This window comes from Streptomyces sp. NPDC048278 (genome assembly GCF_040652195.1).
Taxonomy (GTDB): Bacteria; Actinomycetota; Actinomycetes; order Streptomycetales; family Streptomycetaceae; genus Streptomyces.
The window spans coordinates 1-51,466 of record NZ_JBEZLP010000054.1 but is presented as its reverse complement, the minus strand read 5'-3'; the positions used below and the strand labels follow the sequence as shown (position 1 = coordinate 51,466).

General features: G+C 72.4%; 44 protein-coding genes and 1 pseudogene. 26 read left to right on the top strand and 19 right to left on the bottom strand.

The features are described from left to right. Positions 1-251 precede the first annotated feature (251 nt). Positions 252-1,934, top strand: coding sequence for a tannase/feruloyl esterase family alpha/beta hydrolase (locus AB0D74_RS47420; RefSeq protein ID WP_362601759.1), 1,683 nt, complete (start codon positions 252-254; stop codon positions 1,932-1,934). Here the strand turns inward: AB0D74_RS47420 and AB0D74_RS47415 are convergent. Further along, positions 1,931-2,542 carry a LysE family translocator gene (locus AB0D74_RS47415; protein ID WP_362601756.1) on the bottom strand — a complete coding sequence of 204 codons (612 nt, stop codon included), beginning with the start codon at positions 2,540-2,542 and terminating at the stop codon, positions 1,931-1,933. The two genes, AB0D74_RS47420 and AB0D74_RS47415, sit on opposite strands and share 4 nt — an antisense overlap. Before the next feature lie 84 nt (positions 2,543-2,626). On the opposite strand from AB0D74_RS47415, the gene AB0D74_RS47410 reads away from it, so the two are divergent. Next, a complete protein-coding gene (locus AB0D74_RS47410) occupies positions 2,627-3,079 on the top strand; it encodes an Lrp/AsnC family transcriptional regulator (RefSeq protein WP_362601753.1) in 453 nt (150 codons plus the stop codon). 65 nt (positions 3,080-3,144) lie between these two features. On the opposite strand, the gene AB0D74_RS47405 is transcribed toward AB0D74_RS47410, so the two are convergent. Continuing rightward, entirely contained in the window at positions 3,145-3,780 is a 636-nt protein-coding gene (locus tag AB0D74_RS47405; RefSeq protein WP_362601766.1) for a TetR family transcriptional regulator, read from the bottom strand. Between the two features lie 134 nt (positions 3,781-3,914). Here AB0D74_RS47405 and AB0D74_RS47400 point away from each other — a divergent pair, with 134 nt between their 5' ends. Further along, complete coding sequence (locus AB0D74_RS47400; protein ID WP_362601750.1) at positions 3,915-4,637, top strand: VOC family protein; 723 nt, start codon at positions 3,915-3,917, stop codon at positions 4,635-4,637. A gap of 199 nt (positions 4,638-4,836) precedes the next feature. After that, entirely contained in the window at positions 4,837-7,179 is a 2,343-nt protein-coding gene (locus AB0D74_RS47395) for a serine/threonine-protein kinase (protein WP_362601747.1), read from the top strand. A gap of 159 nt (positions 7,180-7,338) precedes the next feature. Here AB0D74_RS47395 and AB0D74_RS47390 read toward each other — a convergent pair whose 3' ends face one another. From AB0D74_RS47390 to AB0D74_RS47380, 3 genes are read right to left on the bottom strand one after another with little or no spacing between them, the layout of a single operon-like run. Beyond that, positions 7,339-8,112 carry an enoyl-CoA hydratase/isomerase family protein gene (locus tag AB0D74_RS47390; RefSeq protein WP_362601744.1) on the bottom strand — a complete coding sequence of 258 codons (774 nt, stop codon included), beginning with the start codon at positions 8,110-8,112 and terminating at the stop codon, positions 7,339-7,341. After that, complete coding sequence (locus tag AB0D74_RS47385; RefSeq protein WP_362601741.1) at positions 8,109-8,522, bottom strand: OB-fold domain-containing protein; 414 nt, start codon at positions 8,520-8,522, stop codon at positions 8,109-8,111. Before AB0D74_RS47385 ends, AB0D74_RS47390 begins: the two co-directional genes overlap by 4 nt. A gap of 1 nt (position 8,523) precedes the next feature. Then, positions 8,524-9,705: a lipid-transfer protein gene (locus AB0D74_RS47380; protein ID WP_362601738.1), complete on the bottom strand. Its 1,182-nt coding sequence runs from the start codon at positions 9,703-9,705 to the stop codon at positions 8,524-8,526. 109 nt (positions 9,706-9,814) lie between these two features. On the opposite strand from AB0D74_RS47380, the gene AB0D74_RS47375 reads away from it, so the two are divergent. Beyond that, positions 9,815-11,371: a FadD3 family acyl-CoA ligase gene (locus AB0D74_RS47375; RefSeq protein ID WP_362601763.1), complete on the top strand. Its 1,557-nt coding sequence runs from the start codon at positions 9,815-9,817 to the stop codon at positions 11,369-11,371. Here AB0D74_RS47375 and AB0D74_RS47370 read toward each other — a convergent pair. The 3 genes from AB0D74_RS47370 to AB0D74_RS47360 form a co-directional block, all read right to left on the bottom strand. Beyond that, positions 11,368-12,741 (bottom strand): O-antigen ligase family protein, encoded by a 1,374-nt coding sequence (locus AB0D74_RS47370; protein ID WP_362601735.1) that lies wholly within the window; start codon positions 12,739-12,741, stop codon positions 11,368-11,370. The genes AB0D74_RS47375 and AB0D74_RS47370 overlap by 4 nt on opposite strands. Before the next feature lie 156 nt (positions 12,742-12,897). Then, positions 12,898-13,122, bottom strand: a complete 225-nt coding sequence (locus AB0D74_RS47365; RefSeq protein WP_362601732.1) for a hypothetical protein — start codon at positions 13,120-13,122, stop codon at positions 12,898-12,900. A gap of 193 nt (positions 13,123-13,315) precedes the next feature. After that, positions 13,316-16,267, bottom strand: a complete 2,952-nt coding sequence (locus tag AB0D74_RS47360) for a BTAD domain-containing putative transcriptional regulator (RefSeq protein WP_362601729.1) — start codon at positions 16,265-16,267, stop codon at positions 13,316-13,318. A gap of 297 nt (positions 16,268-16,564) precedes the next feature. Between AB0D74_RS47360 and AB0D74_RS47355 the strand changes: the two genes are divergently transcribed. From AB0D74_RS47355 to AB0D74_RS47325, 7 genes are all read left to right on the top strand, one after another. Beyond that, the gene (locus AB0D74_RS47355) at positions 16,565-17,803 is read left to right on the top strand and encodes an amidohydrolase family protein (protein ID WP_362601726.1); all 1,239 of its coding nucleotides are present in this window, start codon (positions 16,565-16,567) and stop codon (positions 17,801-17,803) included. Then, positions 17,800-18,723, top strand: coding sequence for an LLM class F420-dependent oxidoreductase (locus AB0D74_RS47350; RefSeq protein ID WP_362601723.1), 924 nt, complete (start codon positions 17,800-17,802; stop codon positions 18,721-18,723). The genes AB0D74_RS47355 and AB0D74_RS47350 overlap by 4 nt, the downstream gene beginning before the upstream one ends. Before the next feature lie 13 nt (positions 18,724-18,736). After that, positions 18,737-19,507 (top strand): SDR family oxidoreductase, encoded by a 771-nt coding sequence (locus AB0D74_RS47345; RefSeq protein ID WP_362601720.1) that lies wholly within the window; start codon positions 18,737-18,739, stop codon positions 19,505-19,507. Positions 19,508-19,605: 98 nt separating this feature from the next. After that, on the top strand, positions 19,606-20,724 hold the full coding sequence (locus AB0D74_RS47340; protein WP_351484111.1) for an LLM class flavin-dependent oxidoreductase: 1,119 nt from the start codon (positions 19,606-19,608) through the stop codon (positions 20,722-20,724). A 94-nt stretch (positions 20,725-20,818) separates the two neighbouring features. Next, positions 20,819-22,549 (top strand): D-aminoacylase, encoded by a 1,731-nt coding sequence (locus AB0D74_RS47335; protein ID WP_362601716.1) that lies wholly within the window; start codon positions 20,819-20,821, stop codon positions 22,547-22,549. Further along, positions 22,546-24,015, top strand: a complete 1,470-nt coding sequence (locus AB0D74_RS47330) for an aldehyde dehydrogenase family protein (protein WP_362601713.1) — start codon at positions 22,546-22,548, stop codon at positions 24,013-24,015. Before AB0D74_RS47335 ends, AB0D74_RS47330 begins: the two co-directional genes overlap by 4 nt. 199 nt (positions 24,016-24,214) lie before the next feature. After that, positions 24,215-24,769: a DUF3455 domain-containing protein gene (locus tag AB0D74_RS47325; protein WP_362601710.1), complete on the top strand. Its 555-nt coding sequence runs from the start codon at positions 24,215-24,217 to the stop codon at positions 24,767-24,769. A gap of 115 nt (positions 24,770-24,884) precedes the next feature. On the opposite strand, the gene AB0D74_RS47320 is transcribed toward AB0D74_RS47325, so the two are convergent. Next, positions 24,885-25,268 carry a nitroreductase/quinone reductase family protein gene (locus tag AB0D74_RS47320; RefSeq protein WP_362601707.1) on the bottom strand — a complete coding sequence of 128 codons (384 nt, stop codon included), beginning with the start codon at positions 25,266-25,268 and terminating at the stop codon, positions 24,885-24,887. Positions 25,269-25,309: 41 nt separating this feature from the next. On the opposite strand from AB0D74_RS47320, the pseudogene AB0D74_RS47315 reads away from it, so the two are divergent. Beyond that, positions 25,310-25,480 (top strand): annotated as a pseudogene (locus tag AB0D74_RS47315) (endonuclease/exonuclease/phosphatase family protein); the annotation flags it as partial. An 80-nt stretch (positions 25,481-25,560) separates the two neighbouring features. On the opposite strand, the gene AB0D74_RS47310 reads toward AB0D74_RS47315, so the two are convergent. Together AB0D74_RS47310 and AB0D74_RS47305 are read right to left on the bottom strand one after the other, a co-directional pair. Continuing rightward, positions 25,561-26,088 carry a hypothetical protein gene (locus AB0D74_RS47310; protein WP_362601704.1) on the bottom strand — a complete coding sequence of 176 codons (528 nt, stop codon included), beginning with the start codon at positions 26,086-26,088 and terminating at the stop codon, positions 25,561-25,563. Positions 26,089-26,134: 46 nt separating this feature from the next. Continuing rightward, the gene (locus AB0D74_RS47305; RefSeq protein WP_362601701.1) at positions 26,135-26,731 is read right to left on the bottom strand and encodes a 3'-5' exonuclease; all 597 of its coding nucleotides are present in this window, start codon (positions 26,729-26,731) and stop codon (positions 26,135-26,137) included. A gap of 68 nt (positions 26,732-26,799) precedes the next feature. On the opposite strand from AB0D74_RS47305, the gene AB0D74_RS47300 reads away from it, so the two are divergent. Next, positions 26,800-27,372, top strand: a complete 573-nt coding sequence (locus tag AB0D74_RS47300) for a hypothetical protein (protein ID WP_362601699.1) — start codon at positions 26,800-26,802, stop codon at positions 27,370-27,372. 242 nt (positions 27,373-27,614) lie between these two features. Here AB0D74_RS47300 and AB0D74_RS47295 read toward each other — a convergent pair whose 3' ends face one another. Then, a complete protein-coding gene (locus AB0D74_RS47295; RefSeq protein ID WP_362601696.1) occupies positions 27,615-29,126 on the bottom strand; it encodes a CehA/McbA family metallohydrolase in 1,512 nt (503 codons plus the stop codon). A 154-nt stretch (positions 29,127-29,280) separates the two neighbouring features. On the opposite strand from AB0D74_RS47295, the gene AB0D74_RS47290 reads away from it, so the two are divergent. The 4 genes from AB0D74_RS47290 to AB0D74_RS47275 all read left to right on the top strand — a co-directional run bounded on the left by AB0D74_RS47290 (position 29,281) and on the right by AB0D74_RS47275 (position 34,113). Beyond that, on the top strand, positions 29,281-30,126 hold the full coding sequence (locus AB0D74_RS47290) for an LLM class F420-dependent oxidoreductase (protein ID WP_362601693.1): 846 nt from the start codon (positions 29,281-29,283) through the stop codon (positions 30,124-30,126). 157 nt (positions 30,127-30,283) lie between these two features. Further along, positions 30,284-32,869 (top strand): bifunctional FO biosynthesis protein CofGH, encoded by a 2,586-nt coding sequence (locus AB0D74_RS47285; protein WP_362601690.1) that lies wholly within the window; start codon positions 30,284-30,286, stop codon positions 32,867-32,869. A 98-nt stretch (positions 32,870-32,967) separates the two neighbouring features. Then, entirely contained in the window at positions 32,968-33,537 is a 570-nt protein-coding gene (locus AB0D74_RS47280) for a hypothetical protein (protein WP_362601687.1), read from the top strand. A 123-nt stretch (positions 33,538-33,660) separates the two neighbouring features. Then, positions 33,661-34,113 carry a hypothetical protein gene (locus tag AB0D74_RS47275; protein WP_362601684.1) on the top strand — a complete coding sequence of 151 codons (453 nt, stop codon included), beginning with the start codon at positions 33,661-33,663 and terminating at the stop codon, positions 34,111-34,113. Positions 34,114-34,120: 7 nt separating this feature from the next. Here AB0D74_RS47275 and AB0D74_RS47270 read toward each other — a convergent pair whose 3' ends face one another. Next, positions 34,121-34,630, bottom strand: coding sequence for a DUF2165 domain-containing protein (locus tag AB0D74_RS47270; RefSeq protein ID WP_362601681.1), 510 nt, complete (start codon positions 34,628-34,630; stop codon positions 34,121-34,123). Between the two features lie 138 nt (positions 34,631-34,768). Here AB0D74_RS47270 and AB0D74_RS47265 point away from each other — a divergent pair, with 138 nt between their 5' ends. Continuing rightward, positions 34,769-36,211: an aminotransferase class V-fold PLP-dependent enzyme gene (locus tag AB0D74_RS47265; protein WP_362601678.1), complete on the top strand. Its 1,443-nt coding sequence runs from the start codon at positions 34,769-34,771 to the stop codon at positions 36,209-36,211. A gap of 31 nt (positions 36,212-36,242) precedes the next feature. Here the strand turns inward: AB0D74_RS47265 and AB0D74_RS47260 are convergent, their stop codons facing one another. Next, a complete protein-coding gene (locus tag AB0D74_RS47260) occupies positions 36,243-37,952 on the bottom strand; it encodes an ATP-binding cassette domain-containing protein (protein ID WP_362601675.1) in 1,710 nt (569 codons plus the stop codon). Positions 37,953-38,158: 206 nt separating this feature from the next. Between AB0D74_RS47260 and AB0D74_RS47255 the strand changes: the two genes are divergently transcribed. Continuing rightward, a complete protein-coding gene (locus tag AB0D74_RS47255) occupies positions 38,159-40,573 on the top strand; it encodes a tetratricopeptide repeat protein (protein WP_362601672.1) in 2,415 nt (804 codons plus the stop codon). 187 nt (positions 40,574-40,760) lie between these two features. Then, a complete protein-coding gene (locus AB0D74_RS47250; RefSeq protein WP_362601669.1) occupies positions 40,761-41,309 on the top strand; it encodes a DUF1062 domain-containing protein in 549 nt (182 codons plus the stop codon). Positions 41,310-41,419: 110 nt separating this feature from the next. Here AB0D74_RS47250 and AB0D74_RS47245 read toward each other — a convergent pair whose 3' ends face one another. Both AB0D74_RS47245 and AB0D74_RS47240 read right to left on the bottom strand, forming a co-directional pair. Then, positions 41,420-41,605, bottom strand: coding sequence for a DUF397 domain-containing protein (locus AB0D74_RS47245; protein ID WP_362601667.1), 186 nt, complete (start codon positions 41,603-41,605; stop codon positions 41,420-41,422). Further along, entirely contained in the window at positions 41,602-42,414 is an 813-nt protein-coding gene (locus AB0D74_RS47240; protein ID WP_362601664.1) for a helix-turn-helix transcriptional regulator, read from the bottom strand. Before AB0D74_RS47240 ends, AB0D74_RS47245 begins: the two co-directional genes overlap by 4 nt. A 113-nt stretch (positions 42,415-42,527) precedes the next feature. Between AB0D74_RS47240 and AB0D74_RS47235 the strand changes: the two genes are divergently transcribed. Together AB0D74_RS47235 and AB0D74_RS47230 are read left to right on the top strand one after the other, a co-directional pair. Next, complete coding sequence (locus AB0D74_RS47235) at positions 42,528-42,944, top strand: ATP-binding protein (protein WP_362601661.1); 417 nt, start codon at positions 42,528-42,530, stop codon at positions 42,942-42,944. A gap of 290 nt (positions 42,945-43,234) precedes the next feature. After that, positions 43,235-44,347 carry an ADP-ribosylglycohydrolase family protein gene (locus AB0D74_RS47230; RefSeq protein WP_362601658.1) on the top strand — a complete coding sequence of 371 codons (1,113 nt, stop codon included), beginning with the start codon at positions 43,235-43,237 and terminating at the stop codon, positions 44,345-44,347. Between the two features lie 40 nt (positions 44,348-44,387). Here the strand turns inward: AB0D74_RS47230 and AB0D74_RS47225 are convergent, their stop codons facing one another. The 3 genes from AB0D74_RS47225 to AB0D74_RS47215 form a co-directional block, all read right to left on the bottom strand. Then, positions 44,388-45,182 carry a hypothetical protein gene (locus AB0D74_RS47225; protein ID WP_362601655.1) on the bottom strand — a complete coding sequence of 265 codons (795 nt, stop codon included), beginning with the start codon at positions 45,180-45,182 and terminating at the stop codon, positions 44,388-44,390. A gap of 263 nt (positions 45,183-45,445) precedes the next feature. Then, on the bottom strand, positions 45,446-47,026 hold the full coding sequence (locus AB0D74_RS47220) for a sodium:solute symporter family protein (protein ID WP_362601652.1): 1,581 nt from the start codon (positions 47,024-47,026) through the stop codon (positions 45,446-45,448). A gap of 218 nt (positions 47,027-47,244) precedes the next feature. Next, entirely contained in the window at positions 47,245-48,033 is a 789-nt protein-coding gene (locus tag AB0D74_RS47215) for an SDR family oxidoreductase (RefSeq protein ID WP_362601649.1), read from the bottom strand. 74 nt (positions 48,034-48,107) lie between these two features. Between AB0D74_RS47215 and AB0D74_RS47210 the strand changes: the two genes are divergently transcribed. The 3 genes from AB0D74_RS47210 to AB0D74_RS47200 all read left to right on the top strand — a co-directional run. Beyond that, on the top strand, positions 48,108-48,947 hold the full coding sequence (locus tag AB0D74_RS47210; RefSeq protein ID WP_362601646.1) for a hypothetical protein: 840 nt from the start codon (positions 48,108-48,110) through the stop codon (positions 48,945-48,947). Positions 48,948-49,073: 126 nt separating this feature from the next. Further along, positions 49,074-50,246 (top strand): low temperature requirement protein A, encoded by a 1,173-nt coding sequence (locus AB0D74_RS47205; protein WP_362601643.1) that lies wholly within the window; start codon positions 49,074-49,076, stop codon positions 50,244-50,246. 203 nt (positions 50,247-50,449) lie between these two features. Further along, positions 50,450-51,466, top strand: a 1,017-nt coding sequence (locus AB0D74_RS47200) for an MFS transporter (protein WP_362601640.1), incomplete at its 3' end; no start/stop codon positions are given.

The window sequence follows — 51,466 nt, the reverse complement described above, 5'->3', positions numbered from 1 at the left end:
TGTTTTTAGGGGCGCGGGGAACTGCGCTACCAGCCAACGACGGCGGCGCGGCTGACGGCGGTCGGCAGTCCCTGCCTTCAGGGGCGCGGGGAACTGCGCGATCAGCCCCCACTTGCCCGCGGGTGAACCGTGGCCGTACCGCCGTAGGTGTTCACGTGGGGGGTTGCGCGGAGCGGCACACGTGCTGTTGGGGTGGGGGGACGGACGCTGGGATGACGCGTTGCGGATTCCCGCCTCCGAAAGGCCGACGAATGACCAGACGTGGACCGCGGCCGGCGGCCCGCCTCGTGAGTGCCGTGACGGTCGCGGTGACGGTGACGGCGTCCGCGCTCGCCGTGCAGCCGGCCGGTGCCGCGGCCGGACCCGGCTGCGCCGGCCTCGCGGGGACGGTGCTCGCCGGCTCGCACGTGAAGAGCATCAGCTCCGAGGTCGTGCCCGCCTCCGCGACGCTCCCCGCGTACTGCCAGGTCGACCTCGTGCCCGCCCGTGCCGTCAACGTCCGCGTCACCCTCCCGCTCAGCACCGCCGACGCCGGCACCGGCGGCACGTACACGGGCGCCTGGAACGGCCGGGTCCTGAACGTCGGCGGCGGCGGTTACGGCGGCGACCTCGGCGACCTCGCCGTGGCGGTCCGGCGCGGCGAGGTCGGTTCGGTCACCGACACCGGCCACAGCTCCGCCTGGTGCGACGCGACCGACCCGAGGACCGGCGAGGCCAACGCCCAGCCCGGCTGCGGCGAGGCCGGCGGCGGCTTCGTGCTGTCCCCCTCGGGCAGGCTGAACACCCGGCAGGTCGACGACTTCATCGACCGCAGCCTGCACGAGCAGACGGTCTGGGCGCGCTCCCTCGCCAAGACGTACTACGGCCGGGCCGCCCGGCGGAACTACTGGGTCGGCGGCTCCACCGGCGGCCGGCAGGGCTGGGAGATGGCCCAGAGGTACGGCGACGAGTACGACGGCTTCCTGCTCGGCTACCCGGCGATCAACTGGAACCGGTTCATCATCGGCGAGGCCTGGCCCGCGGTCGTCGTCGACGAACTCCTCGGCCCCGGCGGCCTGGCCCCCGCCAAGAGCGACGCCGCGAACGCCGCCGCCGTCGCCGCCTGCGACCCCGAGGACGGCGTCACCGACGGGGTCGTCGCCGATCCCCGCCGCTGCACCTTCGACGCGCGCGAGGTCGAGGGCCTCACCGCCGCGGAGGCCGAGGCCGTCGACCGCATCTGGGACGGCCCGCGCGACGCCCGCGGCAACCGGCTGTGGGGCGGCATCCCCCGGGGCACCGCCTTCTCGGTCCTGCTGCCCGGCGGGAACACCATGAGCCCGCTGATCGAGACCTACCTCCGCAACTGGCTCAGGCAGGACCCGGCCTACGACTGGCGCGGGAACCTGACCATGGAGAACTTCCCGGAGTTCTTCGAGGCGTCGTACCGCAAGTTCGAGAAGACCGCCGCCACCGACAGCACCGACCTGTCCGAGGTCCGTAAGCGCAACGGCAGGATCCTGTACTACGTGGGGGCCGACGACCCCCTGATCGTGCCGTTCACCTCCTACAACTACCAGCAGCGCCTGTTCGACCGGTACGGCGTCCAGGGCACCCGCTCCTTCGTCCGCACCTTCTACTTCCCGGGCGTCGGCCACACCGAGCCGGACCTCACCGGCACCACCGACGTGCGGTCCCGGCTCCTGGACGCACTGGAGGCGTGGACCGAGCACGGCAGCGCCCCCGAGTCCTTCGGCCAGCGGGACGCCGGCACCGGCACCGCGCGCACGATCTGCGCCTACCCGGACACCGCCGCCGGTCCCGGTGCGGACGCCTCCTGCCGGACGAGGGCGAGCGTGCCGGCCGACCTGGCCGCCGAGTCGGTCACCGTGCTGGAGCGCCCCGAAGGGGCGCGGGGAACTGCGCGACCAGCCACGACGGTGCCGCAGGCTTAGAACAGGCGCTCCCCCAGCAGTAGTGCCCCGATGCCCAGCATTGCTGCGCCCGAGGTGCGGGTCACTGCGCGGGCGGCGCGGGGGCGGGCGGTGAGGAGGGCGCGGGAGAGGGTGCCGACGGCGAGGTAGACGGCGGCGCAGGCGGCCATGTGGAGGGCGCCGAGGACGGCGGTCTGGGCGGCCACGGGGAGGTGGGCGCCCGTCGTGACCAGGAACTGGGGGAGCACCGAGAGGTAGAGCAGCAGCGCCTTCGGGTTCAGGCCGCTGATCGCGGAGCCCCGCCAGAAGCTCTGCGGCCCGGCCGCCTCCTCCTCCGCCTCCTGCGGGACCGCCGGGCGGCACAGCACACCCCAGCCCAGCCACAGCAGGTAGCCGGCGCCGGCCACGGTCAGGGCCGTGAGCAGCCCCGGCGACCGGGCGACCAGGATCGAGAGCCCCGCGACCGCCAGCGCGGTGTGCAGGGCGTACCCGGTGATCAGGCCGGCCACCGCGCGCGGCACCGAGCGGTCGCGCACCCCGGCGGCGATCACGTACGCCCAGTCGGCGCCCGGTACGCACACCAGCAGCAGGTCGACGGCGAGGAAGGAGAGCAGGAGTCCGGTGTCCATGGAAAGGGACATGAGAGTGCGAGAGGCCCGAAAGTGTTCCCGAAATTTGCTCGTGAGTGGCGGTTTCGGGGGAGAATCTTGCTCATGGACGACGTGGACCGGAAAATCCTTGCGGAGCTCCAGCAGGACGGGCGGCTGACCGTGACCGAGCTGGCCGGGCGGGTGCGGCTGAGCGTCTCGCCGTGCCACCGGCGGCTGCGCGAGCTGGAGCGGTCGGGAGCGATCAGCGGGTACCGGGCGGTGGTGGACCCGGTCGCCGTGGGGCTGACCTTCGAGGCGCTGGTCTTCGTGTCCATGCGGCAGGAGGACCGGGACACGGTCGCCGACTTCGAGCGGGCGCTCGCGGAGATCCCCCATGTGCTGGACGCGCAGCGGCTGTTCGGCGAACCCGACTACCTGCTGCGGGTGGCCACCGCCGACCTCGCCGCCTTCCAGCGGCTCTACGACGAGCGGCTCGCGACCCTGCCGGGCGTGCAGCGCCTCACCTCGACGCTGGTGATGAAACACGTGGTGCGGGACCGGCCGTTGCCGGGGTAGGGCGACAGGCGGTGGTTCACCGCTGCGCGTGAACCACCGCCTGCCTGACAGGACCCAGGGCGCGACTACTTCGTGGGCTTCTTCCCGGTCACGCCCAGATGCACCAACAGCGCGAGGTTCGGCTTGAGTTCGGCCTGCTTCACGCCCCAGGTCTGGAAACCCTTCTGGTGCGCGGCGACGGCCGCGAGCATGGCGACCAGCGAACCGGCCACCGCGGCCGGGTTCACGTCCTTGTCGACCCTGCCCTTGGACTGCAACTCCGTGATGGAGTCGGTCAGGGAGTTGTTCACCGAGTTCAGGATCTTCATACGGATCTTGTAGAACCGTTTGTCCCCCTCGGCCGCCCCGAGGTCGACCACGCGCAGGATCGCGTCGTTCCTGCGCCAGAACTCCAGGAAACCGTCGACGAGTTCCTGCGCGGTCGCCCAGCCGGCCTTGCCGACCCAGGAGCGCCCGGCCAGCAGCTCGGTCAACTGGCCGCCCTCGGTGGCCATTTGCTCGGCGATCTCCAGGACGGCGCCCTCGACGTCCGGGAAGTACTGGTAGAAGGTCGCGGGCGAAGTACCCGCCTTCCGGGCGACATCGATGACCTTGACGTCCCGGTAAGGGGAGGAGCTGAGCATCTCGCTGAGGCAGTCGAGCAGCTTCTGCCGGGTCGCCTGCCCACGCCGGCCGGCCACGCGGCCGTCGACGGTACGCACTTGTCCTGTCATGCCGTCAGCTTACCGAGGGGTGATCGGAGCGCGATTCGGCCGACTGCAAATGGGGTGCGCGGGTGTATAGGGGCCGGTGCGGCTGGTCTGCGCGGTGCGGGCCGGGCGGTTACTTTGACGACATGGCCGAAAACAGGGCATCCGGATACGCGGAGGGCGTCCCCTGCTGGGTGGACGTGCAGCTCCCCGACGTCGAGGCGGGCAAGCGGTTCTACGGCGGGCTCTTCGGGTGGACCTTCGAGGACGCCGGGCCCGGCGCGGTGTGGGCCCGCCTCGACGGCGCGGCCGTGGCCCGGCTGGCGCGGAAGCGCGACGGGCGGATGCCCACCGTCTGGACGGTGTACTTCGCGACCCCGGACGCCCGGGACCTCGCCCGCCGGATCGTCGCCGCCGGCGGACAGATCGTCAACGACCCCGTGCCCGTCCGCGACCTCGGCACCGCGGCCCTGGCCGCCGATCCCACGGGCGCCGTCTTCGGCATCTGGCAGGCCGCGGGCCACCCCGGCTTCGGCGTCCGGCACGCCCCCGGCACCTTCGCCTGGGCGCAGCTCTACACCGGCGACGTGGAAGCGGCCAACGCCTTCTACGGCAGCCTCTTCACCGGCGCGCTCTTCGGCTCCGGCGCCGCCCCGGACTTCGGCCGCGCCCCGGTGACCGAGGTGTTCGCGGCCGGGATGCCGGCCCAGTTCGTCGTCCACTTCCGCACCGGGGACGTGGTGGCGGCGGCCGGGGCCGTGCGGCAGCTGGGCGGCCGGGTCCGGACGCCGCCCTTCGAGACGTCGTACGGAAAAGTCGCCGTCGTGACCGACAATCAAGGGGCGTTCTTCGCGCTGCTGGAACGCTGAGGCCGGAAACAGGCGGGCCTCGGCGGACAAATGTCTCACTTTGCCACAGGACACCCCGATTCGTCGCCGGGTTCGCAACCTGTGCCCGGGCCAGGAAGAATCGGGGTGCGTGCCGCCATGGCGGTGCGGTGGTGAGACGCTGCACGGGGTCGCGTACATATGTGGGTGGACGGGGCCCGTACGGGGAGGTGGCAGGCAAGTGGTGGATCAGCTGACGCAGCACGATCCGCGGCGGATCGGGCCGTTCGAGGTGCTGGGACGGCTGGGGGCCGGCGGCATGGGGCTGGTCTATCTGGCGCGCTCGGCGTCCGGCCGGCGCGTGGCGATCAAGACGGTACGGACCGAGCTCGCCGAGGACCAGCTGTTCCGGGTCCGCTTCACCCGCGAGGTGGAGGCGGCCCGCGCGGTCTCCGGCTTCTACACGGCCGCCGTCGTCGACGCCGACCCGCGCGCCGCGGTGCCGTGGCTGGCGACCGCGTACGTGCCCGCACCCTCGCTCGAAGAGATAGTGAACGACTGCGGGCCGCTCCCGGCCCAGGCGGTCCGCTGGCTCGCCGCGGGCGTCGCCGAGGCGCTCCAGTCGATCCACGGCGCCGGACTGGTCCACCGCGACCTCAAGCCGTCCAACGTCCTCGTCGTCGAGGACGGCCCCCGGGTCATCGACTTCGGCATCGCCTCCGGTGTCTCGAACACCCGGCTGACCATGACCAACGTCGCGGTCGGCACGCCCGCCTACATGTCCCCCGAGCAGGCCAAGGACTCCCGCAGCGTCACCGGCGCGAGCGACGTCTTCTCCCTCGGCTCCATGCTGGTCTTCGCCGCCACCGGCCACCCGCCCTTCCACGGCGCCAACCCGGTCGAGACCGTCTTCATGCTGCTCCGCGAGGGCCCGGACCTGGAGGGTCTCCCGGACGAGCTGCGCCCGCTCATCGAGTCCTGCATGCAGATGGAGGCCGCGGGCCGCCCCAACCCGGCCGACCTCCAGGCCCAGCTCGCCCCCCACCTGTTCGGCTCCGGCTCCGACGACAGCGGTACGGCGTCCGCCTGGCTGCCCGAGAAGGCGGTCGGGCTGATCGAGTCCCGCCGCGGTGGCCGCCCCGCCGTCAAACCCTCCGCGAGCCCCTCCGGCGGGCGCAGCGCGGGCCGCCTCGCGATGCCCCCGCCGCCCTCCTACGACCCCGTGGTCCCCGCCCCCGTCCCGGTGGGCGCTCCCGACACCGGTCCGGTCCGCCTCGCCGGCGCCCCGGTGCCGATCGGCCCGGGACCGCGCGTCGCCGACGCCCGTGCCGCCGCCGTGAAGGCACCTCCGCCCGAGGCCGGCCTGGTGGCCAGCTGGTCCCGCCCGCACCCCGGCGTCAACGGCGCCGACCCCGCCGCACCGCCGGTGCCCGCCCTGCCCCCGGAGACGGCCTCCGGCTGGCGGCCCTGGCGGTTCCGGATGTCCAACGACGTCTGGGGCACCCCGTCCGTCGACGGCGACCTCGTCTACGTCACCTCCTTCGAGGTGCACGCCCTCGACGTGGCCACCGGCCGCCGCCGCTTCAAGACGCGGGACGTCGCCTGGTCCATGGCGGTCGCCGACGGCCGGATCCACGCCTCCGACGGCCCCACCCTGTTCGCCCTGGAGGCCCGCGAGGGCGGCGACCTGTGGCGGCTGTCCACCGACGCCTGGGTGTACTCCCTCAGGGCCGACCGCGGCACCCTCGTCACCGGCACCCGGGGCGGCGGCGTCCAGGGCTGGGAGGCCTCCACCGGGCAGAAGCTCTGGGAGCTGGCCGGCGCCCAGACCGACTTCGAGGCCCCCGAGTCCGGGCCCTCCCTGCACGACGGCACGGTCTACGTCTGGCAGGACGCGCGCCTGCGGGCCCTCGACGCCCGTACCGGCGACGAACGCTGGTCCTACCCCATCGGCGACGCGGCCTCCTGCGGCGGCGTCCCGGTCCGCCTCACCCACGCCGACGACGGCTTCGTGTACGCCTCCGCGGGCACCCGGGTCATCGCCCTCGACACCGCGAGCGGCCGGGTCCGCTGGCACTTCGAGGCGCCGGCCGTCTTCCTCTCCCCGCCCGCCTACGTGACCGGCCCCGCCGTCACCGGCGGCGGCATCTACCTCGCCGACTACCTCGGCACCGTCTACGCCCTCGACGCCACCGACGGCCGCGACCGCTGGCGCATCGCGACGGAGGCCCGCGCGTCCATCGAGCCGGTCCTGGTCGCCGCGGGCCACGTGCACGTCGGCAGCGGCAAGGGGCTGTACACGCTGGACGCGGTCACCGGCACCCCCAAGTGGCGCTTCCAGGCGGGCGGCGACGTGGTGGGCGCCCCGGCGGTGGCCGAGGGCCGCATCCACTTCGGGTCGACGGACCACCTGCTGTACACGCTGAAGGCCGACGACGGCCGGCTGCGGTGGAAGCTGGCCACCGGCGGGGAGATCACCGGGTCGCCGGTGGTGCGGGACGGGGTGGTGTACGCGTGCAGCAAGGACCGGTGCGTGTACGCACTGGACGCGGAGAAGGGAACGGGGACGGCGCGCACCCCGTGAGCGCCGGGACCGCCTGACGGGCGGCTGCGGGTGCGCCGTGGCTTGTCGCGCAGTTCCCCGCGCCCCTGAAGGGGCGCACTGCAACGCCCCTTTCTTTTTCTTTCAGGGGCGCGGGGAACTGCGCGAACGGCCCCCACGCACCCGCAGCCGCCCGCGGTCTCAGCGGATGTGCGCCGCCGTGCGTGTGCGGTTGCCGAAGAGTTCTGCCTGGCGCTCGTCCGGCAGGTTGCCCAGGGTGATCAGGTGCGGGGCCTCGGCCCAGCCCCGTTCGCGGTCGGCCCCCTTCGCCGCCCACAGCGCCCGCACGCTCCCCTGCACCCCCTCCGTCGGATACCCGGCGATGACGGTCGCGCACCGCACGGCCGCCGCCAACGCCTCCCCGGCGGGGGTCACTTCGGACACCAGCCCCACCTCGTACGCCCGCCGCGCGGAGACCCGCTCGGCGTTGCCCATGAGGACCATCCGGGCCACCTCCCCGTACGGCATCCGCTGTGCCATCAGCACCGACTCGTAGGCGCTGACCATGCCGTAGGAGGTGTGCGGGTCGAAGAAGGCGGCGGTCTCGTCGGCGACGACGAAGTCGCACTCGCCGAGGAGGTAGAAGGCGCCTCCGCAGGCCATCCCGGCCACCGCCGCGATCACCGGCTTCCACAGGTCGTTCGCCTTCGGCCCGACGGCGATCAGCGGATCGTCCTGGCTGTACGGCGAGGACGGCTGCGGCACGACGGCGTCCCGGTCGAGCCCGGTGCTGAAGGCGCGCCCGCCGGCCCCGGTGAGCACGACGGCCCGTACCGCGTCGTCGAAGCGCAACGCCCGCCAGGCGGCCGAGAGTTCGCCGGCCGTCGCGAGGTCGAGGGCGTTCAGCCGCTCGGGCCGGTCGAGGGTGACGACGGCGACCCCGCTCTCCTTGTCCACCTCCAGCCGCAGGCTCACGGCCGCTCCAGGACCCACTGCGGCAGCCCGTCCGCGAAGACCGCCTGCACCCGGGCGCCGATCCGGATCCGGTCCGGGGGCAGGGAGTCGAGAGGCGCCCCGGCCCCGGTCACCACGTTGCCCACCAGCCGTACCCGGGGCGCGTCGTCGAGTTCCACGACCACCACGTTGTACGGCGCCAGGGCCGCGTACTCGGGGAGCAGCGGCGGGTGCGGGACGACGTACGACCAGATCCGGCCCCGCCCGCTCGTGGGCCGCCACTCGCTCGCGAAGGACTGGCAGTGCGGGCAGCAGGGGCGGGGCGGGAAGCGGGGCTCGCCGCAGTCGGCGCAGGCCTGGACGCGGAGTTCGCCGCGGGCCGCGTACTCCCAGAAGGGGGCGCCGTCGGTGTCGGTGACCGGTCGCAGCATCTCAGCTCCGGTTGGTGAGGAGGAGGGCGGAGGTCGGGACGCCCTCGCCGGCGGTGACCAGGCAGGTGGCGGCGCCCGGCACCTGGGCGGTGCTGGTCCCGCGCAGTTGCTTGACGCCTTCGGTGATGAGGTTGAACCCGTGGACGTAGGCCTCGCTGAGCCCGCCGCCGCCGGTGTTGACGGGCAGCCGCCCGCCGATCTCCAGGGCGCCGCCCTCGGTGAACACCCCGCCCTCCCCCCGCCCGCAGAAGCCGTAGCCCTCCAGGGAGAGCGGGATCAGGGCGGTGAACGCGTCGTAGATCTGGGCGACGTCGACGTCGTCGGGGGTGAGGTCGGCGTGCTTCCACAGGTGGCGGGCGGCGCTCCAGGCGGGGCCGGTGAGGGGGTCGTCGTTCCAGTAGTTGACCATGCCGTGGTGCTGGGCGGGCAGGCCCTGGGCGGCCGAGTGGACGTAGACGGGCCGTTGCCGGCAGTCCCGGGCCCGCTCCCTGCCGACCACCACGCAGGCCAGCGCCCCGTCCGTCTCCAGGCAGTTGTCGTAGAGGCAGAGGGGCTCGCTGATCCACCGGGAGGTCATGTACATCTCGCGGGTGAGGGGCCGGTCGTACATCACGGCGGCGGGGTTCTGGTTGGCGCGGTTGCGGCAGGCGAGGGCGACGTTGAACAGGTGGTCGCGGGTCGCGCCGTACTCGTGCATGTAGCGGCGGGTGAGCATGGCTATCTCGTCGGCGGGCCGGAGCAGGCCGAAGGGGCGGGTCCACTGGGCGGGGGTGGGGAGCTGGACGGCGGTGTTGGTCCAGGGGCGGGGGCCCGAGCCGCGTTTCCTGGACCGCCAGGCGACCCCGACCGTGGCCTGGCCGCTCGCGATCGCGGCGGCGAGGTGGGCGACCGTGGCGCAGGAGCCGCCCCCGCCGTACCCCACCTTGCTGAAGAAGGTCAGGTCGCCGAGGCCGACCGCCTTGGCCAGCTCCACCTCGTCGGTCTCCTCCATGGTGAAGGAGGCGAGCGCGTCGACCTCGCCGGGTGCGATGCCGGCGTCGTCGAGGGCGGCGATGACGGCCCGGCAGGCGAGGGTCCTCTCGTCCTCGTCGAGCCGTTTGGCGAAGGGGGTCTGCCCGATCCCGACGACGGCGGTGGCGTCCTTGATGCCACTGACGCCATGGAGACCTCTGCGATCGGTCATGGTGCCCGCACCTCCACGGCTCTCGCGGCTTGCTGACAGGTCGTCAGGCTACAGCTAATCTGACGGTCAGTCAGCTATGCGTCAGGGGAGGCCGGTTGTGCGCGGCGACATGGAGTGGGGGACCGTTCCGGGCCTGGTGCGGTCGGCGGCGGAGCGGTACGCGGACGTCGAGGCGGTGGTGGACGGCCGGACCCGGATCACGTACGCCGAACTGGGCGCCCGGGTGGAACGGGCGGCGGCGGCCTGCCTGGCCGCCGGCGTCGAGGCGGGCGACCGCGTCGGCATCTGGGCCCCCAACTCCCTGGACTGGATCGTCGCGGCGCTCGGCGCGGTGTCGGCGGGCGGGGTGCTGGTCCCGCTGAACACCCGCTTCAAGGGCGCGGAGGCGGCGGACGTGCTGCACAGGAGCGGGGCCCGGCTGCTCTTCGTGACCGGGACCTTCCTGGGCACCTCGTACGTGGCCTCGCTGCGCAGGGCGGCGGGGGAGGGGGACGGGAGCGGCCCGCTGCCGGGGCTGCCGGCCCTGCGGGAGGTGGTGGTGCTCTCGGAGGACGCCCCCGTCGGCTTCCGCACCTGGAAGGACTTCCTGGCGGCCGGGGAGGGCGTCGGAGCCGCCGAAGTCACTTGCCGGTCGGCGGAGTTGGACGGCTCCCGGCTCTCCGACATCATCTTCACCTCGGGCACGACGGGCCGCCCCAAGGGCGCGATGATCACCCACGCGCAGACCCTGCGGGCGTACGAGATCTGGGCCGACCTGGCGGGCCTGCGCACCGGCGACCGCTACCTGATCGTCAACCCCTTCTTCCACACCTTCGGCTACAAGGCCGGGGTGATCGCGTGTCTGATGCGCGGCGCGACGATGATCCCGCAGCCGGTGTTCAACGTGGCGACGGTGCTGGCGAACGTGGCCGCGGAGCGGGTGTCGGTCCTCCCGGGCCCGCCGACCCTCCACCAGTCGCTCCTCGACCACCCGGCCCGCGACGCGCACGACCTCTCGGCGTTGCGGCTGGTGGTGACGGGCGCGGCCGTCGTCCCCCTGCTCCTCGTCGAGCGCCTGCGCGGCGAACTCGGCGTGCAGACGGTCCTGACCGCCTACGGCCTCTCCGAGGCGAGCGGGATCGTCACCATGTGCCGCCGGGGCGACGACCCGACGGTGATCGCGTCGACGTCGGGGCGGGCGATCCCCGGCACCGAGGTGCGGGTGGACGAGTCCGGCGAGGTCCTGGTCCGCGGCTTCCACGTCATGCGCGGCTACTTCGAGGACCCGGCCGCGACCGCCGAGACGCTCACGGCGGACGGCTGGCTGCGCACCGGCGACGTCGGCGTCCTGGACCCGGCGGGCAACCTCCGCATCACCGACCGCCTCAAGGACATGTTCATCGTCGGCGGCTTCAACGCCTACCCGGCGGAGATAGAGCAACTGCTGGGCCTGCACCCGGAGGTGGCCGACGTCGCCGTCGTAGGCGTCCCGGACGCCCGCCTCGGCGAGGTCGGCAGGGCGTTCGTGGTACGGCGGCAGGGAGCGGTGCTGACCGCCGACGACCTGATCGCCTGGGCCCGCCGCGAGATGGCCAACTACAAGGTGCCGCGCACGGTCGAGTTCGTCGCGGAGCTGCCGCGGAACGCGAGCGGGAAGGTGGTGAAGGGGGAGTTGCGGGCCGGTTAGACGGGCCGGGTGCGGGTGCGGGTGCGGGTGCGGGTGCCGGTGCGGGCGGCGACGGCCTGCGGGCTGTGCCGGGGTGCTCTGACCGGGGTGAGGACCATGGTGTCGTCGTCCGTCAGCACGGTGCGCCGACGCCGCCAACCTCCGGGCGCCTCGGCCATCACCACCCCCAGCACCAGCCAGAACAGCATGCTGATCCGGTCCAGGTTGGCCGGGTCGTCCAGCATGCCGGCGAGGAAGAAGCCGGTCAGCGAGGCGAGTCCGAACGTGCCGAGCACGGACTTGGCGCGGGCGGCCCGGCCCGCGCTCGCCCACGCGACGACGGTCACCGCGAGGACGGCCAGCAGCCCGAGGGGACCGGTCTCCACCAGCCAGTTGAGCCACAGGTTGTGGGCGTGCACGAACACCCGGTCCCCGGGGGCCGCGGCGGATATCGCCTCGCCGGACCGCCCGAGCCCCACCCCCAGCGGGTTGCGCCGGGCCACCTGGAGCGCGGCCCGCCAGGCCTGCCCGCGCACGCCCAGCGAGTCCCCGGCCCTCGACACCGTCCAGACGACCCCGGCCGCGCCGAGCAGGCCCAGCCCGCCCGCCACCGCGTACAGCCGCCGCTGCGCCCGGTCGGCGAGCCGGGGCGCCAGCCAGTAGGCGACGCCGAGGACGAGGAGCCCGGCGGCTCCCGCGACGTACCCGGCGCGGGAGAAGGTGGTGACCAGCGCCCCGTACCCGATGACGACCATGACGACGATCGCCGTCCGGGCCGTGCGCTCGTCCACCGACACGGCGGCCAGCAGCGCGAACGGCAGCAGCAGCACCAGGCAGGCGCCGAGCAGGTTGGGGTTGGCGAAGGTGCCGGTGGCCCGGATGAGCACGTCACCGCCGCCCGCGTCGCACGCGACGTCGGTGAGCAGGCCGGTGCGGCAGAAGCCGGTCGGGGTGGCGTTGGTGACCTGCGCGAAGGCGCTGGTGCTCGCGGCGGTCGCTCCGGCGAGGGCGAGCAGCCCGAGCGCCCGCCAGGACTCGGGCTGGGTGCGACGCAGGCCGACGACGAGGTAGTACGTCGCGACGACGGTCAGCAGCCCGCGCAGCGGGGCGGTCGGATGCCCGCCGCCGTACGTCGCCGCCACGGACGCGGCGAGCAGCAGGGCGACGGGCAGGTCGAGCCGGGTGCGGAAGTCCCGGAGCCGGGCCCCTCCCGCGAGCAGCGCCGACAGCCCGAGGGCCAGGGTGAGGCGGGTCGGCGTGAGGACGCCGGCGATCGGGTCGTCGGGGAAGAAGTCGGTGGCCGAGTCGAGCAGCAGCACGGCGAGCGCGCCGAGCGGCACGAACCGAACGGCCTTGACGACCACGGCGGGTGCGTTCCGGTCGGAAGCCATGACACCCGAGCGTGGCCGCCGGCCACGACGCGCGGGTGGCGCGGGGACGAACGGGACGAAGCCCCTGCGCGGACGCTGTGCGGTCCCCCAGCACACCTCAGCCGCGACGACTCCCCCTCGGTGCCGCCGCGGCCGGTGTATCCCCCGGGACCAGGTTCAGCTCGCGGCCTCTGTGGTGGCGTGGTTCTCCAGCAGCGCCTTCTCCGCGCCGGTCGCGTGGTTCTCCAGCACCACCACGGCGTCGGCGTCGGCGGTGGCACCCTCCAGGACCGCCTTCTCCGCGCCCGTCGCGTGGTTCTCCAGCACCACCGCCGACTCGATGTCGGTCGCGTGGTTCTCGTCGGGCGTGGCGACCGGCTGGCTCGTGTTCTCGTCGCTCATCGGCTGTGCTCCTCTGCGTGAAGTCGGCAAGGCCTGTCCGGCAGCTCCCCCGGGTGCCGCCGGACAGGCGCGGCGGCCGTCACCCTAATGGGTGGGCCTGCCGTGTCGACCCGCCTGCCCCCCGAAGCGCCGGATCGATACGTCGAGGATGCCGGGCGGCGATAAACGAACGATGAACGCTCGGCGGTGCTGGTCAGGAGGCCGTCGTCGGCGCGAGAAGGGTGCGTACTTCCTCGGCCTCGTGGGCGCCCAGCCGTTCGAACACCGCGAGGGCCTCATGCCAGCAGGCGCGGGCCCGGTCCGAATGCCCGATGTCATGCAGACTGCGGCCCAGGACGGTCAGCACGTTCGCGTGCCGCCACTCGCCACCGATGCCGCGCAGCAGGGACAGGGACTGCTCCGCCATCGTGGCGGCCTGGGCGGGGCGGTGCGCCCACAGATGCACCTCTGCCATACGGAAGATGGCCATGCCCTCCCAGAGCCGCTGGCGGCTCTCCCGGAAGACGCTCAGGGCGTCGTCCAGGCAGCTCAGGGCCTCGTCCGTCTGCCCGGACTGGGTCAGGGCGAGTCCCAGGGCGTAGCGGGCGTTCGCGCCTCTGAGGGAGTGCCCCAGAGCGTCGTAGATCGCCACTCCCTGACCGGCCAACCGCACCGCGTCGGCGACGTGGCCGGTGGCCAGCTGGATGCGGGACATGTTGCACAGGGCGCTGGCCTCGCCCGGCCGGTTGCCGTCGGCGCGGTAGTTGGCGATGGCCTCGCGCAGATGCGCCTCGCCGTCGTGGTGGCGGCCTTGGTAGAGGGCGATGATCCCCCGGTCGTTGGGTGTCACGCCGCTCGGCAGCGGATCCCCGGTCACCTTGGCCAACTCCATGGCCTGTGCGGCCTCCTCGTCGGCCAGGTCGAAGCGGCCGGCGACGATGTGGACGTTGGTGATCGCCATCCGGGCCCGCCCCTCGGCCAGCGGGTCGGCCTGCGCCCGGGCGGCGTCGCGGGCCGCCGTGGCCGCGACCTCGTACTCGCGTGCGTTGGCCCCCGACTCGGCGAGGTCCTTGGCGGCCCACAGCAGGTCGATCGCGGCGCGCAGCCTTCCGCCGCGCACCGACTGCCGGGCAAAGGCCAGCAGACAGTCGGCCTCCGAGTACAGCCAGTCCAGCGCCTCGCGGTGGCCGGCGAACGACAGCCCGGGGTATCCGGTGGATTCCAGGTGCTCCACGGTCCGGTCCCCCGGCCGCTCGATCGCGTACACGCCCGCCGCCGTCGCCAGGTAGAAGTCCAGCAGGCGGGACATGGCCGCCTCGCGTCCGCTGGGGGGCTGTTCGTCGCGTTCCGCGCACGCACGCGCGTAGAGCCGTACGAGGTCGTGGAAGCGGTAGCGGCCGGGGGCCGCCGATTCGAGGAGGGACGTGTCCACGAGGGTCTCCAGGAGATCCTCGGTCCTGTCCTGCGGGAGGTCCAGGACGGCTGCCGCGGCGGCCAGGGACATGTCCGGCCCGTCCGCGAGCCCCAGCAGCCGGAACGCACGGGCCTGGGCCGGCTCCAGCTGGCCGTAGCCCAGCTCGAAGGTGGCCTTCACGGCCAGGTCGCCGGCCTGCAGCTCGTCCAGCCGTCGCCGCTCGTCCGCGAGCTTCGCCGCGAGCACGGAGACCGTCCAGGTGCGGCGGGCCGCGAGACGGGACGCGGCGATGCGGATGGCGAGCGGGAGGAAGCCGCAGGCCGCCACCACGTCGAGGGCCGCCTCCCGCTCCGAGGCCACCCGCTCCACGCCCACGATCTTCGTGAACAGCTGCAACGCCTCGTCGGGCGACATCACGTCCAGGTCCACCAGGTGCGCGCCCGCCAGGTCCACCATCCGAACCCGGGCGGTGACCAGGGCCGCGCAGCCCTCCGTGCCGGGGAGCAGGGGGCGTACCTGGGCTGCGTCCTTGGCGTTGTCGAGGAGGACGAGGACCCGGCGCCCGTCGAGGACCGAGCGGTACAGCGCCGAACGCTCCTCCAGGGAGTCGGGGATGGCGGACTCCGGGGTGCCCAGGGCGCGCAGGAAGGAACCGAGGACCGTCTCCGGCTCCGCGGCGCGGGGGCCGGCCCCCTGCAGGTCGACGTAGAGCTGGCCGTCCGGGAACGCGGACCGGGCCTGGTGGGCGACGTGCACGGCGAGGGTGGTCTTGCCGACGCCCCCGATGCCCGCCAGCGCCGATACGGCCATCACCCGGCCCTCGGCCGACGCCAGCACCTCGCTCAGCTCGGTGACGAAGGCGGCGCGTCCGGTGAAGTCGCGCACGGTGGCGGGAAGTTGGGCGGGCCGGACCGGGACGGCGGCGGGTTCCGCGGCCGGCGTCGAGGGCTCCGCCAGGGCCGGGTCGGCCTGGAGGATGCGCTGCTGCAGTTCGCGCAGGCCGGAGCGCGGGTCGACGCCCAGCTCCTCGGCCAGCAGGCGGCGGGTGTCGGCGTACACCGCGAGGGCCTCCGCCTGACGGCCGCTGCGGTACAGGGCGAGCATGAGGAGTTCGCGGAAGCGCTCGCGCAGCGGGTGGGCCGCGGTGAGCGCCGTCAGCTCGGAGACCGCCTCCGCGTGGCAGCCCTGCTCCAGGTCCATGTCCAGCCGGTTCTCCAGGAGTTGCAGCCGCAGCTCCTCCAGGCGGACCCGCTGGGTCTCCGCGTACGGCCCCGGCACCCCGGCCAGCGGCTCGCCGTCCCACTGGCCGAGCGCCCGGCCGAGCGCCTCCCGTGCCTGGTGCAGGTCCCCGGCGCTCCTCGCCTTCTCCGCCGCCGCCGCAAGATCCTGCGCGACCGCCAGGTCCAGCGCCCCCTCGCCCAGCCCGCGCACCGCGTACCCGCCGGACTCGCTGACCAGGACCCCCGGGTCCAGGACCTTGCGCAGCCGGGACGCGTAGGTGCGCACCGCCGCCAGCGCCTGCGACGGCGGCTCGGGGCCCCACAGGGCGTCGATCAGCTCGGCCGCGGTCGCCGTCCGGCCCTCGCGCAGCAACAGGGCGGCGAGCAGCGCGCGTTGCTGCGGGGAGCCGGTGCTGAGGGGTTCCTCGGCGCGCCAGGCGCGCACCGGACCGAGCACGCTGAAGCGCAGCACCGCCGCCTCCGCCGAGGAGGAGGGGCGCCGCTGCTCCGGCACCCGCGGTCCACCGTCCATGCCCGTCCCCCTAGACATCCCGCTTCACCCCGTCAGTCTGCCTTGTCCGGGCGGGCCGCGTCAGCCTGGGGAGACACCGATCACAGGGCGACACGCGGTGGTCCACACAGTCTTCACACGGCGGCACCCCCGTCAGCAGGGCGGACGTCAGGCGGAACGATTCCGCGGACAGGCCGGCGTCCGGCGCACCGGTTTCGGCGAAGGCGCACCCGGAGTGCGCCCGCCCCGTCCCGCACCGCCTGACGATACGTCATGCCATAGCTGACGGTTCGTCAGATCGGCGCTACCGTGAGCGCCATGGACACCCAGGACGGCACCTTCCCGCTGATCATCTCCGTCGACGACCACACCGTGGAGCCGCCGGACGTCTGGCAGTCCCGCCTCCCGAAGAAGTACCTGGACACCGGGCCACGCATCGTCCGGGCCCCGCTCAGGGAGATGAGCTTCCTCGGCGGCCGGTTCAAGCCGGTCATGGGCAGGCCGGGCGAGGACGGTCCCGTCGGCGACTGGTGGATCTACGAGGACCTGCACCGCCCCCTCACCCGCCTCGACACCGCCGTCGGCTACTCCCGCGACGAGATCAAGCTCGAAGTGATCACGTACGAGCAGATGCGGGCGGGCTCGTACGACGTGCCGCAGCGGCTCGCCGACATGGACGTCAACCACGTCCAGTCCGCGCTCTGCTTCCCGACCTTCCCGCGCTTCTGCGGGCAGACCTTCACCGAGGCCAAGGACCGCGAACTGGCCCTGCTCTGCGTCCGGGCCTACAACGACTGGATGGTGGAGGAGTGGTGCGGGCCGCTCGCCCAGGGCCGTCAGATACCCCTCGCCCTCATCCCGCTGTGGGACGCCGAGCTGGCCGCCGCCGAGGTCCGCCGCAACGCGGCCCGCGGCGTCCGCGCCGTCGCCTTCTCCGAGATACCCCCGCACCTGGGCCTGCCCTCCGTCCACACGGACGCCTGGGACCCCTTCCTCGCCGCCTGCGACGAGACCGGCACGGTCGTCGCCATGCACATCGGCTCCAGCAGCAGGATGCCCTCCACCTCCGCCGACGCCCCGCCCGCCGTGGGCTCCACCATCACCTTCGCCAACTGCTGCTTCTCGATGGTCGACTGGCTGATGAGCGGCAAGTTCGAGCGCTTCCCGAACCTGAAGGTGATGTACGCGGAGGGCCAGATCGGCTGGATCCCCTACATCCTGGAGCGCGCCGACGTCGTCTGGGAGGAGAACCGTGCCTGGGGCGGCGTCGCCGACAAGGTCACCCGCCCGCCCTCCGAACTCTTCGCCGGGCACGTCTACGGCTGCTTCTTCGACGACGCCTTCGGCCTGCGGAACCTCGACGCGATCGGCATCGGCAACGTCCTCTACGAGACCGACTACCCGCACTCCGACTCCACCTGGCCGAAGTCCCGTGAGGTCGGCGAGTCCCAGATGGGCCACCTCGCCCCGGACGCGGTCGAGCGGATCGTCCGCGGGAACGCGATCGAACTGCTGGGCCTGACCGCCGACGGCCTGTGGGGCGGCGGACCGCGGTGAGCACCGGCTACGGCATCCAGCTCCCCGTCCAGTCCCAGTCCACCCTTTTCGCCGAGGGCTGGGAGGCGGGTGCGGGAGCCGCTGACCTGGTCGAGATCGCGCGGGCCGTCGACCGTGCCGGCTTCGCCTACCTCGCCGTCTGCGACCACGTGGCGATCCCGCACCGGCTGGCCGGGGCCATGAGCACGGTCTGGTACGACCCGGTGGCCACCCTCGCCCACCTGGCCGCCGTGACCGAACGGGTACGGCTGCTCAGCCACGTCGCCGTCGTCGGGCTGCGGCACCCTCTCCTGTCCGCCAAGCAGTACGCGACCCTCGACCACCTCTCCGGCGGCCGGCTGATCCTCGGCGTCGGCGCGGGGCACGTGCGGGAGGAGTTCGAGGTGCTGGGGGTGGACTTCGGGCAGCGGGGGGCGGTCCTCGACGAGGCGATCGACGCGCTGCGGGCGGCTCTGGGGGCGGACGAGTTCCCCTCCCACCACGGGAAGTTCTACGACTTCGAGGGGCTCGGGCAGCGGCCCCGGCCCGCGCAGGAGCGGGTGCCGGTGTGGGTCGGCGGATCGTCGCCGGCCGCCGTCCGGCGGGCCGCGCTCAAGGGCGACGGCTGGCTGCCCCAGGGCGACCCCAGGGACCGGCTCCCGGCACAGATCGAGCGGCTGCGGCGGCTGCGCGCCGAGGCGGGCGTCGACGAGCCGATCACCGTCGGCGCGATCACCGAACCGCTGTACGTCGGCACACCGGAGTGGGAGGTCGGCCGCCGCACCCTCCGCGGCGCCCCGGACGTCCTCGCCGAGTCGCTGCGCGCGTACGGCGCGATGGGCGCGCACCAGATCCAGGTCCGGTTCCGCAGCCGGAACCGGACCGAACTCATCGACCAGATAGAGGCGTTCGGGGCGGATGTCGCGCCCCTTCTCACCTGAGGGAGGCACCGGCATGGGCAAGCTGGACGGACGGGTCGTCATCGTCACCGGGGCGGCACGCGGGCAGGGGGAGCAGGAGGCGCGGCTGTTCAGGGAGGAGGGTGCGCGGGTCGTCGTGGCGGATGTGCTGGACGATCTCGGCGAGGCGCTCGCCAAGGAGATCGGGGCGGCCTACGTCCACCTGGACGTGGGCGTGGAGGCGGAGTGGCAGGCCGCCGTCGCCGCCGCGAAGCAGGCGTACGGCCGGCTCGACGGGCTGGTGAACAACGCCGGCATCCTGCGCTTCAACGCGCTCGTGGACACGCCTCTCGAAGAGTTCATGCAGGTCGTGCAGGTCAACCAGGTCGGCTGCTTCCTGGGCATGAAGACGGTCGCGCCCGAGCTGGACGACGGGGGGACCATCGTCAACACGGCGTCCTACACGGCGCTGACCGGGATGGCGGCGGTGGGGACGTACGCCGCGACCAAGCACGCGGTGCTCGGGCTCACCCGGGTCGCCGCGCTGGAGCTCGCCGCCCGGCGGATACGCGTCAACGCGATCTGCCCCGGCGCCATCGACACCGCGATGTCCAACCCGGCGCGGCTCGACCCGGCCGCCGACCCGGCGGAGATGAGCCGTGCGCTGGACGAGCTGTACCGCAAGCTCGTGCCGCTGGGCCGGATCGGGCGGGCGGAGGAGGTGGCCAGGCTGGCGCTCTTCCTGACCTCGGACGACTCGTCGTACATCACCGGGCAGCCGTTCGTGATCGACGGGGGATGGCTGGCGGGGGTCAGTGTCATCTGACGGGTCGTCAGCTATTGACCTTTCTGACGCAACGTCAGAAAGTCGTAGGACTCAGTAGGGCTCATGGGAACCACCTGGACTTGGGACGGTGAACCGCTTTGGAATTCGGGCTCTTTGTACAGGGATACGTGGGCAAGCGAGCCGAGACCGACCCGCTGGCCGAGCACAAGGCACTGATGGAGGAGACCGAGTACGTCATCCAGGCGGACCAGTCGGGCTTCAAGTACGCCTGGGCCTCCGAGCACCACTTCCTCGACGAGTACTCCCACCTGTCCGCCAACGACGTGTACCTGGGGTATCTGGCGCACGCGACCGAGCGGATCCACCTGGGCTCCGGGATCTTCAACCCGCTCGCCCAGGTCAACCACCCCGTGAAGGTCGCCGAGAAGGTCGCCATGCTCGACCATCTCACCGGCAACCGCTTCGAGTTCGGCAGCGGGCGCGGCGCCGGCTCGCACGAGATCCTCGGGTTCATCCCTGGTGTGACCGACATGAACTACACCAAGGAGATCTGGGAGGAGACCATCGCCGAGTTCCCCAAGATGTGGCTCCAGGACGAGTACGTCGGCTTCCAGGGCAAGCACTGGCAGCTGCCGCCGAGGAAGGTGCTGCCGAAGCCGTACGGCAAGTCGCACCCGGCGATGTGGTACGCGGCCGGGTCGCCGCCGTCGTACGCCATGGCGGCGAAGAAGGGGCTGGGGGTGCTCGGGTTCAGCATCCAGAAGGTCTCCGACATGGAGTGGGTGCTTGAGCAGTACAAGACGGCGATCGTGAACGCCGAGCCGGTCGGGGACTTCGTCAACGACAACGTGATGGTGACGACGACGGCGATCTGCGCGCCGACCCACGACGAGGCGATCCGGATCGCGGCGAGCGGCGGGCTGCACTATCTGCCCTCCCTGGTGTTCCGGTACCACGACACCTTCCCGCGGCCCGAGGGGTTCCCGGTGTGGCCGGAGACGCTGCCGGAGTACACCCCCGAGTTCGTCGAACTCCTCGTGGAAGAAGAGCTGTTGATCTGCGGGGACCCGGACGAGGTGCTGCGGCAGTGCAAGCGGTGGGAGCAGGCCGGGGCGGACCAGCTGAGCTTCGGGCTGCCGGTGGGGGTGCCGAAGGAGGAGACGCTGCAGACGATCCGGTTGATCGGGGAGCACGTGATTCCGAAGATCGACACGGATCCCGTTCACCGGACGACGCGGTTCCGGGGTGCCGCGTAGTCGCCGTTGCGGGGTGCGGGTGCGTTGTGGCTGGTCGCGCAGTTCCCCGCGCCCCTAGGTAAGCAGTCCGGCCGCACACCAAGAGGTGAGCCCAATGCTCGATCACGTCATCAAGGGGGCCTCGGTCGTCGACGGGACCGGCGCACCCGCCTTCACCGCCGACGTCGGTGTCCGTGACGGTCGTATCGCCGTCATCGGTACCGTCACCGAGGAATGCCGGACCAGCGAGGACGCCACGGGGCTCGTCCTCGCGCCCGGGTTCGTCGATCCGCACACGCACTACGACGCGCAGCTCTTCTGGGACCCGTACGCGGTCCCTTCGCTGAACCACGGCGTCACGACCGTCGCCGCCGGGAACTGCGGGTTCACCCTCGCGCCCCTGAACCCGGGACGCCCCGCCGACGCCGACTACACCCGCCGCATGATGTCCAAGGTCGAGGGCATGTCGCTGGTCGCGCTGGAGGAAGGGGCGCCCTGGAGCTGGAACTCGTTCGGGGAGTACCTGGACGCGCTCGAAGGGCGGATCGCCGTCAACGCCGGGTTCATGGTGGGGCACTGCGCGCTGCGCCGGTACGTGATGGGGGCGGACGCGGTCGGCGGGCAGCCGAGTGAGCAGCAACTGGGCGAGATCGTACGGCTGTTGCACGAGGCCATGGACGCGGGGGCGTGGGGGTTCTCCACCACCCAGTCCAGCACCCACTCCGACGGGGACGGACAGCCGGTCGCCTCCCGGCACGCGCTGCCCGCCGAACTGCTCGCCATGTCCAGGGCCGTCGGGGAGCACGAGGGCACGCAGATCGAGGCGATCGTCGCCGGGTGCCTCGACCAGTTCAGCGACGCCGAGATCGAACTGTTCGCCGAGATGAGCGCGGCGGCCGGGCGGCCCCTGAACTGGAACGTGCTGACCGTCGACGCCGCCGTGCCCGAGCGGGTGCCGCGGCAGCTCCAGGCCAGTGAACGGGCCCGGAAGGCGGGCGGCAGGGTGGTGGCGCTGACCATGCCGATCCTCACGCCCATGAACATGTCGCTCGGCACCTTCTGCGCGCTGAACCTGATCCCCGGGTGGGGGCCGATCCTCGGGCTGCCGGTCCCGGAGCGCATCGAGAAGCTGCGCGACCCGGACGTACGGGCCGAGATGCTGGCGCGCGCCCAGTCCAAGGAGGCCGGGGTCTTCCGGCGGCTGGCGAACTTCGGGCGGTACGTCATCGGGGACACGTACAGCGAGGCGAACGCCGGGCTGTCGGGCCGGGTGGTGCGTGACATAGCGCAGGAGCGGGGCCAGGAACCCTTCCACACCCTGGTCGAGATCTGCGCCGCCGACGGACTCCGCACCGTGCTGTGGCCGATGCCCACGGACAACGACCCCGCCTCCTGGGCGCTGCGCGCCGAGACCTGGCAGCACGAGGACGTGCTGCTCGGCGGGTCGGACGCGGGGGCGCATCTGGACCGGATGTGCGGGGCGCCGTACACCACCCGGTTCATCGGCGACTGCCTGCGCGGCCGGAAGCTGCTGGGCCTGGAACAGGCCGTGAAGATGCTGACCGACGATCCCGCCCGGCTCTTCGGGCTGCGGGAGCGGGGGCGGATCGCGGAGGGCTGGCATGCGGACCTCGTGCTCTTCGACCCGGAACGGATCGCCGCCGGCCAGGCCACCCTGGTGCACGACCTGCCGGGAGACAGCCCGCGCCTGGACTCGAAGGCGATCGGCGTGCACGCGGTCTGGGTCAACGGCGTCGAGGCCATCCGGGACGACGTGGTGAGCGGGGCCGTACCGGGGAAGGTGCTGCGGTCCGGGCGGGACACCAGGACGGTGAGCACCCGGTGAGCGGGGCGGGTGACGTGGCCGACGGGCAGCGGCTGTTCGTCGGGGGGCGGTGGACGGAACCCGACGACGGGTACTACGAGGTCGTCGACCCGGCGACCGAGGAGACCGTCGGCCGGGCCCCCGAGGCCTCCCGCGACCAGGTGCTGGCCGCGTGCGCGGCTGCCCGGGAGGCCTTCGACGGCTGGTCGCGGACGCCGGCCGGGGAGCGGGCGGCGGTGCTCGGCCGGGCCGCCGACATCATCCGGGCGCGGCTGGGCGAGCACGCGGACCTGGCCCGCGCCGAGACGGGCGCGACCACCGGCACCGCGCGGGCGATGCAGGTGGGCGTGGCGGTCGCCCGGTTCCGCCGGTACGCGACCGTCGAACCGGCCGAGTGGGCGATCCCGCCGCAGATCAACGAGGCCGGGCCGATGGGGAGGGCCGGCGTGATGGGCGCGCTCGCCGTGCGCCAGCCGGTCGGGGTGGTCAGCTGCATCACCTCGTACAACAACCCGTGGGCCAACCCGGCGGGCAAGGTCGCGCCCGCGCTGGCGATGGGCAACACGGTGGTGGTCAAGCCGGCCCCGCAGGACCCGCTCTCCGTCTACCGGATGGCGGATGCGCTGGAGGCGGCGGGCGTCCCGCCGGGCGTGGTGAACGTCGTCTCCGGCCGTTCGACGGGGGTCGGCGAGGCCGCGGTGGCCTCGGCCGACGTCGACATGGTGAGCTTCACCGGTTCCACGGCCGTCGGGCAGCGCATCGCCGAGGTGTGCGGGCGGGACATGAAACGCCAGTTGATGGAGCTGGGCGGCAAGGGCGCGGCGGTCGTCCTCGACGACGCGGACGTCGCCTCGGCGGTGGCCGGGATCGGCACCACCTTCTCCTTCTACAGCGGGCAGATCTGCACGGCGCCCACCCGGGTGCTGGTGCAACGCGGGCTGTACGACCGGCTGGTGGACGGACTGGCCGGATACGCGGGCCGGCTCAAGGTGGGCGACCCGGCCGCGCCGGACACGGTGGTCGGGCCGCTGATCAGCGCCGAGCACCGGGCACGCGTCGAGTCGTACGTCGAACTCGGCCGGAAGGAGGGCGCGACGGTGCTCACCGGCGGCGAACGCCCTGCGCCGGAGCGGGGGTTCTACCTGGCCCCCACCGTCCTCGCCGACTGCACGAACGACATGCGGGTGGCCCGCGAGGAGATCTTCGGCCCGGTCGTCTCCGTGGTCCCCTTCGACGACGAGGAGGAGGGCATCGCCCTCGCCAACGACTCCGACTACGGCCTCATCGACTATGTCTGGTCGGGAGACGTGGCCCGGGCCTTCCGGGTGGCACGGCGGCTGCGGGCGGGCGGGGTCGGGATCAACACGGTCGGGCGGAACATGGAGGCGCCGTTCGGCGGGTTCAAGAAGAGCGGGGTGGGCCGGGACGTCGGCTCGTACGCGCTGCACGCCTACAGCGAGGTGCAGGCGATCGTCTGGCCGGGGTGAGGGGTCAACCAGGGCTGTTCACGTGCCCTTTGGGGTCGGCGTGGGGTTCCGCGCGGGCAGTGATCGGGCAATCGGCTCCGCGGACGGCGGCGGATCCGTAGCGTCCGGACACGACAAGGGGGACGGCCGGTTTCCGGATCGTCGACGTCCGGCCGCTCTCCCGTCCCGGAACACGCACGACATCCTTGGAGCCCACTCCATGAAGCTCGCCAAGAGAATCGCCCTGACCGCCACGGCCGTCGCCGCTTCGGCCGCCGCCACGCTGGCGGGTACGACCGCGGTCCAGGCCTACTCCGCGCAGCCCGCCCGCCTCCCCGCCGTCCACGCCCCCGCCGCGCTCGCCGTCCCCGACGGCAACAAGCTGACCGGCGTCTACGCCGCGCACGGCGTCCAGACCTACACCTGCACCGACGGCGCCTGGAAGCTCCTGGAGCCGGCCGCCACCCTCTCCGACAAGCGGGACCGCGCCCACCGCCCGGTCGCCCTGCACTCCCGTGGCCCGGTCTGGGTCTCCACGGTCGACGGCAGCGCCGTCAACGCCTCCGCGGTCGCCACGTCCGCGAAGGACGGCGCCGTCCCCGAGCTGCTCCTCAAGGCCACGGCCACCCGCGGCGCCGGGACGTTCGAGGGCGTCACCTACGTCCAGCGTCTGGACACGGAGGGCGGCGTGGCCCCGGCCGCCGCCTGCACCGGCACGGACCAGGTGTCGGTGCCGTACGCGGCGACGTACGCGTTCTACAAGGCGGCGAGCTGAGCGCTGCGCTCTGCCGGAAGCGCCGGGTTGGGCCGGCTGCGGCTGCGGCGCCGTCGTGGCCGGTCGCGCAGTTCCCCGCGCCCCTTCGGGGCGCTCCTGTGCGGGGCGCTTTCGCTTAGGTGAGGTCGACCCGGATCGTCAGCAGCTGCGTGCCCAGTGCCCTGACGGCGGTGCTGTTGCCCTTGGGCAGGGTGCGCAGGCGGGCGACCGGGTCGTCGTCGGGCAGGAGGTGGGCGGTGCCGTGGTGCCACCGCCCGCCGATCCGTACCCGTACCCGCGGGTCGGCCTGGATGTTCCGCACGTACTGGGACTTCGTCCCGAACTCCGACACCAGCCAGAAGGCGTCCCCGACCCGCCGCCCGCCCAGCGGCGTCCGCCGCGGCTGCCCGGAGACGCGTCCGGTGGTCTCCAACAGGGTCTGGAAGGGCATCAGGCGGGTCAACGGGTTGGCGACGTGCCGCTGGAAGGCGGTGGTGGCCCGGAATCTGCGGTCGGACATGGTTCCTCGGTCTCCCGTTCTGCTGTGCTGCCGTGACGGTGATGCCTTTCAATGTCCCTCACGCTTCCCCGACGAGAGACGGCGGGCCCGTGCGGATCGTGACCTGGAACCTGTGGTGGCCCTTCGGGCCCTGGGCCGAACGGCAGAAGGCGATCCTCGCGGTCCTGCGTGAGCTGCGGCCGGACGTGGTCGGGCTCCAGGAGGTCTGGGCGGTCGTCGCGGACCTGGCCGGCGGGGGAACGGCGGGGTCACCGCTCCTCCCGTGAAAGGCGGCCCGCTTTCCTGCCCAGGCTCACCAGAGCCCGCAGGGCTCCCGTCCGGCCGCGCGGAGCAGGATGTGCCGCGTGGAACCCATCCCGTACCTGTCGACCTCACTGGAGAGTCCGGCCACCTCCAGGAGGAGCGGGCGGATGTCGACCCCGGCGTCCCGGGCCCGGCCGCACAGGTCGTGGAGGCCGACCATCATGTCCCGGGTGTCCTGGCCCTGGTCCTCGACCGATACCTCCAGCAGCCGTTGCCGGAAGCCCTCGGTTGTCGGCTCCAGGGGCAGGGTCGTCGCCCAGGTGAAATGGGGACACCGCTCCAGGAGGGCGCGCAGGGCGGCCCGGGTGGCGTCGTCGCCCTCCTCGTAGCGGGTGAGCACGTCCCGCAGGGCCGCCTCGGCCTCCGGGCGGATCCCCGCCTCGTCCAGCGGGTGCGGGGCCTCCCGCATCGTCCGCGCCCAGTCGGGGTCGGTGAGATCCACCGGCCTCCTCGCGACGGGCTCGACGCACGCGTCGATCAGCGCGACCCACTCCGCGAGCTCCGCCGGTTCGCTCATGGCAGCCCCTTCAGCTCCTTCGGCCCTTTCGGCCCTTTCGGCCCTCTCAGCTCTTTCGGCCGAGGTGTTCCGCCGGGGTGGTCGGCCACTCGCCCCGTGCGGAGAGGTGGAGCACGAGGGACGCGATGTTCCAGGCGTCGTCCTCGCCCCGGTGGTGCCGGCCTTCGAGCGGCAGCCCGGCGATCTCCAGGGCCTGTGCCATGCCGGGGCGCTTGCGCAGGCCGTACGCCTCGGTGAAGGCGGCCTTGGCGTTGGTGTGGCGGCGGTTGAAGGGGTAGGGCGTCCGGGTGGCCCGGCACTGCCGGGTGAACTGGTTGCGGTCGTAGTCGCCCCAGCTGGCCCACGGCCGGGCGCCCGCGCCGTGCCCGGCCGCCAGCAGCCGGCACGCCTCGGCGAAGGTGACGCCCCGGTCGACCTCGGCCTGCGTGAGGCCGGTCAGTTCCGTGCAGAACCCGCTCACCGTGGACCGGGCGGGCCGCACCACGATCCGGTGCCGGGCCAGGCGCTCACCGGCCGCCAGGTCGACGACGGTCAGCCCGACCTCGATGATCTCGCTGACCTCGCCGGGCGGCGGGGAACCCGCCCAGCAGGTCGCCTCGACGTCCACGACGTTGACGAGCCCCGCGGCCCCGGTGCTGTCCATGACGGGAAGCGTAGAGAGGCCCGGCGGCCGGGGCACGCGGGTTTCGGCGCGGATGGGACGATGCGCCGGTGAACCACTTCTCGTACTCCCGCATCGGTCCTGGTCATGACCGGCCGCGGCTCCCGGAACCCAGGCCGGTCGAGCCCGGTGAGTGGCCGAAGCTGGAGGCCGCGCTCGCCATGGTCAACCGCGATCTGACGGCGACCCTGCCCGGGCAGGACCCGCTGATCCTGCTGGCCGAGCCGCCCCAGCAGTCCCCGCCCTCGGGCGGAGTCGACAGGGGCCGGGTCTACGTGGCGATGCCCGACGGGCGTTGGCAGGGCAACCAGGTGAACGCGTACGACCCCGAGGAGGGCGACCCGCTGGAGCCGGACGACGAGATGACCGTGCTGAGCGTGGTCGCGGACGCGGCGCAGGAGACCGTCGTGGAACTGCTCTGGCAGGTCTGGCCGGTCTGCGGGGAACACAGGCTCGGCATGCACCCTCGGCCCGCGGGGACCGCCGACGACTGGTACGGGGGGGCGACGGACGACGCCGGGCCGCTGGTGTGGTGGTGCCGGGGCGGCGGTGACGGCACGTGGCATGACGTCGCCCAGGTGGGCGAGCTGGCCGCCACCCTGCCGGGAGAGCGGCGTCGCTGAGCGCTCCGCTTGGAGGCGCCGCGAGCTGCCGCTGCCGCTGCCGTCTTTCGGCTGCGGCGCCGTCGTGGCTGGTCGCGCAGTTCCCCGCGCCCCTTACGGGGCGCTGTCGTGGCCGCCGGCGATCACCAACCCCGGCCCCTTACGGGGCGCTGTCGTGGCCGCCGGCGATCACCAACCCCGCGCCCCTTACGGGGCGCTGTTGTGGCCGCCGGTGACCACCAACCCGGAATCGGCGTGCTGCCTCACCGCCCCAGGAAGATCGGGTTCGTCAGTGCCGCCAGGGCGCCGGGAATCGGGCCCGCTGCTGTCTCGTGGCGGATCTCCGCGCGGACGTAGGCGGCGTACTGCGGGGTGGTCTGCCACTCGACCACGCCGGAGCCGGTCACCGGGAGTGGGTCGCTGGTCAGCAGGACGCCCTCGTCGGTGATGAAGCGGACCGTGCAGCGGGGGACGCCGGAGGCATCGAGGCGGACGGTCACCGTGCTGTCGGCGGCCACCGCCAGGCGTTCGCCGATGCCCGCCCGCTCGCCGCGACCGCCCGTCGCCGTGAAGCTCAGCGTCACGTTCTTCGACTCGGCGATGTAGGAGCGGCCCGCGCGCAGGCCCGCCTGGATCGCCTCGCGGCTCAGGTCGTCGGCGAGGACGACGGTCTGGGGTGAGCCGACGGCGTCCGGGTCGCGGTGGGCGTCGCTGTTGCCCATGCCGGGCAGCCACTGCCGGTTGTTCCGTACCGAGGCGACGAGCGTGGCGTCCCAGGCGGCGAGGGCCACCTCGTCGTCGGGGGTGTACGGCCCGTTCCACACCTCGACCGCGTCCGCGTCCCCGAAGCCGAACTTCCAGGCGCAGCCGACGCAGGTGGCGTGCGGGTGGGCCGGTACGACCAGGCCGCCGGCCTTGTGGATCTGGTGGGCGAAGTGGCCGAAACGGTTGTCGCGGGCCCGGTAGCGCCAGTCGACGAAGGTGCCCGGGTCGGTGCCGAGGGCGACGACGTGGCCGTTCCGGGTCGTGACCTCCTCGCCGAGCATGATCAGCAGGTCGTCGCCGGCCTGGTCCGCCCAGTGCGGGTGCGCGGAGTGCGTGTTGTGCTCGGAGGAGTTGATGAAGTCCAGGCCGGCCGCGCGGGCGAGGGCCGCGATCTCGGCGGGGGTGCGGCGGCCGTCGGAGTACCAGGAGTGCAGGTGGCAGTCGCCGCGGTACCAGTCCCGGCCGCGGCCCTTGGCGCGGGAGGGCGGGTAGACCGGGCGGACGGGGGTGCCGGGTTCGCCGTACGTCAGGGTGATCGTCAGCTCGTACGACAGGCCCTGTGGGGCCACCGTGTACGGGCCGAGGGCGACGTACCACGTGCCCGCGTGGACCGGGCCCGGGATGTAGCCGGGGGTCGCGTCGTCGGCGCGGACGAAGAACTCCGTGCGGGCGCCGCCGGACCAGCCCCGGAAGCCCTTGCCGCCCAGCTCGGTGCCGTGCTGGTCGAAGAGGCCGATGTCGAGCGCGTTGCCCGTGGTGCCGGCCGGGACGCTCGGCCTGTCGTAGGTGTAGGAGACCTTGAGTTCCCGTACCCCGGCGGGCACTTCGACCGGTACGTACACGAAGTCCGGGCAACCGGGCGGCAGGGTGCCGCTCACGGTCGCCGTCTCCTGGCTCCCCTGGTCCTGACCGTCCGCCGCCGCGAAGCTCACGCTTCCCAACGTAAGGGCTGTGGCCGCGCCCGTCACGATCAGCGCGCGTCTGCCGATGCCGTGCGTGTCCTCACACATGCCGCCCACTCTCCCCTCCCGACGTGAACTCCCACGGAAGGACAGGGAATCCACAGACATCCGTCTGCCCTGTGCATAGCCCTGTGAAAGGCGGGGCGTGTGATGCCGACCAGTCGGTATGGACATATCGAGCCACCCCCGGTACAGATGGGGCATGCGTATAGCCGTCACGATCTTCCTCACCGACGAGACCATCGCCCCCGTCCGGCTCGCCCGTGAGCTGGAGGCGCGCGGGTTCGCCGGGCTGTACCTGCCCGAACACACGCACATCCCCGTCGAACGGACCACTCCGTATCCGGCGGGTGGTGACCTGCCCCGCGAGTACGGCCGTACCCTCGACCCCTTCGTCGCCCTCGGCCAGGCCGCCGCCGTCACCGAGCGCCTCGGCCTCGGCACCGGCATCACCCTGGTCGCCCAGCACGACCCGATCGACCTGGCCAAGCAGATCGCCACCCTCGACCACCTCTCCGGCGGCCGTTTCACGCTCGGCGTCGGCTTCGGCTGGAACGTCGAGGAGGCCGCGGACCACGGGGTGCGCTGGCGGACCCGGCGCGAGCTGGGCCGGGACCGGATGGCCCTGATGCGGGCGCTGTGGGCCGAGGAACCGACCGCCTACGAGGGGGAGTTCGGGAGTGTGCGGGCGTCGTCCGCGTATCCCAAGCCCGTGCAGAAGCCGCGCGGGCCGGTCGCCGGGCCGCGCACGCTGGTCGGCGGGGCGGCGGGGCCGAAGCTGTTCGCGCACATCGCCGAGTACGGGGACGGGTGGATGCCGATCGGGGGGCGTGGACTGACCGAGTCGTTGCCCGTGCTGCGGGGTGTGTGGGCCGACGCGGGGCGTGATCCGCAGGCGCTCCAGGTGGTGCCGTACGCGGTGTTCCCGAGCGCCGGAAAGCTCGCGCACTATGCCGAGTTGGGCATCGAGGAGGTCGTGGTGCAGTTGCCTCCGGCGGGGGAGGCGGAGGTGCTGGGGGTGCTGGACGGGTACGGGGAGTACCTGTGAGCGGGCGGGTGCGGGTCGTGCGTGGTTGCTCGCGCAGTTCCCCGCGCCCCTTGCTTTCAGGGGCGCGGGGAACCGCGCGACCAGCCACGACGCACCGCCACCCGGCAGCGCACCGCCGCCCCACCAACCCCACCGAACCCGAACGTATGCTCAAAGAATGACGACTTCCGCGACCCCCGGAACCGGCCCCACCGAGAACTCCATGCGTCGCGCCCTCAAACGCGCCCGGGACGGCGTCGCCCTCGACGTCTCCGAGGCCGCCGTCCTGCTCCAGGCGCGTGGCGAGGCGCTGACCGATCTCGCCGCCTCCGCCGCCCGGGTCCGCGACGCCGGGCTGGAAGAGGCCGGCCGGCCCGGTGTCATCACGTACTCGAAGAGCGTCTTCATCCCCCTCACCCGCCTGTGCCGCGACAAGTGCCACTACTGCACGTTCGTCACCGTCCCCGGCAAGCTCCGCCGGGCCGGGCACGGGATGTTCATGTCCCCGGACGAGGTCCTCGACGTCGCCCGCAAGGGCGCGGCCCTCGGCTGCAAGGAAGCCCTGATCACCCTCGGCGACAAGCCGGAGGACCGCTGGCCGGAGGCGCGCGAGTGGCTCGACGCGCACGGTTACGACGACACGATCGCCTATGTCCGGGCCGTCTCCGTCCGCATCCTGGAGGAGACCGGCCTGCTGCCGCACCTCAACCCCGGGGTGATGTCCTGGACGGACTTCCAGCGGCTGAAGCCGGTCGCGCCGAGCATGGGCATGATGCTGGAGACGACCGCGACCCGGCTCTGGTCCGAGCCCGGCGGTCCGCACCACGGCTCCCCGGACAAGGAGCCCGCCGTGCGCCTGCGGGTGCTGGAGGATGCCGGGCGCTCCTCCGTGCCGTTCACCTCCGGGATCCTGATCGGCATCGGCGAGACGTACGAGGAGCGGGCCGAGTCCCTCTTCGCGCTGCGGCGCGTGGCCCGGTCGTACCACGGGGTCCAGGAACTGATCATCCAGAACTTCCGCGCCAAGCCGGACACGGCGATGCGCGGCATGCCGGACGCCGAACTGGACGAGCTGGTGGCCGCCGTGGCGGTGGCGCGGCTGGTGATGGGGCCGGCCGGCAACATCCAGGCGCCGCCGAACCTGGTCGCCGGGGAGTACGAGCGGCTGATCGCGGCCGGTGTCGACGACTGGGGCGGGGTCTCCCCGCTCACCATCGACCACGTGAATCCCGAGCGCCCCTGGCCGCAGATCGAGGAACTCGCCCGGAGGTCGGCCGCGGCCGGTTTCGAGCTGCGGGAACGGCTCTGTGTGTACCCGGAGTTCGTCCGCAGGGGCGAGCCCTGGCTGGACCCCCGGCTGCGCCCGCACGTGGCCGCGCTCGCCGACCCGGAGACGGGCCTCGCGGTTCCGGACGCGGTGGTCGAGGGGCGGCCCTGGCAGGAGCCGGAGGAGGTCTTCGTCGCGAGCGGCCGTACCGATCTGCACACCGCCATCGACTCCGAGGGCCGTACGACCGACCGGCGCGACGACTTCGACGAGGTGTACGGCGACTGGGGCGCGCTGCGGGAGGCGGCGGCCCCCGGGATGGCGCCGGAGCGCATCGACACGGACGTGCGCGCGGCCCTGGCGACCGCCGCCGACGACCCCACGAAGCTGACGGACGCCGAGGCCCTCGCCCTGTTCCACGCGGACGGCCCGGCCCTCGACGCGCTGACCGGGATCGCCGACGACGTGCGGAGGTCGGCCGTCGGCGACGACGTCACCTACATCGTCACCCGCAACATCAACTTCACCAACGTCTGCTACACCGGCTGCCGTTTCTGCGCCTTCGCGCAGCGCCGCACCGACGCGGACGCCTACACCCTCTCCCTGGACCAGGTCGCCGACCGGGCCCAGCAGGCGTGGGACGTCGGCGCGGTCGAGGTCTGCATGCAGGGCGGCATCCACCCCGACCTGCCCGGCACCGCCTACTTCGACATCGCGAAGGCGGTGAAGGAGCGCGTCCCCGGCATGCACGTGCACGCCTTCTCGCCGATGGAGGTCGTCAACGGCGCGACCCGTACCGGCCTGTCGATCCGGGAGTGGCTGACGGCGGCGAAGGAGGCGGGCCTGGACACCATCCCGGGGACCGCCGCCGAGATCCTCGACGACGAGGTCCGCTGGATCCTCACCAAGGGCAAGCTGCCCGCCGCCACCTGGATCGAGGTGGTCACCACCGCGCACGAGCTGGGCATCCGCTCCTCCTCCACCATGATGTACGGCCATGTCGACCAGCCCCGGCACTGGCTGGGCCACCTGCGCACCCTGGCCGGCATCCAGCAGCGCACCGGCGGCTTCACGGAGTTCGTGACGCTGCCCTTCATCCACACCAACGCGCCCGTCTACCTGGCCGGCATCTCCCGGCCCGGCCCGACGATGCGCGACAACCGGGCGGTGACGGCGATGGCCCGTCTCCTCCTCCACCCCTACATCCCGAACATCCAGACAAGCTGGGTGAAACTGGGCGCGGAGGGTGCGGCGGAGATGCTCCGCTCGGGTGCGAACGACCTGGGCGGGACGCTGATGGAGGAGACGATCTCGCGGATGGCGGGGTCGTCGTACGGCTCGTACAAGTCGGTCCGCGACCTCGTGGCCGTGGCCGAGGCCGCCGGGCGCCCGGCCAGGCCGCGTACCACGCTGTACGGGCCGGTCCCCGAGGAGCGGCAGCGGGCGGCGGAGGCCTCCGACGGGCACCTGCCGGAGCTGCTGCCGGTGCTGGACTGAGCCGTCGGGCGGACGGGCGGCGCACAGTACGATGATCCGACCCCTGTGCGAAGCAGCAGGGGGCCTCATTGCGCTCACAGCGGAGGAGATGCGTACCCGTGGCTGCCCGACTGCTGCCCTCCTGGGTCTGGGTCACCGGTCTGACGGCGGGGGCGACGGCGGCCGTCGTCTTCCTCGCCCTCCAGGCCGACAAGGGGCCCCACCCCACGGCCGCGACGGTCCGCCCGTCGGCGAGCGCGTCGGCGGGCGCCCACTCCTCCGCGTCACCGGCCCCGACGAAGGCCCCCGCGGTACCGGCGGCCTCCGGCTCCGGCCGCCGGATCGTCTACTCGGTCGGTGACAAGCGGGTGTGGATCGTCGACGCGAGCGGCAAGGCGACCCGCACCTTCACGGTGTGGCCGGGCACGGTGAGCCCCGTGCCCGGCTCGTACACCATCGGCAGGACCCTCTCGGCGACGACCGGCTCGGACGGCGTCCAGATCGAGCACGTCCTCTACTTCGCGTCCGGGTCGGGCCTGTCGATCGCCTTCTCCAACGCGGTCGACGGCTCCTCCCCGCCGCCCGCCGCCGGCAAGCAGACCAGCGGCATCCGCATGCACAAGGCGGACGGCGCGGCCCTGTGGACGTTCGGCACGGAACCGGACACCAAGGTGACCGTCGTCAAGTAGCCGTGGCCCGTCGCGTTCGTCGGCCCCGCCGTCGTCAGGCGTCGCAACGGAAACCCCCAGCCCCTCCACGGCGTCTTCCCTCCCGTGCGGCGTGCCGTGCCGCTCACGTACCGGGAGGTCTTCATGGTTCCACTCGTTCGCCCGCGCCGGTCGGTGACGGTGGCCGCCGCCGTGCTCGGGGCGCTGGCCACGCTGGCCGCGTGCTCCGTGGGCAACGGCGATCCCGACCCCGAAGCGGTGAGCGAGATCGCCGTCTGCACGGATGTGCCGGTCCATGCGTGGGTCACCATGAACATCGGAACCGAGAGTAAACCCGACAACCGGAAGGTCGACTACGAGGTCGACGCCAGCGGCCACGACCGGGACCCGTTCGGCCGCACCAAGGCCCTGGGGTGCGATCGCGCCGCCGGGGCGTTCGGGTCCCGCGTGGTCTTCAAGGCGCCGGGACTGAACGGGGGCCGGGCGTACGCGGTGACCGCGCCGGCCGACACCGGCCATCTCCTGGTGGTCCGGCTGACCGAGCACGCCGACGACACGGTGACCGGGAGCCAGGAACTGGTCGAGGCGCACGAATGAACAGGCCTCAGCCGTCGGCGTGTTGATCGTCCGAGTGGGTCAACTGAACCACCACCAGGGCGATCCCGGTCAGCACCAGGACCCGGGTCGCGGCGTCCAGCCCGTTCCAGGTCTTGGACTGCCACATGGAGAACCACTCGCCGCCGATCCCGATGAACCCGGCGCCGAAGAGCAGCACGAGCATCAGCAGACCGTAGGTGGAGAGCCGACGCGCCCGCGCGTCGTCGCGCCGGAACCACAGCACGGTCCCGGCGATCAGCACGAGCGCGGCCAGCGTCTCCCACACGATGATGAGGACGTAGGCGGTGTTCTCCAGTCCCTTGTCCGTGACGGCCCGCCACATCAGGTCGTCGTCCTTGAAGGTCGTGTCCATGGCCAGCACGTGCTGGACGAAGGCCTGGTTGGTGCCGAAGTCGGTGATGTTCCCGAAAGCGACGAGGGCGATGTAGAGAGCGACCGTTCCGGTCAGAACGGCAGCGGCAAGCGAGAGCGCACGAGGCGCGTGGGAGGTGGACATGCCACCGTCCTTCCCCAACCCGGCTGTTTACACCCCCTGTTCACGGGTCGCCGCGCGGCCTGCCGCCGTGGCCGACCCCTCGTACACGGGTACCTTGGTCGATGTCTCGTGCGAAGCGTGCAGTGCGAAGGGGGCCTCGTGGACGACGACTTCGCGGAGTTGCGGACGCGCGAGTTCGGCTATCTCGACGAGGGCGGGCACACCTACCTGGACCACACCGGTGCCGGACTTCCGCCGCGCTCCCTCGTCATGGGCAGCGCCCGGCGGATCACCGGCGGACTGTTCGGCAACCCGCACTCCGAGAGCCCGGCCTCCCGCGCCTCCGGGCTCCTGCTGGCCGAGGCCCGGCAGGCGGTGCTCCGCCACTTCAACGCCGACCCCGATGAATACACCGTGATCTTCACGTCCAACGCCACCGGCGCCCTGCGCCTGGTCGGCGAGGCGTACCCGTTCAGCCGGGGCAGCAGGCTCGTGATGTCGCTCGACAACCACAACTCGGTCAACGGGCTGCGGGAGTACGCGCGGGCACGGGGAGCCGCGACCGTGTACGTACCCGGTCTGCGCATCGACGAGAGGCGGCTGTTCGCCGCCCTGTCCGCGGCCGGCCCCCGCGGGGGCACCGGCGGTCTGTTCGCGTATCCCGCGCAGAGCAACTTCACGGGTGTCCGGCACTCGCTGGACTGGATCGCCGCCGCCCAGGCGCACGGCTACGACGTGCTGCTGGACGCGGCGGCCTTCGCGCCGACCAACGTCCTGGACCTGAGCCGCCACCACCCGGACTTCACCGCCGTCAGCTGGTACAAGGTCTTCGGGCACCCCACCGGCGTCGGCAGCCTGATCGCCCGCCGGCCGGCCCTCGCCAGGCTGCGCCGTCCGTGGTTCTCGGGCGGCACCGTCCATGCCGTCAGCGCCCAGGCCGAGTGGCACGTCCTCGCCGCCGACGAGGCCGCCTTCGAGGACGGCACCGTCAACTTCCTCTCCCTGCCCGACGTGACCGCCGGACTCGCCTGGATCGACGGCATCGGCATGGACCGCGTACACGCCCACGTCACCGCGCTCACCGCCCGACTGCTCACCGGCCTGCGGGCGTTGCGGCACAGCGACGGCTCCCCGCTGGTGCGCGTGTACGGCACCGACCGCGCCGCGGCGGACGGCACCGACTACGCCGCGGCGGACGGCACCGACCGCGCCGCCGTGGAGGGTACGGACGCGGACCGCGGCGGCACGGTCGCGCTGAACGTGCTCGGGGCGGACGGCCGGATCGTCGACGAACGCGTCGTCACGCGCGACAGCGCCGCCCACGGCATATCCCTGCGCACGGGCTGCTTCTGCAATCCGGGCGCCGGAGAGGAGGCGTTCGACCTGCCACTGACCCGGCTGCGCTCGGCGGCCGGCACCCAAGTCGCGTCACTGGAGGAGTACTTGGAGCTGCTTGAGCTGCCGTCGGCGGGTGCCGTCCGGGTCTCCCTGGGCGTGGCGTCCCAGCCCCGGGACATCGAGACGTTCCTCGCGTTCCTGACGGAGACCTACCGGGACCGGGTGCCGACGGCTGCCGGGCTGGCCGCGCGGGAGAGCTGCTGAGCCGGTGCCGTCCCGCCCGTCCCGCCGGGGTTCACCGCCCCGCCCGGCTCCGCTCCGCGCCGTCCCGGCACTTGCGCAGCAGGACCCCCCAGGTCCAGGCCAGGAACACCAGCGTGAAGCCCGCCAGGATCACCCAGCCGCGCTGCGCCGGATGCCCGAACGAATCCCCGTACGACGCCAGCAGCGGCGGACCGAGCGGTGAGCGGCCCGCCCGCCACAGCGGCTCAAGACCGACCCCGCTGCCCAGCGCCTCGAACGCCCAGCGATTGGTCATCGCCCAGCTGATCGCCTTCCCGGCCACCGTCATCCGGGGCACCGGCACGAAGGCGCCCGAGAACAGCACCTGGGGGAAGCAGAGCAACGGCAGCATCAGCGTCGCCTGCCCCGGCTCCGACACGGCCGCCGACGCGAGCAGCCCGAGCGCGAGGGCGGCGGCCGAGGCCAGCACGCTCGACGCGAACAGCGAGCCGTACGTGTCCCAGCCGGCCGCGGGCAGCCGGTCGAGGGCGCGCAGCACCAGCAGCAACAGCCCGTCCGCGACCGCGAGCACCGGCAGCATGGTCGTCAGCTTCGAGGCGACGTAGGGGCCGATCCGCAGCCCCGCGAGCCACTCCCGGCGCAGGACCGGCAGCTCGGTGCAGATCTGCAGCAGGCCGTAGGTCAGCCCGAAGAAGAACGCGCCGAACGCGATCCAGAACATGATCATCGCCGAGGAGCCCGGATCCGGGGCCGCCGGATCGAACGCGCCGGACCGGAACAGCACCGCGAACATCGCGACGATCATCACCGGCGAGCCCGCGAGGACGGCCACCGAGAGCCGGTTGTGCAGCAGCAGCGCGGTACCGCGCCGGGTCAGCAGCGCCCACTGACGCAGGGCCCCGACCCGCCTCGGCCGCGCCTTCGGTGACACGGCATCAGGAAACTCCGGGACCTCCACGGCCACGGCCCCTTCCACGCGCGCGCCGCCCGCCACCGCCTCGTACACCTCCTCCACGCTGTCGGCCCCGAAGGCCTCGAACAGGGCGGCCGGCGCACCCGCGTACGCGACCTCGCCGCCGGCGGAGAGGAACACGACCTGGTCGGCGCGGAGCAGATCGGCGAGGACATGCGTGGTCAGCACGACGGTGGTGCCGTCCTCGGCGAGCGTCCGCAGGGTCCGCAGCAGGGCCGCGCCGGTGACCGGGTCGAGCCCGGACGTCGGCTCGTCGAGGAAGAGCACCCGGGGACGGGTGAGCAACTCGACCGCGATACTGGCCCGTTTGCGCTCACCGCCGCTCAGCGCCCGCACCGGGATCTCCGCTCGGTCCGCCAGCCCGAGCGTCTCCAGCACCCGGTCGACGGCGTCGCCCACGTCCCCGGCGGAGGTCCCCGGCTCCATCCGCAGCCCCGCCGCGTACACCAGCGTGCGGCGCAGCGGCAGCTCGCGGTGGATGATGTCGTCCTGCGGGACGAACCCGAAGTCCGGCCCGGGCGGCCCCGGACGCGCCCCGTCGTGCAGCACCTCGCCGCCGCTCGGCGCGCTCAGCCCCGCCAGCGTCTGCAACAGCACGGTCTTGCCCGCCCCGCTGCTCCCGGCGATCACTGTGAGCCGCCCGGGCCCGACCTCGACCGAGACGTCGGTCAGTATCCGCCCTCCCCCACGAACCTCCCGGCTCACCCGACACGCTTGCAGCCGCAGGCCGTCGACGGACGGTCGGAGGGTCTCGGCGGACACGTCGGGGCGCGGGGGCGGTATCGGCATGGGGGCAGCATGCCAGGCGGGCCGTGACGTCCGTCGTCTCCTCGCGCTGCCGGTCGTGACGGGCCGTCGTCGGACAGAGATCCTCGCCGACACTTCGGAACGTATTCCGAAGTCGATACGTGTGCCGAAGTCGAGCGCCATGGGGACCGTCCGGGCGCCGGACCCTCTGCCAGACTTGGCGTGGGCCGACTGCGGGGGAGGCGTGGATGGGGTCGACGCGGCCGTCGATGCAGGAGCTGATCGGGCGGCGCCGGAGGGCCGGGTTCGTCGGGCGGGCCGAGGAACGGGCCGCGTTCCGGCGCAACCTCTCGCTGCCGCCCGAGGACGAGCGGCACCGGTTCCTGTTTCACGTGCACGGTGACGCCGGGGTCGGGAAGACCTTTCTGGTACGGGAGTTGGAGCAAGTCGCCCGGGAGGCAGGGGCACTGACCGCGTACGTCGACGAGGGCGCGGGCAGCGTGCCCGAGGCGATGGCGACGATTGCACGCCAGTTCGTCGCCCAGGGGCGGCGCTTCAAGGAGCTGGAGAGACTCCTGGCCGCCCACCGGGAGCGGCGGCACGAGGCGGAGGCCGCCCTGGTGATGGGCGGTCCGGCGGAGCCGGAGGGGCCGTCGGCGGGCAGCCTGGCGATGACACGGGCCGCGCAGGTGGGACTCGGGATGGTCCCGGTGGCCGGTGCCTTCGCCGTCGCCCTGGACACGGACCGCCTCGCCGAGGGTGTCGACCGGCTCCGGGCCCGCTTCCGCAGTCAGGAGGACGCCCAACTGGTGCTGTCCCCCGAGATGGTGCTGACCCCGGTGCTTCTCGGCGAACTGGCCGGCGCGGCCGACACCGCCCCCTGGGTCGTCCTCCTCCTGGACACCTACGAGCGCACCGGCCCGTTCCTCGACCCCTGGCTGCACGACATGATGACCACCGACCGCTACGGCGCTCTACCCGCCAACGTCGTCGTGGTCACCTCCGGCCAGCACCCCTTCGACACGGCCCGCTGGGGCAGCTTCGCGGACTTCAGGACCGACCTGCCGCTCGGCCCGTTCACGGAGGCGGAGGCCCGCGGGTTGCTCGCGGACAAGGGAGTTCGGGACGAGCCGGTGGTCGCCGAGGTTCTGCGGCTCACCGGCGGCCTGCCCGTGCTCGTCACCGCCCTGGCCGAACAGCGCCCCACCGGCCCGGACGACGTGGGCGACCCCAGCGCCACCGCCGTGGAACGCTTCCTGAAGTGGGAGCCCGATCCGGCCCGCCGGTCCGTGGCCCTCGCCTGCGCCCTGCCCCGCCGCCTGGACCTGGACGTCTTCCGGACCGCCGTGGACTGCCCGGCCGAGGACGCCGACGCGCTCTACGACTGGCTGCGCCGCCTGCCGTTTGTGACCGAGCGCCCCGACCGGCTGACCTACCACGACCTGGTCCGCGACGCGATGCTCCGGCTGCGCCGACGGCACTCGCCACGCGGCTGGACACGGGAGCACGAGAGACTCGCGGAGGCCTACAGCGGCTGGCGCGAGGAGGCGGCGAACGGCCTGCGCCCCGGCACCGAATGGGACCATCGGCCATGGCGCGAACTCCTCCTTGAGGAGACGTACCACCGGTTGTGCGCCCGGCCGCAGACCGCCCTGCCGATAGCGCTGAACGCCTTCCTGCTGGCCTGTGTAGCGGATCCGGCGGTCGGCCGCCGCTGGGCGGCCATGATGGCGGAAGCGGGCGTCACCGCCGACGCCCCTGCCGTACGGGACTGGGGCCGCCGCCTGGGCCGGGCCCTCACCGACGGCGTGACCGAGGCCATGGACCTGCTGCTGACCCGGCCCGACCTGGACAGCGCCGGCCGGGCGCTGGCACATGTCGTCAGGGGCCGGGAACTCCGCAACGCCGGGGACTTCGGCCGCTCCCTGGCCGAGTACGACCGGGCGATCGAACTGGACCCGGAGCGGCCGACGGCCCACTACGGTCGTGGCCTGTGCCGCCGGGCCCTGCACGACCTGCACGGCGCCCTCGCCGACCTGGACCGCGCGGACGAACTCGCCCCCGACACCGCGCTGTTCATCGCGGCCCGGGGCGAGACCCACCGACTGGCCGGCCGGTTCACCGAGGCGCTGGCCGACCTCGACCGGGCCGTCGCCCTGGAACCGGCCGACGCGAGCACCCTGGCCTCGCGAGGGGTGTGCCGACACGCGGTGGGGCAGTACGACGCGGCCCTCACCGATTTCGACCGCGCGCTGAGTCTCAACCCGGGGCATCTGTGGGCGCGGGTGCGCAGGTCACGACTGCGCGGCGCCCGGGGGGAGTGGGCCGAGGCCTTCGCCGACCTCGACGAGGCGGTCCGGCGCGCGCCCGACCGAGCCTGGCTCGCCTCCGAGCGCGGCGACGCCTACCGCCGCGCGGGCCGCTTCGCGGACGCGGTCACCGAACTCACCCGGGCCGTCGCCCTGCTCCCCGACTACCCGTCCGCCCTCGCCGGCCGGGGCGCGGCCCTCCACGAACTGGGCCGCACTGAGGAGGCGTTGACCGACCTCGACCGGGCCATCGAGCTGGACCCCGACTTCGAGTGGGCGAGGGAGACGCGGGCCCGGATACGGCTCCGGCTCGACGAGGGGGACCAGCGCCTGCCCGGCGGACCGATCACGTGACGGCGTTCGAAAACCGGTGGAGCAGCGCCACCGTGCGCCGTTACCGTGCTGCCCAGCCAAGTCGTCCAGGCAAGGACGTGCTGTTGTACACCGTGTGAGACCTCCCGAGAGCTGATCTGTCGCGCGTCGCGCATATGCGCCGCGCTCCTTTTTGCTGCGGATTTCTCACTGAAACCGGTGTACTTCTGTGCTCAATAGCTGGGTGGTCATGCCCACCTGCCTGCCGACCGTTCTCCGTCGCTGCCACGCGTGCGCGTCCGAGCGATTCCGGGCGAACGGCAAGTTCCGTGTCAACGCACACCACAAACTCCTCGACGCCTGGCTCCTCATGCTCTGCACCGCCTGCGGGGACACGGCGAAGCTCACGGTCCTGGAGCGGATGAACGTCCGCTCCGTACAGCCCGAACTGCTGGACCGGATGCACGACAACGATCCGGACCTGGCAGCCGAGTTGCTCCAGGATCCGCTCCTGCGGCGCCACAACCGCATCGCCCTCGACTGGGACGACGCATGGCGCCTCGACACCGGCGGATCGGATCACCTGGACCGCGAGGCGATCGACGTCTCGGTCCACTTCGCGGCGCCGATCCCCGTCCGGCCGGTACGACTGATCGCTGACGGTTGCGGCCTTTCGCGGGCCCGGGTCGAGCGACTGATCACGGAGGGGAAGCTCGTCTCGGCGGTCCGGCTGAGCGGCAGGCTCTCCGACGACTTCACCTTCACGCTCAAGCGCTGAGTCCTCCCGGGACCACCGGCCTGTCCGGCATCATCCGCCGGACAGGCCCAGGAACGCCATGACGGTCATCGTGACATCGATCGCCAGAGCACTCACGTCCAGACCGCTGGTCACGGACGGGAGATCTCCCGCACGAACCCGACCCAAGAGGCGCCGGCGAAGGCGAGCGTGGCCCTGTCCTTGTCCTTGGAGTCACGGACGTGGACGGTGGCGGGGGCTATCGCGATCTCGACGCAGTCCGGGCCGTCGTTGCTGCTGTAGGTGCTCTTGAACCAGTTCAGCGCGTTGGGGGTCATGTTTCTTCTCCCAGCACTTTCTCGATGAAGGCCCGTGACTCCCGTGGCGGGAGAGCTTGCGCCCGGATCATTCCATAGCGCATATCCAGGATCTGGACTTCCCGGGGATCACTGATCACACGACTGTGCAGCTGGGCTTCGGAGTGCCCGAGGGTCTTGCCGTCCTGGAGCTTGAGCAGCCGAATCGGACCGGCCATGCCGGCGTGGTCCTCACGGTCCGTGGGCATCACCTGGATTTCCACGTTCCTCAACTTACCGAGTTCCAGCAGATGTTCGAGCTGGTGGCGAAGCACCATTCTCCCCCCGACCGGTCGACGTAGCGTCACCTCTTCCTGGACGAAGGTGAGGAGCGGCGGGGGCACCCGTTCGAAGACGCGGCGGCGTGCCATACGGGCGGCGACCTGACGTCCCAGCTCATCCTCCGGGTATGCGGGCCGCCGCATGGCGAACAGCGCCCTCGCGTACTCCTCCGTCTGGAGCAGGCCGTGCATGTTGTGGTTGGCGTACGCCCCGAGTTCGACCGCCTCGTCTTCCAGCTTGGCCAGATCCCGAACCTTCTTCGGATACCGAGCCCTCTCCACGTCCTCCTTCATGGACGCGAGCTTCCCGCCGGCCCCCAGCACCTCGTCCGCCTTCTCCAGGAAGTCCGGCTTGGGGATCCGGCGCCCCCGCTCCACCGCGGACACCATCTCCTCGCTGTACCCGATGACCGCACCGAGTTCCGCCTGCCGCATCCCGGCGGCCTCCCGCCACACCTTGATCTGCCGCCCGACCGCCCTGAGTACGGCCTCGGCCTCCTCGTCCTCCACGCCCGCTCCCTCCGACGTACCACCCGTACGGCATCGCCCGACGCCCGGACAGTCACGCTCTGTGCCGGGTTCATCACTGTTCAGAGTAGGGAGGGTTGACCACGCTGGGTGACATGACCCAGAAATCCCTCACGCGCCACTTCACGGTCCAGCTGTCCGCGACCCGCAGAGGCGCCCGGCTGGCGCGACTGCTCACGGAACGCCAACTGGACGACTGGGGGCTGTCGCACGAGTCCGCGACACGGGTCGTGGCCGAGCTGGCGTCCAACGCCGTGCTGCACGGACGCGTCGCGGGACGGGACTTCCGGCTGGGGCTGCGGCTGCATCCCGGCGGAGCCCTCCGTATCGAGGTGACCGACGCCCGGGGCGACCGAGTGCCGTGCGTCCACGCCCCGGTGGCCGCCGACGCGGAGTCGGGGCGCGGTCTGCTGATCGTCGAGGCGTATACGGAGCGTTGGGGCGTGGACCCGGCCCCGGCCGGATGCAAGGTCGTGTGGGCCGAGCTGGCACCGGGACGTGACGGCCCATGACCCGGCGGCTCCCGAGAGGGTGGGCTGAGTCAGTCCGACCTCTTCGGTGGGCGCGGGTTCATGAGCTTTCTGCCGGTACCACGCCACGAGTGCGTCTACGTCTGCAACATCACGTGGCACGACTGACCCCTTTTTCGTCCTGACCGTCCTTACCTGGCCGAAAGCCGCCCACTCGGGGCCACACAACCCACACTTCGCATACCTAACTGTCCTCTGAACGGACCGTTCCCGGTCGATTACAGTGCTGAGCGCTCGTATGTACGGACGGTGCCCGTGAGGAGGTCATGGTGGTGAGTGCGACGTTGGGTGCCGTCTGGGGCCGGGTCGAGCAGCAGGACTTCCGGAGCCGGGTGCGCGGGACGCTCCTCGGTACGGCCGTGGGGGACGCGCTCGGCGGGCCCGTGGACGGGCTGACGCTGGAGGAGATACGGGCGGCCTACGGGCCGGAGGGGCTGGTCGACCTCGGGTTCGGGTACGGGCGTCGCGGGACCGTGACCCATCACACGCAGCTCACCCTCTTCACCGTGGACGGGTTGATAAGAGCCCAGGTGCGCAGGGACACGGGAGCCTGGCATCCGCCCACCGACCTGCACCGGGCCTATCTGCGGTGGGCGGCCACCCAGCGGGACTGGGGGCCGGACGAGCGGCGGGCGGAGGACGGGTGGCTCGCCCGGGAGGAGTGGCTGTACGCGCGCCGGGAACCCACCCGCGCGCTGCTGCTCGGGCTCGGGGACGAGCGGATGGGGACGCTGGAGGCGCCGAAGAACCCGGACGACATGGGGCCGGAGGCCGTCGCCCGGTCGGCTCCGTTCGGGCTGCTCGTCGGCTGGGAGCCGCAGCTCGTCGTACAGCTGGCGGTGGAGTGCGCGGCGCAGACGCACGGGCATCCGACCGCCTGCCTGTCGGCGGGCGCGTACGCGGTGATCGTGCACGCGCTGGCCCGGGGGGACTCGCTGGACGGCGCCGTGCAGCGGGCGCTGGCCCTGCTCGCGGCCCGGCCCGGCCACCAGCCCGTCTCCGACGCGCTCCAGCACGCGCTCGGCGCCGTACGGCAGGGGATGCCCTCGCCGGCCCGGGTCGAGGAGCTGACCGGGGACGGGGCTGCGGACGGGATGCTGGCCGCGGCGGTGTACTGCGCGCTCGTCGGCGAGGACGTACGCCACGGGCTGTGCCTCGCCGTCAACCAGGCCGGTCCCTCCGCCGTCGCCGGCGCCCTCACCGGCGGCCTGCTCGGTGCCCTGCACGGCGAGACGGCCCTCCCGCCGGCCTGGGTGACCGAAGTGGAGGGCCGCCAGACCGTCCTCGAACTCGCCGACGACTTCGCGATGGAGATGACCCAGGGACCGGCCCTGCACAGCCCGGTGGGCGCGTCACCGGGGTGGCTGGCGCGCTACCCGCGTTAGCGCCTGCCGGGTGCCGCCTGCCGGGTGCCGGCTGTTCCGCTCAGGGGGCGCGGCGGATTCTGACCCCGTCGGCTTCGAAGTCGTAGACGGTGCGGTTGATCCGCAGGCCGTCGACGGCCCCGATCCACATGTTGTCGCGGCCCTTGCTCACCCCGGCGGTGTAGATGACCGGCTCGGCGCCGCCGTCATTGAGCGCGGACAGCAGGTTCTGGAAGGTGCACTGGGTGGTCAGGTTGCAGCCGGTCGTGGTTCCCGCGCTCCCGGTGAGGAACCAGGTGCCGGTCGTGGTGGCGTCGAGGTAGGGGCTCCACCGGTTCAGCTGGGCCGTTGCCAGGGGAGGCGGATTCCACACCATCGAGGAGTAGGTGGTGGCGTTCGCTCCGAGGTTCGGGTTGATCTCGAACTTGATGTTCGGGAGGTTGGCGGCGCCGCCGTAGGAGACGTTCTCGCCGGTCTGGAAGACGTGGAAACCGACCTCGCGCAGTCCGAGGACCGGATTGCCGTAGAAGTCGATCTCGTTGCCGAAGTGGACGGCCTCGCTGGGCGGAGTGAGGTTGGTGGAGTTGCTCGCCACCTCGATGCCGAGGCTGCCGCGTCCGTAGGGCGGTCGCGCGGCGGGCAACGGTACGCCGAACGAGCCGAACGGGCCGGTCCGCAGCGCGGCCACGGGAGAGCCGATCGTGTTGCGGGTGATGACACCCCAGTGGTCGGGGTTTCCCCGTTCCCCGTCGGTGGCGGCGGCCGATCCCGGGACCGCCGAGACGGCGACCGCGAGCAGCGCCGTGACCCCGAGCACCGTCTTCCGCGTCCCCCCGAAGCAGGCTTTCACGCTCACTGTCTTCCTTCCGTGGTCCGTGCAGGAGCAGGACGGGCACCGGGGCCGGGCCCTGCGTGGTGCACGCCACGCTAAGGAACCTCCGCTGGGGAACCATCACGACGCACCAGGCATATGAGCTGATTAGTCACGATGGCTCCCCGGAGTCCCCCTGCCGGCCGAAGCCGGATCGGCTTCCGGGACGACGTTCCCGAGGCGCCAGGCGGGGGCTGCTGTACCTCGACGTGAGACGTGACGGGATGACGCCGTCCCGGTGGAGTCGGTCAGTCCTTGGCCGGTGACTCCAGCGTGTCGCCGCCGCCCGCCGGTGCCTGGGCCGGGACCGGGATCGCCGCGGCCGTGCTGTCGCCGTCCGTGTTCACGGTCTCGATGACCGCGAGGCGTTCCGGGGTGTCCTCCGGCTTCAGGTAGCCGATGAGGATGTAGAGGACCAGGGAGACGGCCAGCGGGACCGAGACCTGGTACTGGAGGGGGACGCCGCCGTCCACGTTCCAGTTGATCGGGTAGTTGACCAGCCAGAAGGCGAACAGGCCGGCCGCCCAGCTGGTGAGCGCGGCCGTGGGGCCGGAGCGGCGGAAGGGGCGGAGCAGGCCCAGCATCATCGGGATCGCGATCGGGCCCATCAGACCGGCCACCCACTTGATGACCACGGTGATGATGTCCTTGAAGGTGGGGGAGTTGATCTGGGTGGCCACCGTCATGGACAGGCCGAGGAAGACGACCGTGGTGACGCGGGCCGCGATCAGGCCGGAGCGTTCGTTCCACGCCCGCGCCCGCTGCGAGACGACCGGGGCCACGTCACGGGTGAAGACGGCCGCGATCGCGTTGGCGTCGGAGGAGCACATCGCCATCGTGTGGGAGAAGAAGCCGACGATGACCAGGCCCAGCAGGCCGTGCGGGAGGAGCTGTTCGGTCATCAGGCCGTAGGAGTCGGAGCCGTCCGGCTTCTGGGCGTGGACCAGGAGCGGCGACATCCACATCGGGAAGAAGAGGACGACCGGCCAGACCAGCCAGAGGGCGGCGGACAGGCGGGCGCTGCGCTCGGCCTCCTTCGGGCTGCCCGTCGCCATGTAGCGCTGGGCCTGGTTGAGCATGCCGCCGTTGTACTCGAAGAGCTTGATGAAGAGGAAGGCGAGGAGGAAGACCGTGCCGTAGGGGCCGACGAGCGGCTTGCCGTGGCCGTGCAGGGCCGGCTGGTTCCAGGCGTCGAAGAAGCCGATGCCCTTGTCGTTCAGCTTGAGGACGACGGCCACGAACATCGAGATGCCGGCCAGGAGCTGGATGACGAACTGGCCGAGCTCGGTGAGCGCGTCCGCCCACAGGCCGCCGATCGTGCAGTAGACGGCGGTGATCGCGCCGGTGATCAGGATGCCCTGGTTGAGGGAGACCCCGGTGAACACCGACAGCAGGGTGGCGATCGCCGCCCACTTCGCGGCCACGTCCACGATCTTCAGCAGCATGCCGGACCAGGCGAGGGCCTGCTGGGTGGAGAGGTTGTACCGGTTCTTCAGGTATTCGAGCGGGGACGCCACGTGCAGGCGGGAGCGCAGGCGGTTGACGCGCGGGGCGAAGAGTTTCGAGCCGATCGCGATGCCCAGCGCGATCGGGAAGGACCAGGTGACGAACGAGGTCACGCCGTAGGTGTAGGCGATGCCCGCGTACCCGGTGAACATCACCGCGCTGTAGCCCGACATGTGGTGCGAGATGCCGGACAGCCACCAGGGCATCTTGCCGCCCGCGGTGAAGAAGTCACTGACGTTGTCCACGCGTTTGTGCGACCAGACGCCGATCGCGACCATCACACCGAAGTAGCCGATGAGCACGGCCCAGTCGAGCCCGTTCATGCGCCCCCCTTCCAGGGTCCGCCTACTGAACTCCGCTCAGCTGGCTGGCACTTCGCATAAGCGGAGCGGGGACGGGGAAGGCCGCGAAGTGCCCGCTCATCGTGGGTTCCTTTACGAGGGCACGACAAGCGGGCGTAAGGTCAAGGGAAAGTAAAATCGTTCGTCTTCCTGACCTTGGTTCATGAATATGAACCCCGTGATGGTCCGGAAATCGCCCCTCAGCGCATCAGCTCCCCCGCGTTGACCAGCAGCGACTGGCCCGTGATGGCCCGTGCCCGGTCCGACGCCAGGAACACCGCCGCGTCCGCCACGTCCCCGTCCGTCGCCAGCTCCGGCAGCGCCATCCGCCCGGTCAGCCGGCCCAGCACCTCGTCCTCCGGCACCCCTTCCGTGTGCGCGGTGAACTGGACGTACGCCTGCACCGGCGGCCCCCACATCCAGCCCGGCAGCACGGTGTTGACCCGGATCCGGTGCGGTCCCAGCTCCCGGGCCAGCGAGTACATCGCGCTGGTCAGCGCCCCCTTGGAGGCGGCGTACGCGGCCTGCCGGACCTGCGAGGGCGCGGCGACCGCCGACTGCGTCCCGATGAAGACGACCGAACCGCCGCCCGCCGCCCTCATCCCCGGCAGGCACGCCCGGGTCATCCGCAGCGTCCCCAGCAGGTTCACGTCGATCACCGAGGCCCAGGTGGCGAAGTCGGCGTCCTCGACCCCGCCGAAGTAGGAGTCCCACGCGGCCACCTGGACCACCGCGTCGATCCCGCCGAACCGCTCCCGGGCCAGCGCGGCCAGCGCCGCGCACTGCCCCTCGTCGGTGATGTCGGTGGGCAGGTACGCGGTCCTGGTGCCCTCCGGATCGATCCCGGCCGCGCTCTTCGCGAGGTTCGCCTCGGTCCGCGCACCCAGCACCGCGTTCCCGCCGTCCCGTACGACGGCCGCCGCGACCTGGTGCCCGAGCCCGGCGCCGACTCCCGAGACGACGACGGTCTTGCCCGCGAGCAGCGACATGGAAGCCTCCTGAACCCTGGCGCTTTATCTGACGGAGCGTCAGAGTATGGGCGACCACCGGAAAGGGGAACCGCATGAGCGACGACACCCGCAGTGACGTCTACGCCGAACTCGCCGCCGTGGGCCCGTACGGCGTCCACCCGGGCCACGCCCTCATCACCATGGTCGAACCGCACCCCGGGCACGAGTACGCGTACAACCGCTGGTACGAGGACGACCACTACTACGCGGGCGCGATGGCCATGCCCTGGATGTACGCCGGGCGCCGCTGGGTCGCCACCCGGGACCTGCAACTCCTGCGCTACCCCGAGAAGTCGGCCGTCGCCCAGCCGGTGACCGCCGGGTGCTACATCTCCACGTACTGGATCACCGACGGCCGCTACGCCGACCACATGAAGTGGACGGTTGCCATCAACAGGCGGCTGAACCGGGACGCCCGGGTCTACCAGGACCGCACCCACGTCTTCACGGCGTTCCAGGACCACGAGGCCACCGTGTACCGGGACGGGGCCGCCGGGCCGCGCGACTTCCACGCCCTCGACCACCCCTACGCGGGACTGGTGGTGGAGGTCCTCGACAGCGATTCGGCGGAGCAACGGGCCGAACTGGTGGAGTGGTTGCGCGGACGGCACCTGCCGAAGAAGCTGGCGGGTTCACCGTCCGCCATGGTGACCCTCTTCCGGCCGACCCCGCTGCCCGGCGACCGGATGACGTACGTGAAACAGGTGGAGGGGGTGGACACCCGGCTGACCCTGCTCTGGTTCCTGGAGAGCGACCCGCGGGAGTGCTGGGACGACCGCTTCACCGGCCTGGACGAGGAGGTCGCCGGGTCGGGTCTCGGGCGGGTGGAGCTGGTCGCGCCGTTCGTGCCGACCGTGCCGGGCACCGACCGGTACGTCGCGGAGCTGCGCTGAGCCGGGAGACGTGTTCCGGCCGTCCCGGCGGCCGAGTTCCGACATCAGGCGCCGTGACTTCCCGCAGTGCGCGCCGGGTTTCCACCGCGTGCGGGCGCCGGGCGGGGGCCGTGTCCCCATACAGAAATGACCGACGCAACCGCAGCGACGACGACCGTTCCTGCCGTTCCGGCGCGTGACCGCACCACCTGGGCGGAGCTCTTCTTCGACCTGGTCCTCGCGTTCGGCGTGGGCCAGGTCGCCCACCCGATGGCCGTGCACCCGAGCTGGCCGGTGCTGGGCGAATGCCTGCTCGTGCTGGTCCCGCTCTGGTGGGCCTGGGTGGACGTGGTCATGGCGATGAACGCCGTGCTGGAGACCAACCTCCAGAGGGTGTTCCTGCTGCTGACCGCGCTCGCCGTCTACGGCATGGCCGTGGCCGCCCCGCTCGCCCTGGAGGACCGTGAGGCGGCCCTGCTGTACTCCGGAAGCTACCTCGCCCTGCGCCTGCTGATCGGGGAGGCGATCCGCAAGGAGTGCGCCCTCTACACCATCCACCCCTACCGGGCCGGACTCGCCTTCGCCCTGGTCCTGTTCGCCTGCGCAACCGTGCCGGCACCCTGGCGCGAGGTCTGCTGGGCCTGCGCCGTCCTGGCCGAGGTCGTCGCGCCCGTCGTACTCAGCGGCCACCTGCGCCAGTTGGCGTTCGGCGTCAACCATCTGCCCGAGCGGTTCGGCCTGTTCGTGATGATCGCCCTCGGCGAGAACGTCTTCGCCGTCGGCGCCGGCGCGGCCACCGGCACCCTCGCCCCGGCCGAACTCACCGCCCTCGTCCTCGCGTTCCTGGTCGGCTGCGCCCTGTGGTGGCTCTACTTCCACCTGGTGGCCTCGGCCGTCGCGCACGCCCTGCGCACCCACCCGACCCCGTCCGTCGTCGTCCGCGACGTGCTCAGCTACGGCCATCTCGTCCTGGTCGTCGGGCTGTTGCTGGTCTCCGTCGGCGCCACCCGCACCGTCCGCCACCCCCTGCACACCCCGGACGGGCTGAGCGCCGCCCTGCTGCCGTCCGGCGCCGCCCTCTTCATGCTGGCGTTCTGCTACACCCGCCGCCGCATGTTCGGCGCCGCGTCCGCCACCCGGTTCTACTGCGGCCTCGCCCTGCTCGCCCTCGCCCTGCCGTTCTGGCGGCTCCCGGGCGTGGCCACCCTCGCCGTCACCACCGTGCTGCTCCTGCTGGTCAACGCCGTCGAGCACTGGCTGATCAGCACCGGCCGGCAGGTGCCGCTGATCCTGCGCAACCGGGCGTTCGGGACGGCGTGACGGCGGCCCCGAGGCGGTCCGCCGGCGGCCCGGCGGCGGTCCTGCGGCGACCTGACGTAGTAGGGCGAGGGACCTGGGGGAGTGCCCGACGGCCTTCCGGAGCGGTCTCGGCGGGACGCGGAGCGTTTCTAGGTTCGCTGTATGGAACCTTCCGGCTCCCGCCTTTCCGGCACCGATGACGAAGAGGAAGAGGAGGTGGCTTGATGCCGTCCCGCAGCGCCCTACCCGGCCTGCTCTCCCTGTCACTTGGCTACTTCAGCCTCGGGACGATCTCGCTGGCGGTCGTCGGCCTGAACGGCCCGATCGGCGACGACCTGCACGTCCAGCCGGCCACGGTGGGCATCCTGGTCACCGTCTTCGCGCTGACCTTCGCGGTCTGCGCACCCACCGCCCCCATCCTGCTGCGCCGGTGGAACCGCAAGCGGGTGCTGCTCGTGGGCATCGGCCTGCTCACCGTCGGCGCGGCGCTCGGCGCCCTCGCGCCGAACTACGGCTTCCTCACCGTCACCCGGGTGCTCGGCGCGATGGGGGCCGCGGTCTTCGGGCCCGGCGCCTCGGCGGCCGGCGCGCTGATCGTGCCGCCCGAGCGCCGGCAGCGGGCCCTCGCCACGGTGTTCGGCGGCATGACGGCCGCCGCGGTGCTCGGCGTCCCGCTCGCCTCGTTCCTCGGCGGCTCGCTGGGCTGGCGCCCTGCACTGCTCGGGGTGGCCGCGCTGTCCGCGCTCTCGTTCGTCGCGGTCCTGGTGTTCGTCCCGGAGATCCCGGCCGGCGAACCGCCGACCGTCGGCGCCTACCGCGAGGCGATGCGCACGCCTGCCACCGCGGCGACGGTCACCACGACGCTGCTGTTCATGGCCGCCCAGTTCACCGTCTACGGCATCGCGGGCGCCTACCTGAAGGACCGCTTCGGCGCGTCCTCCGGGCTGATCTCGCTCACCCTGCTCGCCTTCGGCGTCATCGGGGTGGCGGGCAACGCGTGCGCGCCGCGGATCGCCGAGCGGCTGGGCGGCGGGCGCACGGTGAGCGTCGCGGTGCTCGGGCTCGCGCTCGGGTTCGTGCTGCTGCTGGTCGCTCCGCACTCCGCGCCCGGGGTGGTCTTCTTCGCGTTCTGGGCGTTCTTCAGCCAGATGTACCAGGCGCCGCAGCAGGCGCGGCTGGTGGAACTGGTGCCGTTGCAGCCGGGGCTGATCCTCGCGCTGAACGCCGCGGCGCTGTACCTG

Excerpts from the sequence above, each read along its gene's own strand:
- AB0D74_RS47360 (WP_362601729.1), bottom strand. The coding sequence starts at position 16,267 with ATGGACGGTGGACCGCGGGTGCCGGAGCAGCGGCGCCCCTCCTCCTCG.
- AB0D74_RS47205 (WP_362601643.1), top strand. The coding sequence starts at position 49,074 with ATGACCGACGCAACCGCAGCGACGACGACCGTTCCTGCCGTTCCGGCG.
- AB0D74_RS47210 (WP_362601646.1), top strand. The coding sequence starts at position 48,108 with ATGAGCGACGACACCCGCAGTGACGTCTACGCCGAACTCGCCGCCGTG.
- AB0D74_RS47400 (WP_362601750.1), top strand. The coding sequence starts at position 3,915 with ATGGCCGAAAACAGGGCATCCGGATACGCGGAGGGCGTCCCCTGCTGG.
- AB0D74_RS47420 (WP_362601759.1), top strand. The coding sequence starts at position 252 with ATGACCAGACGTGGACCGCGGCCGGCGGCCCGCCTCGTGAGTGCCGTG.
- AB0D74_RS47345 (WP_362601720.1), top strand. The coding sequence starts at position 18,737 with ATGGGCAAGCTGGACGGACGGGTCGTCATCGTCACCGGGGCGGCACGC.
- AB0D74_RS47325 (WP_362601710.1), top strand. The coding sequence starts at position 24,215 with ATGAAGCTCGCCAAGAGAATCGCCCTGACCGCCACGGCCGTCGCCGCT.
- AB0D74_RS47215 (WP_362601649.1), bottom strand. The coding sequence starts at position 48,033 with ATGTCGCTGCTCGCGGGCAAGACCGTCGTCGTCTCGGGAGTCGGCGCC.
- AB0D74_RS47295 (WP_362601696.1), bottom strand. The coding sequence starts at position 29,126 with ATGTGTGAGGACACGCACGGCATCGGCAGACGCGCGCTGATCGTGACG.
- AB0D74_RS47260 (WP_362601675.1), bottom strand. The coding sequence starts at position 37,952 with ATGCCGATACCGCCCCCGCGCCCCGACGTGTCCGCCGAGACCCTCCGA.
- AB0D74_RS47385 (WP_362601741.1), bottom strand. The coding sequence starts at position 8,522 with ATGCTGCGACCGGTCACCGACACCGACGGCGCCCCCTTCTGGGAGTAC.
- AB0D74_RS47365 (WP_362601732.1), bottom strand. The coding sequence starts at position 13,122 with ATGAGCGACGAGAACACGAGCCAGCCGGTCGCCACGCCCGACGAGAAC.
- AB0D74_RS47310 (WP_362601704.1), bottom strand. The coding sequence starts at position 26,088 with ATGAGCGAACCGGCGGAGCTCGCGGAGTGGGTCGCGCTGATCGACGCG.
- AB0D74_RS47285 (WP_362601690.1), top strand. The coding sequence starts at position 30,284 with ATGACGACTTCCGCGACCCCCGGAACCGGCCCCACCGAGAACTCCATG.
- AB0D74_RS47235 (WP_362601661.1), top strand. The coding sequence starts at position 42,528 with ATGACCCAGAAATCCCTCACGCGCCACTTCACGGTCCAGCTGTCCGCG.
- AB0D74_RS47270 (WP_362601681.1), bottom strand. The coding sequence starts at position 34,630 with ATGTCCACCTCCCACGCGCCTCGTGCGCTCTCGCTTGCCGCTGCCGTT.
- AB0D74_RS47370 (WP_362601735.1), bottom strand. The coding sequence starts at position 12,741 with ATGGCTTCCGACCGGAACGCACCCGCCGTGGTCGTCAAGGCCGTTCGG.
- AB0D74_RS47275 (WP_362601684.1), top strand. The coding sequence starts at position 33,661 with ATGGTTCCACTCGTTCGCCCGCGCCGGTCGGTGACGGTGGCCGCCGCC.
- AB0D74_RS47355 (WP_362601726.1), top strand. The coding sequence starts at position 16,565 with ATGGACACCCAGGACGGCACCTTCCCGCTGATCATCTCCGTCGACGAC.
- AB0D74_RS47220 (WP_362601652.1), bottom strand. The coding sequence starts at position 47,026 with ATGAACGGGCTCGACTGGGCCGTGCTCATCGGCTACTTCGGTGTGATG.
- AB0D74_RS47320 (WP_362601707.1), bottom strand. The coding sequence starts at position 25,268 with ATGTCCGACCGCAGATTCCGGGCCACCACCGCCTTCCAGCGGCACGTC.
- AB0D74_RS47380 (WP_362601738.1), bottom strand. The coding sequence starts at position 9,705 with ATGACCGATCGCAGAGGTCTCCATGGCGTCAGTGGCATCAAGGACGCC.
- AB0D74_RS47255 (WP_362601672.1), top strand. The coding sequence starts at position 38,159 with ATGGGGTCGACGCGGCCGTCGATGCAGGAGCTGATCGGGCGGCGCCGG.
- AB0D74_RS47375 (WP_362601763.1), top strand. The coding sequence starts at position 9,815 with ATGGAGTGGGGGACCGTTCCGGGCCTGGTGCGGTCGGCGGCGGAGCGG.
- AB0D74_RS47305 (WP_362601701.1), bottom strand. The coding sequence starts at position 26,731 with ATGGACAGCACCGGGGCCGCGGGGCTCGTCAACGTCGTGGACGTCGAG.
- AB0D74_RS47415 (WP_362601756.1), bottom strand. The coding sequence starts at position 2,542 with ATGGACACCGGACTCCTGCTCTCCTTCCTCGCCGTCGACCTGCTGCTG.
- AB0D74_RS47335 (WP_362601716.1), top strand. The coding sequence starts at position 20,819 with ATGCTCGATCACGTCATCAAGGGGGCCTCGGTCGTCGACGGGACCGGC.
- AB0D74_RS47290 (WP_362601693.1), top strand. The coding sequence starts at position 29,281 with ATGCGTATAGCCGTCACGATCTTCCTCACCGACGAGACCATCGCCCCC.
- AB0D74_RS47410 (WP_362601753.1), top strand. The coding sequence starts at position 2,627 with ATGGACGACGTGGACCGGAAAATCCTTGCGGAGCTCCAGCAGGACGGG.
- AB0D74_RS47245 (WP_362601667.1), bottom strand. The coding sequence starts at position 41,605 with ATGACCCCCAACGCGCTGAACTGGTTCAAGAGCACCTACAGCAGCAAC.